Origin of the sequence: Bradyrhizobium agreste, assembly GCF_016031625.1 — a bacterium.
GTDB classification, from domain to species: Bacteria; Pseudomonadota; Alphaproteobacteria; order Rhizobiales; family Xanthobacteraceae; genus Bradyrhizobium; species Bradyrhizobium agreste.
The window spans coordinates 224,170-267,340 of sequence record NZ_JACCHP010000006.1 but is presented as its reverse complement, the minus strand read 5'-3'; the positions used below and the strand labels follow the sequence as shown (position 1 = coordinate 267,340).

The 43,171-nt window shown below is 64.7% G+C and carries 43 protein-coding genes; 20 read left to right on the top strand and 23 right to left on the bottom strand.

All coding sequences use genetic code 11. The annotated features are described in order from the left end of the window. The 9 genes from HZZ13_RS11525 to HZZ13_RS11485 form a co-directional block, all read right to left on the bottom strand. A partial coding sequence (locus tag HZZ13_RS11525) for a helix-turn-helix domain-containing protein (protein ID WP_197959714.1) occupies positions 1 to 218 on the bottom strand: 218 nt, incomplete at its 3' end. A 526-nt stretch (positions 219 to 744) separates the two neighbouring features. Beyond that, entirely contained in the window at positions 745 to 1,011 is a 267-nt protein-coding gene (locus tag HZZ13_RS11520; RefSeq protein WP_197952834.1) for a hypothetical protein, read from the bottom strand. Positions 1,012 to 2,582: 1,571 nt separating this feature from the next. Further along, on the bottom strand, positions 2,583 to 4,061 hold the full coding sequence (gene gatB / locus HZZ13_RS11515) for an Asp-tRNA(Asn)/Glu-tRNA(Gln) amidotransferase subunit GatB (RefSeq protein ID WP_197959713.1): 1,479 nt from the start codon (positions 4,059 to 4,061) through the stop codon (positions 2,583 to 2,585). Further along, positions 4,058 to 4,360, bottom strand: a complete 303-nt coding sequence (locus tag HZZ13_RS11510; protein WP_197959712.1) for a hypothetical protein — start codon at positions 4,358 to 4,360, stop codon at positions 4,058 to 4,060. Before HZZ13_RS11510 ends, gatB begins: the two co-directional genes overlap by 4 nt. Then, positions 4,351 to 5,826, bottom strand: coding sequence for an Asp-tRNA(Asn)/Glu-tRNA(Gln) amidotransferase subunit GatA (gene gatA / locus HZZ13_RS11505; protein WP_197959711.1), 1,476 nt, complete (start codon positions 5,824 to 5,826; stop codon positions 4,351 to 4,353). Before gatA ends, HZZ13_RS11510 begins: the two co-directional genes overlap by 10 nt. Next, positions 5,823 to 6,035: a hypothetical protein gene (locus tag HZZ13_RS11500; protein WP_197959710.1), complete on the bottom strand. Its 213-nt coding sequence runs from the start codon at positions 6,033 to 6,035 to the stop codon at positions 5,823 to 5,825. Before HZZ13_RS11500 ends, gatA begins: the two co-directional genes overlap by 4 nt. 14 nt (positions 6,036 to 6,049) lie before the next feature. Further along, positions 6,050 to 6,337, bottom strand: coding sequence for an Asp-tRNA(Asn)/Glu-tRNA(Gln) amidotransferase subunit GatC (gene gatC / locus HZZ13_RS11495; RefSeq protein ID WP_128265297.1), 288 nt, complete (start codon positions 6,335 to 6,337; stop codon positions 6,050 to 6,052). A gap of 76 nt (positions 6,338 to 6,413) precedes the next feature. Further along, a complete protein-coding gene (locus HZZ13_RS11490; protein WP_197959709.1) occupies positions 6,414 to 7,490 on the bottom strand; it encodes an NAD(P)H-dependent flavin oxidoreductase in 1,077 nt (358 codons plus the stop codon). Between the two features lie 141 nt (positions 7,491 to 7,631). Next, positions 7,632 to 8,648, bottom strand: a complete 1,017-nt coding sequence (locus HZZ13_RS11485; protein ID WP_197959708.1) for an NAD(P)H-dependent flavin oxidoreductase — start codon at positions 8,646 to 8,648, stop codon at positions 7,632 to 7,634. Between the two features lie 103 nt (positions 8,649 to 8,751). Here HZZ13_RS11485 and HZZ13_RS11480 point away from each other — a divergent pair, with 103 nt between their 5' ends. Together HZZ13_RS11480 and HZZ13_RS11475 are read left to right on the top strand one after the other, a co-directional pair. Continuing rightward, complete coding sequence (locus HZZ13_RS11480; RefSeq protein ID WP_197959707.1) at positions 8,752 to 9,642, top strand: LysR family transcriptional regulator; 891 nt, start codon at positions 8,752 to 8,754, stop codon at positions 9,640 to 9,642. A gap of 187 nt (positions 9,643 to 9,829) precedes the next feature. After that, positions 9,830 to 10,765, top strand: a complete 936-nt coding sequence (locus HZZ13_RS11475) for a cyclase family protein (RefSeq protein ID WP_197959706.1) — start codon at positions 9,830 to 9,832, stop codon at positions 10,763 to 10,765. A 122-nt stretch (positions 10,766 to 10,887) separates the two neighbouring features. On the opposite strand, the gene HZZ13_RS11470 is transcribed toward HZZ13_RS11475, so the two are convergent. Both HZZ13_RS11470 and HZZ13_RS11465 read right to left on the bottom strand, forming a co-directional pair. Next, on the bottom strand, positions 10,888 to 13,098 hold the full coding sequence (locus HZZ13_RS11470; protein ID WP_197959705.1) for a DNA/RNA non-specific endonuclease: 2,211 nt from the start codon (positions 13,096 to 13,098) through the stop codon (positions 10,888 to 10,890). Positions 13,099 to 13,368: 270 nt separating this feature from the next. Then, positions 13,369 to 13,581: a hypothetical protein gene (locus HZZ13_RS11465; protein WP_197959704.1), complete on the bottom strand. Its 213-nt coding sequence runs from the start codon at positions 13,579 to 13,581 to the stop codon at positions 13,369 to 13,371. A gap of 46 nt (positions 13,582 to 13,627) precedes the next feature. Here HZZ13_RS11465 and ruvX point away from each other — a divergent pair, with 46 nt between their 5' ends. Together ruvX and HZZ13_RS11455 are read left to right on the top strand one after the other, a co-directional pair. After that, positions 13,628 to 14,113, top strand: a complete 486-nt coding sequence (gene ruvX, locus HZZ13_RS11460; RefSeq protein WP_197959703.1) for a Holliday junction resolvase RuvX — start codon at positions 13,628 to 13,630, stop codon at positions 14,111 to 14,113. Between the two features lie 4 nt (positions 14,114 to 14,117). Beyond that, the gene (locus HZZ13_RS11455; RefSeq protein WP_197959702.1) at positions 14,118 to 15,041 is read left to right on the top strand and encodes an AEC family transporter; all 924 of its coding nucleotides are present in this window, start codon (positions 14,118 to 14,120) and stop codon (positions 15,039 to 15,041) included. Here HZZ13_RS11455 and HZZ13_RS11450 read toward each other — a convergent pair. The 3 genes from HZZ13_RS11450 to HZZ13_RS11440 are packed head-to-tail and all read right to left on the bottom strand — an operon-like array spanning position 15,038 to position 18,239. Continuing rightward, on the bottom strand, positions 15,038 to 15,802 hold the full coding sequence (locus HZZ13_RS11450) for a CPBP family intramembrane glutamic endopeptidase (RefSeq protein ID WP_197959734.1): 765 nt from the start codon (positions 15,800 to 15,802) through the stop codon (positions 15,038 to 15,040). The two genes, HZZ13_RS11455 and HZZ13_RS11450, sit on opposite strands and share 4 nt — an antisense overlap. A gap of 23 nt (positions 15,803 to 15,825) precedes the next feature. After that, positions 15,826 to 17,469, bottom strand: coding sequence for an acyl-CoA dehydrogenase family protein (locus HZZ13_RS11445; RefSeq protein WP_197959701.1), 1,644 nt, complete (start codon positions 17,467 to 17,469; stop codon positions 15,826 to 15,828). A 20-nt stretch (positions 17,470 to 17,489) separates the two neighbouring features. After that, positions 17,490 to 18,239: a M15 family metallopeptidase gene (locus tag HZZ13_RS11440; RefSeq protein ID WP_311972625.1), complete on the bottom strand. Its 750-nt coding sequence runs from the start codon at positions 18,237 to 18,239 to the stop codon at positions 17,490 to 17,492. Positions 18,240 to 18,422: 183 nt separating this feature from the next. Here HZZ13_RS11440 and HZZ13_RS11435 point away from each other — a divergent pair, with 183 nt between their 5' ends. The 4 genes from HZZ13_RS11435 (at position 18,423) to HZZ13_RS11420 (ending at position 22,723) form a co-directional block, all read left to right on the top strand. Then, positions 18,423 to 19,370: an aspartate carbamoyltransferase catalytic subunit gene (locus HZZ13_RS11435; RefSeq protein ID WP_197952821.1), complete on the top strand. Its 948-nt coding sequence runs from the start codon at positions 18,423 to 18,425 to the stop codon at positions 19,368 to 19,370. Between the two features lie 5 nt (positions 19,371 to 19,375). Continuing rightward, a complete protein-coding gene (locus tag HZZ13_RS11430) occupies positions 19,376 to 20,677 on the top strand; it encodes a dihydroorotase (RefSeq protein WP_197959732.1) in 1,302 nt (433 codons plus the stop codon). Between the two features lie 47 nt (positions 20,678 to 20,724). Continuing rightward, positions 20,725 to 21,321: a glycerol-3-phosphate 1-O-acyltransferase PlsY gene (gene plsY / locus HZZ13_RS11425; protein ID WP_197959700.1), complete on the top strand. Its 597-nt coding sequence runs from the start codon at positions 20,725 to 20,727 to the stop codon at positions 21,319 to 21,321. 205 nt (positions 21,322 to 21,526) lie between these two features. Continuing rightward, complete coding sequence (locus HZZ13_RS11420; protein WP_197959699.1) at positions 21,527 to 22,723, top strand: patatin-like phospholipase family protein; 1,197 nt, start codon at positions 21,527 to 21,529, stop codon at positions 22,721 to 22,723. On the opposite strand, the gene HZZ13_RS11415 is transcribed toward HZZ13_RS11420, so the two are convergent. Beyond that, a complete protein-coding gene (locus HZZ13_RS11415; RefSeq protein ID WP_197959698.1) occupies positions 22,715 to 23,959 on the bottom strand; it encodes an amidase in 1,245 nt (414 codons plus the stop codon). The genes HZZ13_RS11420 and HZZ13_RS11415 overlap by 9 nt on opposite strands. Before the next feature lie 90 nt (positions 23,960 to 24,049). Here HZZ13_RS11415 and dprA point away from each other — a divergent pair, with 90 nt between their 5' ends. Then, a complete protein-coding gene (gene dprA / locus HZZ13_RS11410; protein WP_197959697.1) occupies positions 24,050 to 25,192 on the top strand; it encodes a DNA-processing protein DprA in 1,143 nt (380 codons plus the stop codon). A gap of 208 nt (positions 25,193 to 25,400) precedes the next feature. Here dprA and HZZ13_RS11405 read toward each other — a convergent pair whose 3' ends face one another. After that, a complete protein-coding gene (locus HZZ13_RS11405) occupies positions 25,401 to 25,841 on the bottom strand; it encodes a winged helix-turn-helix transcriptional regulator (protein ID WP_197959696.1) in 441 nt (146 codons plus the stop codon). An 83-nt stretch (positions 25,842 to 25,924) separates the two neighbouring features. Between HZZ13_RS11405 and HZZ13_RS11400 the strand changes: the two genes are divergently transcribed. Then, entirely contained in the window at positions 25,925 to 26,533 is a 609-nt protein-coding gene (locus HZZ13_RS11400) for an FMN-dependent NADH-azoreductase (RefSeq protein WP_197959695.1), read from the top strand. Between the two features lie 71 nt (positions 26,534 to 26,604). Here HZZ13_RS11400 and HZZ13_RS11395 read toward each other — a convergent pair whose 3' ends face one another. Next, positions 26,605 to 26,787: a hypothetical protein gene (locus HZZ13_RS11395; RefSeq protein WP_197959694.1), complete on the bottom strand. Its 183-nt coding sequence runs from the start codon at positions 26,785 to 26,787 to the stop codon at positions 26,605 to 26,607. Positions 26,788 to 26,954: 167 nt separating this feature from the next. Continuing rightward, complete coding sequence (locus HZZ13_RS11390) at positions 26,955 to 27,734, bottom strand: SDR family NAD(P)-dependent oxidoreductase (protein ID WP_197959693.1); 780 nt, start codon at positions 27,732 to 27,734, stop codon at positions 26,955 to 26,957. Positions 27,735 to 27,857: 123 nt separating this feature from the next. Between HZZ13_RS11390 and HZZ13_RS11385 the strand changes: the two genes are divergently transcribed. Beyond that, entirely contained in the window at positions 27,858 to 28,328 is a 471-nt protein-coding gene (locus HZZ13_RS11385) for a winged helix-turn-helix transcriptional regulator (protein ID WP_197959692.1), read from the top strand. 24 nt (positions 28,329 to 28,352) lie between these two features. On the opposite strand, the gene HZZ13_RS11380 is transcribed toward HZZ13_RS11385, so the two are convergent. Then, positions 28,353 to 28,592 (bottom strand): hypothetical protein, encoded by a 240-nt coding sequence (locus HZZ13_RS11380; RefSeq protein WP_197959691.1) that lies wholly within the window; start codon positions 28,590 to 28,592, stop codon positions 28,353 to 28,355. Between the two features lie 227 nt (positions 28,593 to 28,819). Between HZZ13_RS11380 and topA the strand changes: the two genes are divergently transcribed. Genes topA through HZZ13_RS11360 form a run of 4 tightly spaced genes read left to right on the top strand, consistent with a single transcriptional unit; the run spans position 28,820 to position 35,136 of the window. Continuing rightward, positions 28,820 to 31,564 (top strand): type I DNA topoisomerase, encoded by a 2,745-nt coding sequence (gene topA / locus HZZ13_RS11375; RefSeq protein WP_197959690.1) that lies wholly within the window; start codon positions 28,820 to 28,822, stop codon positions 31,562 to 31,564. A gap of 7 nt (positions 31,565 to 31,571) precedes the next feature. Next, positions 31,572 to 33,920 (top strand): ribonuclease R, encoded by a 2,349-nt coding sequence (gene rnr, locus HZZ13_RS11370; RefSeq protein ID WP_197959689.1) that lies wholly within the window; start codon positions 31,572 to 31,574, stop codon positions 33,918 to 33,920. A gap of 2 nt (positions 33,921 to 33,922) precedes the next feature. Then, the gene (locus tag HZZ13_RS11365) at positions 33,923 to 34,354 is read left to right on the top strand and encodes a DUF983 domain-containing protein (RefSeq protein WP_210349291.1); all 432 of its coding nucleotides are present in this window, start codon (positions 33,923 to 33,925) and stop codon (positions 34,352 to 34,354) included. Positions 34,355 to 34,383: 29 nt separating this feature from the next. Further along, positions 34,384 to 35,136 carry an NUDIX hydrolase gene (locus HZZ13_RS11360; RefSeq protein WP_197959687.1) on the top strand — a complete coding sequence of 251 codons (753 nt, stop codon included), beginning with the start codon at positions 34,384 to 34,386 and terminating at the stop codon, positions 35,134 to 35,136. 182 nt (positions 35,137 to 35,318) lie between these two features. On the opposite strand, the gene HZZ13_RS11355 is transcribed toward HZZ13_RS11360, so the two are convergent. Both HZZ13_RS11355 and HZZ13_RS11350 read right to left on the bottom strand, forming a co-directional pair. Next, the gene (locus HZZ13_RS11355; protein WP_197959686.1) at positions 35,319 to 36,215 is read right to left on the bottom strand and encodes an ABC transporter substrate-binding protein; all 897 of its coding nucleotides are present in this window, start codon (positions 36,213 to 36,215) and stop codon (positions 35,319 to 35,321) included. 157 nt (positions 36,216 to 36,372) lie between these two features. Continuing rightward, entirely contained in the window at positions 36,373 to 36,933 is a 561-nt protein-coding gene (locus HZZ13_RS11350; protein WP_197959685.1) for a hypothetical protein, read from the bottom strand. Positions 36,934 to 37,108: 175 nt separating this feature from the next. Between HZZ13_RS11350 and HZZ13_RS11345 the strand changes: the two genes are divergently transcribed. The 4 genes from HZZ13_RS11345 (at position 37,109) to HZZ13_RS11330 (ending at position 39,499) form a co-directional block, all read left to right on the top strand. Continuing rightward, the gene (locus HZZ13_RS11345; protein WP_197959684.1) at positions 37,109 to 38,434 is read left to right on the top strand and encodes an LLM class flavin-dependent oxidoreductase; all 1,326 of its coding nucleotides are present in this window, start codon (positions 37,109 to 37,111) and stop codon (positions 38,432 to 38,434) included. Between the two features lie 126 nt (positions 38,435 to 38,560). Beyond that, positions 38,561 to 38,728, top strand: coding sequence for a 50S ribosomal protein L33 (rpmG, locus tag HZZ13_RS11340; protein WP_007603295.1), 168 nt, complete (start codon positions 38,561 to 38,563; stop codon positions 38,726 to 38,728). 262 nt (positions 38,729 to 38,990) lie between these two features. Next, positions 38,991 to 39,239, top strand: coding sequence for a DUF3551 domain-containing protein (locus tag HZZ13_RS11335; protein ID WP_376707031.1), 249 nt, complete (start codon positions 38,991 to 38,993; stop codon positions 39,237 to 39,239). Further along, entirely contained in the window at positions 39,140 to 39,499 is a 360-nt protein-coding gene (locus HZZ13_RS11330) for a DUF3551 domain-containing protein (RefSeq protein ID WP_246504381.1), read from the top strand. Before HZZ13_RS11335 ends, HZZ13_RS11330 begins: the two co-directional genes overlap by 100 nt. Before the next feature lie 105 nt (positions 39,500 to 39,604). Here HZZ13_RS11330 and HZZ13_RS11325 read toward each other — a convergent pair whose 3' ends face one another. Both HZZ13_RS11325 and HZZ13_RS11320 read right to left on the bottom strand, forming a co-directional pair. Further along, complete coding sequence (locus tag HZZ13_RS11325) at positions 39,605 to 40,504, bottom strand: GNAT family N-acetyltransferase (RefSeq protein ID WP_197959681.1); 900 nt, start codon at positions 40,502 to 40,504, stop codon at positions 39,605 to 39,607. 105 nt (positions 40,505 to 40,609) lie between these two features. Further along, positions 40,610 to 41,983 carry an FAD-binding oxidoreductase gene (locus HZZ13_RS11320; protein WP_197959680.1) on the bottom strand — a complete coding sequence of 458 codons (1,374 nt, stop codon included), beginning with the start codon at positions 41,981 to 41,983 and terminating at the stop codon, positions 40,610 to 40,612. Positions 41,984 to 42,090: 107 nt separating this feature from the next. Here HZZ13_RS11320 and HZZ13_RS11315 point away from each other — a divergent pair, with 107 nt between their 5' ends. Further along, positions 42,091 to 42,999 (top strand): LysR substrate-binding domain-containing protein, encoded by a 909-nt coding sequence (locus HZZ13_RS11315; protein ID WP_197959679.1) that lies wholly within the window; start codon positions 42,091 to 42,093, stop codon positions 42,997 to 42,999. Positions 43,000 to 43,171: the final 172 nt, after the last annotated feature.

Sequence of the window (43,171 nt, the reverse complement as noted above, 5' to 3'; positions counted from 1 at the left end):
TCGAGCTGCTGCGGCAGCTGGTTGGCGTAGCGCACCGGCCGTCGCGACCGGTCCGTCAGGGCCTCGAGCCCGTGTTCCTTGTACCGGCCAAAGATCTTGTAGCCGGTCTTCCGCGATATGCCGAACTCCCGGCATACGTCCGTCATTGCCTCGCCGTCCAACAGCCGGGCGACAAACCGCAGGCGCTCATCCATCACCGAACTCGCTTTCCACGGCATCTACACCTCCCGCAGAACAAAAGCGGAAAGTGTAACCCATGTGTCCGGTACGAAATGTCACCTATGTCTCGGGCCGCTCAAGCAATCGCGGACGCACAATCAAGGTCTCTGCGCACGTTCAGCGGAAAGCGACGGCGCGAACCCGATACGCAAGTTCAGCGCAAGGATGAGCGCGGCGAGCCCCGCGCGATTCGCGGGCTCCTTGTATAGGCGGGCGCCCACCTAAATGCCGGATCACCAAACCCGCCAATGCGAGGGCGATATCAGCACGGCCTCACCGGCCCAGACATTGAACCAGATGCCGCCCTTGCGCCGGCATGGAAAGGACCAGGGCACAATTCCTGTTTTGTGCAGGCGCCCGAGCTCCAGGTCGCACTCGTCGGGAGCGATCTGAATCGGCAGCCATCGTCCATTCGTAGCCTGGTTGCTCATGCCGTCGGATTTTAGGCGGCGGCATGACGAAGAGACTTGCTTCAGCGCAACCGGGCCTCTCCCCTGCGAATACGGGTCAGAGGCGATTCTCACCTCAGTGCGCACAGACCCAGGCCCTCGCCTCGCGCTGCGCGACCGAGATCTCGGCGTCCGACATCTGTCCGGCAATTTCCTGGCGCAGCGCCACGGCGTCCTTGCGGCCCTTCAGCGCGGCGAGATTGAACCATTTGTGCGCGGCGACGAGATCGACGATGCCGGAGCGGCCGCTCGCCCAATAGATACCGCGCTCGAACAGCACGTCCGACAGCGCGCTCGCATCGACCGGCGTTGCCGTCTCCAGATCGAAAGTACCCTGAAACATCACGCATCCCCTTTGTTCTTGTGCCGCCTCGTCCCCCGAGCGCGGCTCCCGTCCAACTCTGATGTGCATGACCCTTCCGGGGATCGTGCACTGTTCAACTCTTCCCCATCGCCGTTTGCCGGCTCGTTGGAGGCGATGATGGCGGGCAAATTTGAATGGCAGTTTAAGTATCGCGATGAAGCAGACGTAAACGCGGGCGCGCGTCTCCTGCGCCAAGAATTCAAGAAGCCCCTGATTCGCAGGCACTTCTGTCATTTGTCAGCTTCGGTTTACCCTGGGATTTCAGGACATCGATAACCATCGCGCGCGGTGGCGCGGGTCCTGTGATTGCTTCCCTCCAACTGTCGCCACGCGCGACCTCGGCTACGCCAGGGCTTCGCCGGGCCATGCGGTCTCGGGCCGCCGAAGCTTCGGCGAAGGCGGCAGGCGGGTGACCCAGTATTCCAGCGGCCGCAATCGCCCCCCGAGAAGCCGCGGCGTACTGGATTGCCCGGTCGGAGCCGGGCGATGACCCGCGAATGGAGGTGCGGCGTGCGAACAGTGCAATGAAGGCGCAGCCCCTCGCCTGCCGGCAGACAGAGCAAAGACGTCCGCGCGGCGACGTCAATCAGATCAGCAATGTCGGGAGGAAAGGAATGCCGGCAATGCCCCGGCTTCAAGTGAACGAGGGCGTCGGCGAACACGTCAGGACCAGATTCCACTTCGGCCCGAAGGCCTGTCGTGAAATTGCGGAGCCCTTTGAAGAGAACCGCACCGAACGAAGAAAACTCGTTTCTTCTGCCGGACCGCGAAAGAGAACGGTCCGACCGTTGACCTGATGTCTCGCCGACACCCTCTATCGTCGACCAGAACCTCTAGGAGGTGCTGATGACGTGCCGGCTATCTGGAGCCGGCAACTTCAGAAGCGAAGTTACTTCTTCTTCTTCGCGACCTTGCGGGTCTTCTTCGCAGTCTTCTTCACTGCGCTCTTCGCCTTCTTCGCCTTCTTCGCTTTCTTGGCCATGTTGCCCTCCGATGTGTGAGATGGCTTTAATCGCTGCGTGCATTCGGGGATCGAATGCACTTCATCCCGAATACACCAACACGAAGAAAAAAACAGCTTCTCGCTTAAAGAAGTGTTGACGCAGCAAGGCGCCTGCGCTTGGCGGGCGCGACGCAGGCGCTTCGTGCGACGTGCACTTGCGATCATGCAGAGTGCTCGCATCATCGACGTTCGCGAACGATGCGATTGCACGAAAACACTATGCAGCAAGTATTTTTTCGCACGCGCGCATCGCGCACGATCAACGCGACGATGCGCATCGACAATCGCGCGATCGCCTCGCGAAAGCGCTTCGCGGACTCTGAGTCGCGACTTTTGGCAACGAAAATATTTTCATGCTTAACGGCGCAGGCGCTCGCGGAAGCGCGTTCAAGCCGCCGTTTCGGGCGAATCGCGCGGCGGCGATTCGGCCGCCGCGTCGCCGTCGATCGGGATGGAGTTGGCCGTTGGAGGATGCGCGCGAGCGTCGCACCGAGAGCCAAGGCGAGGTGACGAGACGTGTCCGTCACCTCGTTCGAATGCGCAAGGCTTAGACGCCGAGCTTGGACTTGAGCAGTTCGTTGACGCTCTGCGGGTTGGCCTTGCCGCCGGACGCCTTCATCACCTGGCCGACGAACCAGCCGAGCGATTGCGGCTTGTCCTTCACCTGCGCCGCCTTGTCGGGATTGGCCGCGATGATGTCGTCGACCACCTTTTCGATCGCCGAAAGGTCGGTGACTTGCTTCATGCCGCGGCTTTCGACCAGCGCGCGGGGATCGCCGCCTTCCTGCCAGACGATCTCGAACAGATCCTTGGCGATCTTGCCCGAGATCGTGCCCTCGCCGATCAGGTCGATGATCGCAGCCAGCTGCCCGGCATTGACGGGCGAGGCCATAATATCCCGGCCTTCCTTGTTGAGACGGCCGAACAGCTCGTTGATGACCCAGTTCGCCGCCATCTTGCCGTCGCGGGCGCGGCTCGCCAGCTTGTCGAGCACCGTCTCGTAGAACAGCGCGCTCTCGCGCTCGGCGACCAGCACGCTCGCATCATAGGCCGACAGGCCGAAATCGGCGACGAAGCGCGCCTTCTTCTGGTCCGGCAGCTCCGGCAGCTTCGCCTTCAGCGCGTCGACGAATTCCTGGCCGAACTCCAGCGGCAACAGGTCGGGGTCGGGGAAGTAGCGATAGTCGTGCGCCTCTTCCTTCGACCGCATCGAGCGCGTCTCGCCCTTGTTGGGATCGAACCGGCGCGTCTCCTGCTCGATCTGCCCACCATCCTCTAGGATCTCGATCTGGCGCCGCGCTTCGTATTCGATCGCCTGGCCGATGAAGGCGATCGAGTTCATGTTCTTGATCTCGCAGCGGGTGCCGAGCGGCCCGCCGGGCCTGCGCACGGAGACATTGACGTCGGCGCGCAAGGATCCCTTCTCCATGTCGCCGTCACAGGTGCCGAGATAGCGCATGATCGAGCGCAGCTTGGTCACATAGGCCTTGGCCTGCTCGGCGTCGCGGATATCAGGCTTGGAGACGATCTCCATCAGCGCCACGCCACAGCGGTTGAAATCGATGTAGGACAGCGACGGCGAGCGGTCGTGCAGCATCTTGCCGGGATCCTGCTCCAGATGCAGCCGCTCGATACCGATCGTGGCCGTCTTGCCGCCGTCGAGATCGATGATCACCTCGCCCTCGCCCACGATAGGCGATTTGTACTGGCTGATCTGGTAGCCCTGCGGCAGGTCCGGATAGAAATAGTTCTTGCGGTCGAACACCGAGCGCAAGTTGATCTTCGCGTTGAGGCCGAGCCCGGTCCGGACAGCCTGTCTGACGCATTCCTCGTTGATGACGGGCAGCATGCCCGGCATCGCGGCATCGACCAGCGACACGTGGCTGTTCGGCTCGCCGCCGAAGGCGGTGGACGCGCCCGAGAACAGTTTCGCGTTCGAGGTCACTTGGGCGTGGATCTCCATGCCGATGACCATCTCCCAGTCACCGGTTGAGCCCTTGAGAAGCTTGTGCGTGGCCGTGCTCATGTCCTGCTCCCGAGCAGCGTGGCAGCGATCCGCTGCCACTCCGCTTCCAATGAATCCTTTGCCGCGGGCTGGCCGGCCTGGCGATACCAATAGCCGGCATTGCCGAGATCGCCTTCGACGCGGTGCAGGTAGGCATGCACCCAGGCCGCCTCGCGGCTGCTCTCGTCCTGGACGATCCTGTGCGCGCGGTCCCAATCGCCCTTCGCCGCCCACCAGAGGCCGGCGAGCGGCGCGCTCAAGTCCGGCGCGGGCGCCGCGCCGCCGAGGCTCGCGATGAAATCGGCGACATTCACCACCACCTCGCGGGCGTGAAGCGGCCGGCGGCCTGCTCGATCACCTCGCCGAGCGAGAACAGCGTCTCCTCATCGAACGGACGGCCGATCAGTTGCAGCCCGAGCGGCAGCCCCTGCGCGTCCTTGCCGGCGGGCACCGCGATGCCCGGCAGGCCCGCCATGTTCACGGTCACCGTGAAGATGTCGTTGAGATACATCTCGACCGGATCGGCGCCGCCCTTCTCGCCGATGCCGAAGGCCGCCGACGGCGTCGCGGGGGTGAGGATCGCGTCGACGCCCCTGGCGAAGCAGTCCTCGAAGTCCTTCTTGATCAGCGTGCGCACCTTCTGGGCGCGCAGGTAATAGGCGTCGTAATAGCCGGCCGAGAGCACGTAGGTGCCGATCATGACGCGGCGGCGCACCTCTGCCCCAAAGCCTTCGGCGCGGGTGTTCTCGTAGAGCTCGATGATGTTCTTACCCTGCTCGCGCAGGCCGTAGCGCACGCCGTCGTAGCGCGCGAGGTTCGACGAAGCCTCCGCCGGCGCCACGATATAATAGGCCGGCAGCGCGTATTTGGTGTGGGGTAGCGACACCTCGATGAGCTCGGCACCGGCCGCCTTCAGCCACGCCGCGCCCGCTTCCCACAGCTTCTCGATCTCGGCCGGCATGCCGTCGAGGCGATACTCCTTGGGAATGCCGATCTTCATGCCCTTCACGGACTTGCCGATCGCCGCCTCGTAATCCGGCACGGGGATATCGACCGACGTCGTGTCCTTCGGATCGTGTCCGGCCATCGAGCGCAGCAGCATCGCGGCATCGCGTACGCTGCGCGCGATCGGACCTGCCTGGTCGAGCGAGGAGGCAAAGGCGACGATGCCCCAGCGCGAGCAGCGGCCATAGGTCGGCTTGATGCCGACGGTCGCGGTGAACGCGGCCGGCTGGCGGATCGAGCCGCCGGTGTCGGTCGCGGTCGCGCCCATGCAGAGCAGCGCCGCCACGGCCGAGGCCGAGCCGCCGGACGAGCCGCCCGGCACCAGCGTCGTGTTGCTCCCCTCGCGCCGCCAGGGATTGCCGACGGGACCGAAGCACGAGGTCTCGTTGGCCGAGCCCATCGCGAACTCGTCATTGTTGAGCTTGCCGAGCATCACCGCGCCGTCGCGCCAGAGCTGCGAGGTAACGGTGGACTCATAGGTCGGCACGAAATTGCCGAGGATCTTCGAGCAAGCCGTGGTGCGCACGCCCTTGGTCGCGAACAGGTCCTTGATGCCGAGCGGGATGCCGGCGAGCAGGCCGCCCTCGCCTTTGGCGATCTTCTGGTCCGCGGCCTTGGCCATGTCGCGCGCCTGGTCCGGCGTCTCCATCACGAAGGCGTTGAGCACGCGCGCAGCTTCGATCGCGGAAAGATGCGCATCCGTGAGCTCGAGCGACGTGAAAGTTTTTGCCGAAAGACCCTTGCGGGCCTCGGCGAGCGTCAGCGATGTCAAATCGGTCATTTATTGATCGGGCTGCAGAAGAACGGAGACAGGGTCTTGTCGTTGGCCGGGTCGTCTTTTTGGGCGGCGGCTTTCGCGGCCGCCTCGATCTCGTCGAGCACGGCATTGACGGCGACGTTGGGATCGGCAGCCTTGCCCTGCCGCTCCATCTTGTCGAGGTAGTTCATGTAGGCCTGATAGGCCTTCTCATCGTCGCAAAGCAGGCACATCGGACCCAACCTGTTTATTCAACGACCTTCGGCACCAGGAAGAAGTGGCCTTCGGTCGCGGGCGCGTTGGCAACGATATCGTCGGCGATCTCGCCGTCATCGACCACGTCCTGCCGCTTCTTCATCTGCATCGGGGTGACCGAGGTCATCGGCTCCACGCCCTCGACATTGACTTCCGAGAGCTGCTCGACGAAAGCGAGCATGGCGTTGAGCTCGCCCTGCAGATGCGGAACCTCGTCCTCGGAAACCGCGATGCGCGCCAGATGCGCGATGCGGCGGACGGTAGCGGCGTCGACGGACATTATATAAGGCCTCTTACGGCAAAACCTATGTGCCGTATAGCAGAGGCCGGTTTTGCGCCGCAACCGGCGCTTCCCCCTATCCGGCGAGGGCCTTCATGCGCCCCAGCGCCGATTTGGCGAGATCCCGGGTCAATTCGGCGGCGGGGAGCTCGCGGCCCAGCGCAACGGCCTGCCCTGCCCAGAGGTTGGTGAAATCCACCCTGCCCTGCTTTTCGGCAGCCGCCTTCAGCGGCCCCAACGCCGTCGCGGCGTGAGGAAACGGCGGCGCATCCGGCGAGATCGGGCCGGCCTCGCGCATCAGTCGGTTCTGCACCCCGCGCGCAGGCCGGCCGGTCATGACGTTGGTGATGACGGTGGATTCGTCGTCGGCCTCGGCCAGCGCCTTGCGACCGCCCGCGCTGACCTTGGACTCCGGGCAGCGCAGATAGGCGGTGCCGATCTGCACGCCGGAGGCGCCGAGTGAAAAGGCCGCGGCAATGCCACGCCCATCGGCGATGCCGCCCGCCGCGATCACCGGCACCTTCACGGCATCGACGACCTGCGGCACCAGCGCGAAGGTGCCGGGCTGCCCGGCGATCTTGTCGGTCAGGAACATGCCGCGATGGCCGCCCGCTTCCGCACCTTGCGCGATCACGGCATCGACGCCGCGCTCTTCCAGCCAGACCGCCTCGTTCACCGTCGTCGCCGACGAGATGACGAGGCAGCCGGCTGCCTTCACCCGATTGAGGAGCGCCTGCTCCGGCAGGCCGAAATGGAAGCTGACGACCTCCGGCCTCAGCGCCTCGACCACCTCGCAGAACGCCGCATCGAACGGCGCGCGGTTCGCAGCCGTGATCGGCGCCGAGGGATCGAGACCATGCTCGGAGTAGTAGCCCGCAAGGCGCTGCTTCCACCGCGCCTCGGCTTCGCGCGTCAGCTCGAGCGGAGTGTGGCAGAAGAAGTTCATGTTGACCGGCGCCTTGACGCGCTGGCGAATGAGGCCAACCTGCTCGCGTGCCTTGTCCGGCGAGATCATCGCACACGGCAGCGACCCCAGCGCGCCGCCCTGCGCAGCCGCGATCACCAGCTCCGCATCCATCACGCCCGCCATCGGCGCCAGCACGATCGGGAATTCGGTCTTGAACAGGTCGATCAGTCGACGGTCAGGCCACATGGTTGTTCTCTCTCGTTTTCCTTACCCTCCCCTGGAGGGGGAGGGTCGATCGCGCGAAGCGCGAGCGGGGTGGGGTGATCTCTCCACACGAACAGTGCCCGAGTGGAGAGATCACCCCACCCCGCCACGCATTTCGCTTCGCTACATGCGCAGCGACCCTCCCCCTCCAGGGGAGGGTGAAAGATTCTGCGGCGCCGTCGCGGAGTTACGCCGCCCAACAAGAAGCTGCTCCGCCTCCGCCGCAATCCGCTCGACGATCTCGGCCGCCGGTGGGATATCATGAATCAACCCAACCGCCTCGCCCGCGATCACGGCCGCGACATCGAAATTGCCCGCCGCCTTTGCCGCCGCATACTCGGCCGCGACCGTAGCGACATTCTGCATCAGCTCGACCTCACGGCCGATCCAGCGCTGCGCATGATCGTTGACCAGGCACCGCCCGGTGAACGGCGCCGGCCAGACATTGTTGCGGGAGAGATCGAAGATGATGCCGCGCACGGTCGAACCGGAGTGCGCCACGCAGATGCGGCGCTTGGCCTCCTCCGCGCCGTCGGCCTCCTGGCTGGCATAGAAGCGCGTGCCGAGCAGCACGCCGCTCGCGCCCAGCATCATCATGGCAGCGAGGCCGCGCCCGTCCGCGATGCCGCCGGCCGCCACCACGGGAACGCGCCCCGCGGCGAGATCGACAATGGCGGGCACGAGGTCGACGGTGGTGCGCGAAGCGCCATGACCGCCCGCCTCGGTACCTTGCGCGATCAGGATGTCGGCACCGGCATCGAGCGCCTGCCGCGCCATCGCTTCATCCTGAACCTGGCAGATCAGGCGCGCGCCGGCGGACTTGATCTTGGGCGCGAACGGCGCGGGATCGCCGAACGACAACATGATCGCATCTGGTTTTGCCGCGAGCGCGACGTCGAGAAGCTCGGGCCGTTTGGCGAGGCTCCAGGTGATGAAGCCGACCCCGAACGGTGCACTGAGGTCGGCGAGCTTCGCCGTCTCCTGCTCCAGCCACACCCGCTCGCCGTAGCCGCCGCCGAGAATGCCGAACCCGCCGGCGCGGCTCACCGCCGCGACCAGACGGCTGCCGGCGATGACATCCATCGGCGCCAGCAGGATCGGATGCTCGATCGCCAGCAGCGTGGTCAGCGACGTCGTCATCGGCTTGGCTCCTCCCCGATCTGGACAGCGAGATTAAGCGCGACTAGCATTCTCGAAAATTGAATTGTTGTGAACGCTGCCATCTCGAAAGCGAAACGACGCCATGGAACTCAGCGATTTCAAGACCTTCGCCGCCGTCGCCCGCACCGGCGGCATCACCCGCGCCGCCGAAGAGCTCAACACGGTCCAGTCGAACGTCACCCAGCGGGTGAAGGCGCTGGAGGCGGAGATCGGCACGCCACTGTTCGAGCGGCACTCGCGCGGCATGACGCTGACCGGTGCTGGCAAGCGCCTGCTCCCCTATGCGCAAAAGATGGCGGCGCTGTCGCGCGAAGCCTTGCTCGCCGCGCGCGACGATGGCGAGCCGAAAGGACCGCTCGCGATCGGATCGATGGAGACCACGGCCGCGGTGCGGCTGCCGCCGCTGCTCGCCGATTTTCACCGCCGCTTCCCGGCCGTGCGCCTTTCCTTGCGCACCGCGCCGACCGCCGACCTCGTTGCCAGCGTGCTCGACGGCGCGCTCGACGGCGCCTTCGTCGCAGGGCCCATCACGCATGACGACCTCACCGCGACGAGCGCATTCCGCGAAGAGCTGGTGCTGGTCAGCGCGCGCCGCTGGGCTTCGCTCGCCGAGCTGCGCGCCGGCACGCCGGAATCGGGTCCGACCGCGCTGGTGTTCCGCACTGGCTGCACCTATCGCCAGCGGCTCGAACAGATCTTCGTCGAGTTCGGCTGGCCGTCGGCGGCGCGCTTCGAGCTCGGCACGCTCGACGGCATGATTGGCTGCGTCGCCGCCGACATGGGCGTGACGCTGCTGCCGCTCGCCGTCGTGGAACGCAGCGCGATGAACGGCGCCGTCGCCGTCCACACGCTGAGCCCGTCACATGCCCGTGTCGAGACACTCTTCATCCAGCGCCGCGCCGGACATCAATATAGCGCGCTGAGCGGTTTTGCCGATTGCCTGAAGAAGGACGAGGACGTCATCGCAGCCTGACGGAGCGCCAACGTTCCACACCACGAAATTCGTCACAAATCGATCGCGTTTGAATCGATCCGCGCTGCGCCTGCCATCGCAGCGCAGCACTTCGAAAAGCTTTGAAGCCAGCGCTCCTTCTACGTTAGGATGAGTGACTGGCCAGCGCGAAACCAAAAACGAAGCCAAAACATCGGGAGGACTATTGATGCGCAATACGCTCGTGTTGTGCTGCGTCGCCGCGTTGTCGGCGATTTCAGGAACTGCAAGCGCACAGGACTGGACCAAATCGAAATGGGGGCCGAACGACGAGATCGGCGCCGCCAACTACATGACGCCCGAGCTCGTGGTGAAGGCGGCATCGCTGGTGAAGACCGGCAAGACCTACGCCCTCGGTATCCCCGTCACACCGCAGACGCCTGCCTACCCTCCGCGCACCTTCAAGCTCACCATCGTGCAGCCGGGACAGGCCGGCAGCCCGGGTCTCGGCCCCAACAAGGCGACCTACAACGACGACATCCTCGACACCTGGGTCGGCATCGGCAGCCAGCTCGACGGGCTCGGCCATCTCGGCATCGAGCACGTCTATTACAACGGAAACAAGCTGGCCGATTTCGCCGATCCCAATGGCTTGAAGAAGCTCGGCATCGAGAAGGTGCCGCCGATGGTCACCCGCGGCGTGCTGCTCGACATGGCCGCCTATTTCAAGACCGACGTGGTGAAGGAAGGCACCGCCTTCAACGTCAAGGAGATCGAGGAAGCCGCCAAGCAGCAGAACGTCGAGATCCGGCAGGGCGATGTCGTCATCTTCCACACCGGCTGGCTCAGCCTGATCGGCAAGGACGACAAACGCTACTCGGCCGGCGAACCCGGCCTCGGCGTCGAAGGCGCGAAGTACCTCACCGGCAAGGGCGTCGTCGCGGTCGGCGCCGACACCTGGGGGCTCGAGGTCCTTCCGTTTGAAGGCAAGACCGTATTCGAGGTCCACCAGATCCTGCTCGCGATGAACGGGACCTATATCCTCGAGAACATGGACACCGCGGCGCTCGCCCGGGACAAGGGCTACGAATTCCTGTTCGTGCTGGGCCAGCCGCGCTGGACCGGCGGCGTGCAGGCGATGATCAACCCGATCGCGATCCGCTGACCGCCACACGCGTAACTGGCGAAAGAAAGCTGGGTGAGGTCTTGCAGTGTCTCGATAGAGAGCACCGCTGCCCTCACCCGAATTTCACGCCGGTTTCGCTGCTTGGCGCAACGAAGCGTTACTCAGAGTCGAATGTCCTCGTAGGACTCGATCCGCCGCGGACCGACCGAGGTCGCCTCGTGCGAATCCGCATCAATGAGATTGCCGAAATCCAGCTTGGTCAACCTCGTCAGGTCCGCGATCGAGACCTGGAAGACGCTGACATCCTCCTCCGACATCCGCTCGCGCAGATCCATCTCCTGGATGCGATCGATCTCCATGATCAGCTTTCGCTGGCTCATGAGGAAGGCCGCCGCCTTGAGAGCGTCGTCATCCTCGTTGCGTCGGATCAGGATCTTCCAGAAATATTTCGGGATTTGAACGCCGCCGAAGCTCGGATCCTTGTGCGGCCGGCCCGCCGGATTGGGCAGATCGGATGCATCGGCGTCGGGCCCGTCGAATACCGGACCATTCATGACGATGCCCTTCTCCGCGCCTTCGAGCAGGACATCGCGCGTGTAATCCTCCAGTCCCGCCCACAGCTGCTTGCCCTGATTGAACGAGAAGAACTGGGGCGAGCAATTGGTGAAGTGGAAGGAATCGTCGCCATGCTGCTTGGCTGCGGCAACGGTGTCGCCCCAGGTCGCATCCAGGCGGCGCACGAGATGACCACGGTCGAACGGATTCTTGCTGCGATCCGCCTCGAAGGTGGCCTGCTTGCGGTAGAACTCGTCGCCGATCTGGGCATCGTCGTCGATGCGTGGATCGCGCAGCCAGGAATCACCCTCGCGCTTGCCGACGTCCTGCTGCTTGCCGCCGTCTATGTTGACGCAGCTGAAGAAGGCGAGCCGGCGCTCCTTGTTCATGACCACGCTGTAGTTGAAATATTTCAGCTCGGATTGCCTGGAGCTGCCCTTGAGCATCGCGATCTTGGATTTGAGGGAGGCCGGAATCTCCGGCAAGGGCACCGAGAATTTGCCGGTGCCAAGGAAGTTCGCCTTGTATCCGGGACGCGATTTCAGCGTGCTCTGATCGATGTGCACGGCTTCCATCGGCAGGCCGTTATTCGCGCTGATGTGAGGCAGCAGCCCGGCGGGCGGGGTGATCAAAGGCGTGCCGCCGTTCTGCGTGCCGCCGTTTTTCGCCCCTCCGTTGCCGCCCACAGGTCCCGGCGGCACGAGCGGAATGTCCTTCCTGAACATCGGCAAGGGCACGCGGATAGGGACCACCAGCGAGGTTCCGTCGAGGGACTGCTCGACCCAGACATTGGCACCGAAAGCAGGCGCGGCAGCCGGTGGCCGGACTTTCGCGCTCTCTTGCCGGATCGGCGGCTCCTCCTCGTCCAGCACCGGCTTGATGAGGGGATGGGAGCCGACGGCAACCCTGAGATCGGCGACGATCGCGCTGATCCGGATGCCTTCATTGGCGATCCAGTCGATCATGGATTCGTCCATCGACGGTTTCCATACCTTGCCGTCCTTGCTCAGGGTGCGGCCCTGCGCATCCTTGCGGGGAACGCCGCTGTGATGCAGGGCGACCACCTGCCAGAAGCGGTTGAACGCGGGCGAGCCCGACGATCCCGCCGTCGTGTCGGTGTTGTACCAGAGGAAGTCGCCGACATATTTGAGCAACTTGTTCTCACGGACGCAGACCTGCTTCATCTGCCCGCTCGGATGCTGGATGATGGTGAGGTACTCGCCGGGGTCTGCCTTGCCGGGCGCACCGCTGAGCGGCAACCATCCGAAGTCCTCTAGCTCCTCCCCGCCCGACAGCGAGGTCGGCGCCACCGCGACGACCGTAAAATCCAGCCTGTCGTTGGTGTAGAAGAACTTGCCCGGCTCGAAGCCGAACCGCACCGGCACGCGCTCCTGCCCGGAGACGTCGAGCTCATAATTGAAATCGGCGATCGAATTGGCTGCCTCGGCCGGCTTGCCGAAGACGTGATGATTCGTCATCAACAGGCCCGGGCCAACCAGGAAGCCCGAGCCATAGCCGAGCAGGTTCGACTTGAGATCCCTGACCTGGATGCGGCAGACCGAGCGCGAGGCCGCGGTCCCCTTGGCGAGATAATTGATGCTGTCGAGATCATTGCCCTGGATGATCCGCTCCAGGCCAATCTCGGCCTTCTCCACGTCCTGCGTCTCGGCCAGCAGCTGGCGCTGGCGCAGGCGCATCTTTTCGACGGTCATCTCGATCGGACCGTCGCCCAATTTCCGGTTCAAGGCTTCAGGTGAGAACTCGGCTTGCTTGAATCGCCGTTCTGAGCCCGCGATCAGGCTTGGCTTGATGAGCATCGTGACCCTCATATGACTGAGCAAGTATTGGATGTGGTCGGGGCGCCCAAAAAATTGCGCCAAGGTTGCAGCGCGGGCCAGACTGCCGGTCGCTGCGGTTTTTTTGGAAATCGGGGGGCGTAAACCCCACACTACTTTAGACCTACATATTGACTGCCACGCAACCAAAGACGCGGCATCATGCCATGGTCTGCAACGTCACCGTGTGAGATATCCCACACATGATCGATGCATCACGATTTCGCGCGCTGCTTGCGACCCTCAGGCGATCTAGGGCTTCAGGTACCAGCGCCGCAGCGCCACGAGGGACCAGATCGCCTCGACGAGACCGAAGGGCCAGGCGCCCTGAAGGAAGCCGTAGGCCGAGCCGAGCGCGCAGGATGCGGCGAACAGCAGCACGAACCAGTGGCTGCAATCCTCCAGGGCGTAAGTGACCAGCATCGCCGTGACGGCGAACAGGCCAAATAGTGTCAGCGCATCCATGTTTCGGGTTCACTCTGCAGCGCGACACATGATATGCGCTAAATCCATGCCGGCTCTTATCCTCACCTTGGTCGAAGCAGCAACCCGTTGGCCCGAACGCGGCGCGCTGGTCGGGCTCGATCTGGGCACCAAGACCATCGGCGTTGCCGTGTCCGACCCCGACCGCCGCTTGGCCACCGGTGTCGAAACGATCCTGCGCAAGCAGTTCAAGCACGACGCCGCCAGGCTGCTTGCCATCGCCGCCGAGCGCAAGGCGGTCGGCTTCGTGCTCGGCCTGCCCATCAACATGGACGGCAGCGAGGGACCGCGCGCGCAATCGACCCGCGCCTTCGCGCGAAATCTGGCCGGACTGACCGCGCTGCCAATCGGTCTCTGGGACGAGCGCCTCTCGACCGCGGCGGTCGAGCGCGAGCTGATCGGCATGGACGTCAGCCGCGCCAAGCGCGCCGAGGTGATCGACGAGCACGCCGCGATCTTCATCCTGCAAGGCGCGCTCGATCGCCTGGCAAACCTGCGCAAAGGACCCGGCTGATCCCATGGCCGTCGTCGTTGCGGCGCTGCTGCCCGTCTTCATCCTCATCGTCCTCGGCGTGGTGCTCAGGCGCAGCCTGATGCGGCTGGACACGCAGTGGCACGGGCTGGAGCGGCTGACTTATTTCGTGCTGTTTCCGATGCTGCTGATCCAGACGCTGGTGAAGGCGGACCTCACGAAGGTACCGATGGCCGGGGTCGGCGGCGCGCTGCTGCTGGCGGCGCTGGCGATGTCGCTGCTGTGCCTCGCATTGCGCCCGGCTCTGTCCCGGCTCGACATCGACGGCCCCGCCTTCACGTCGATCTTCCAGGGCGCGACGCGGTGGCAGACCTATGTCGCCCTCTCCGTCTCCGCCAACATGTTCGGCGATGTCGGGTTGGCGCTGGCTTCGGTGGCGATGGTTGCGATCATCCCGCTGGTCAACGTGTTCAGCGTCGCGGTGCTCGCGCACTATGCGTCGCCCGAAAAGCAGTCGGTGCGCGCCATCGTCATGACGGTGATCCGCAATCCGCTGATCTGGGCTTGCGCCATCGGGCTCTTCATCAACGTTACCCATCTGCCGCTGCCAAAGCTCTGGCATGAGGTTGCCGACGCGCTCAGCCGTTCCTCGCTCGCCATCGGCCTGCTCGTCACCGGCGCCGGGCTGCATCTGGAAGGCCTGCTGCGCCCGAGCGCCGCCGCCGCGATCGGCGTCGGCTTCAAGCTGTTGCTGATGCCTGCACTCGCCCTCGCGCTTGCCGTTTGGTTCGGCCTGTCCGGCGAGAGCCTTGCGATCGTCGCGATCTGCGCGGCGGTGCCGACCTCGCCCAGCGCCTATGTGCTGGCCCGCCAGATGGGCGGCGACGCGCCGCTGCTCGCGCAGATCATCACGCTGCAGACGATCCTGGCCGCGATCACGATGCCGATCGCGATCGCGCTGGCGGCCTAGCCCCCCAGCCACATCGTCAGCACCACCGCGGTCAGATTGTTCAGCGCGTGCAGCGCGATCGTGAGCCAGAGCGATCCGGCGCGGTAGCGCATGTAGCCGAACCACAGGCCGATGGTGAAGACCTCGGCGAGGAAGTACATGTCGTATTGCAGGTGGACGACGGTCCAGACCAGCGACGACAGCAGGATCGCGCCTGACGACCGCAAAAAGCTCGCCGACCAACCGCGGTAGAGGAAGCCGCGCGCCAGAACCTCTTCCGACATCGGCGCCGCCACCGCGAATGCGGCCAGCAGCAGCAGCGCGGCGCCCTTATCGCGGCCCGATTTCAACAGATCGGTCATGAAGCCCGGCGTCGCCTCGCGGCCGAGCGCGCGCGACATCGTCTCCCAGAGCAGCACGATCAGGATGAGGCCGACGGCACCGAACAGCAGCTGCTTCCAAGACGGCCAATGCAGCGCGAGATAGTCGACGAAGGAGGCCTTCTTGATGCGAATGGCGAGCCAGACCGCAAGCAACGTCGCCGGCAGCCCCATGATCACCGAGAGCGCGAGCGTCTGGGGTTCGCGGCCGACGAGCTGAAGCGAGGCCAGGTCGATGGGAAGACCACGCAGCGCCGCCAGCGCAATCACGGCACCGATCTGCCCGACGAACATCGCAACGAAGATGAAGAGGCCCCACAGCGCCGTGCCCCAGAACTTCCAGACACGCGGCGTCGCCGCCGTCTCAATCAGCGGCGGATGATCGGGATTGAGGGAGTCCATCAGGAGGCTTTCGTTTTGGAGACTCACGGCAGCGCCCGCTCCAGCAGCGCGCGCGCCTCGCCGCTCTCCAGCTCGACGGCGCCGTACATGCTGGCGTGATTGGCCGCAAGACGCGTGCTCGCGAACAGTTCGGCATTGTGTGGAAACACGCCATTGAGCGCCGCGGTCGCGGCCAGCAGTGCCAGCTTCTCGACCGCAAGCCGCGCGACGCGCTCGCCGTCGACGCGCCGAAACGTCTTGCCGATGAAACTGACCGCCGCGTCCGCCCCCGGCAGCCCCTTGGTCTCGGCCGCCAGCGCTTGCAGCACCGCCATCGCCGCCTCGCCTTCGCGCGAGAGCGCGCGGAGCACGTCGAGGCACATCACGTTGCCCGAGCCTTCCCAGATCGCGTTGACCGGCGACTCGCGATAATGCCGCGCCAAAATGCCGTCCTCGACATAGCCGTTGCCGCCGAGGCACTCCATCGCCTCGAAGAGGAACGGCGGCGCGCTCTTGCAGGTCCAGTATTTGATCGCGGGCGTGAGCAGTCGCATATAGGCCGCCTCCGCCGCATCGAGCGGCGTGCGGTCGAAGGCGCGGCAGAGCCGCATCACCAGCGCCGTGCTCGCCTCCACATGCAGCGCCATGTCCGACAGCACGGCCTGCATCAATGGCTGATCGGCCAGATGCTTCTGGAACACGCTGCGGTGGCGGGCGTGGTGCAGCGCATGCGCAAGCCCCGAGCGCATCAGGCCCACGGAGGCGATCGCACAATCCTGTCGCGTCAGCTGCACCATCTGGATGATGGTGCGGATGCCCTTGCCCTCCTCGCCGACCCTTTCGGCATAGGCGCCGACGAACTCGACCTCGGAGGAGGCATTGGAACGGTTGCCGAGCTTGTCCTTCAGCCGCTGGAACTGGATGGCGTTGACCGATCCATCCGGCGCGAAGCGCGGCATGAAGAAACAGGTCAGCCCGCCTTCGGCCTGTGCCACCACCAGGAACGCATCGCACATCGGCGCCGACATGAACCATTTGTGGCCGGTGATGCGATAGCCGTCGCCGTCGCGCACCGCACGCGTCATGTTGGCGCGCACGTCGGTGCCGCCCTGCTTCTCGGTCATGCCCATGCCGAGCGTCATGCCGCGCTTCTCCCACCACGGCGCAAAGCTCGGATCGTAGCTCCTGGTCGACAGCACCGGCATTAGGCGCGCGAGCAAGTCGGGCTGCATTGCCAGCGCGCCGACGGAGGCGCGCGTCATCGTGATCGGGCAGAGGTGGCCGGTCTCGACCTGGGCTGCCATGTAGAACTTTGCGGCACGAATGACCTCGGCGCCATCGCCCTCCGGCTTGCCGTCCGCGGTCCAGGTGGAATTGTGCACGCCGGCATGCGCACTGTGCGCCATCAGCTCGTGATAGGCCGGATGAAACTCGACCTGGTCGCGACGATTGCCCTTGGCGTCGAAGCTGCGCAGCTTCGGCGTGTTCTCGTTCGCAAGGCGCCCGCGATCGGCCATCGCCGCCGAGCCCCAGTGCCTGCCGAACTCGGAGAGCTCACGCTCTGCCGCCGCGCCGCCATTGGCCCTGACCGCCTCGACCAGCGGCCGGTCCACGGCGAAAAGATCGACGTCCTCGAATGGCGGCGACTGGTTGAAGACCTCGTGGGTCGCAAATGTGGGCTGGATCATCTTGCGTCCTCGGCGCGGAATCAGTTCCGCCGCGGCTGGATCGGGAAATCATAGGCCGCCCCGCCCGCCCCCGGCAGCGAAAAATGCCACCACTCCTTCGAATAGTTCACAAAGCCTTGCCTGGCCATCGCAGCCACCAGCCGCTTGCGCCAGGCACGCTGCTCCGCATTGATCGAGGTTGCGGCGGTATGCCCCTTCGGGTCGGTACAGTCATAACCCGTGCCCATATCGACGCTGCCCTCCGGCGCCCGCGCTTCGACCGGCGCCGTGCAGTCGGCATAGGTCTTGGTTGGATCATATTTGGCGGAATTGTCCGCCCTGAGATCGACCAGCGTCAGATCGAGCGCCGCACCGGTTGAATGCTGCGAGCGGCTGGCAATGTAGCCGAGGCGGAACAGCTCGGTCTTCGCAATCTTCGGATTGTAGCGCCGCTCCGACGCGGTCTCGCGGCCGTTCTGCGACCACTTCACCATGTCGAGCGAGGCCCGCGCCGGCCGGTAGCAGTCGAACATCTTGAGCGAGAGATTTTGTGCGGCCAGCTCCTGCTGCACCGCTTTCAGCCGCAGCCCGACCTCGCGCTTCACCACGCATTCGCCGGCGTCGTAGCCGGCGAGCGGACGGCCGACGAAATTGTTCGACGTGGCGTAACGGATGTCCTGGATGATGCTGGGATCGATGTCGCGCAGATAGACGAAGTCGCCGGGGAGCGATTGGGCTGCCGCTGAGGAGAGGCTGGCGATTACCGCAAATATTGAGAGAATTGTTTTCACGACGTGTCTTTCAGTGTCATTCCGGGGCGATGCGAAGCATCGAACCCGGAATCTCGAGATTCCGGGTCTGGCGCTTGCGCGCCATCCCGGAATGACTGTGCGGGAGACAGATCAGGGGATAACTCGCCGCCCGCCGTTTGCCCCTTGCTCCCCCCGCCGTCCGCCCCTATAGCTCTGCTTTTAATGACATCGAAATCGACCTTCGTCCTCGGCCACCGGCATTTGCTGGGCATCGAGGGCCTTTCCGCGGCCGACATCAGCGGCCTCCTCGACCTGTCCGAAGAGTATGTCGAGCTCAACCGCCAGGTTGACAAGAAGCGCACCGTCCTGCGCGGACGGACGCAGGTGAACCTGTTCTTCGAGGCCTCGACCCGGACCCAGTCCTCGTTCGAACTCGCGGGAAAGCGGCTCGGCGCGGACGTCATGAACATGTCGGTGGCCTCCTCGTCCATCAAGAAGGGCGAGACACTGATCGACACTGCCATGACGCTGAACGCCATGCACCCGGACATCCTGGTGATGCGCCATCACGCCTCCGGCGCGGTGGAACTGCTGGCGCGCAAGGTCGACGGTTCCGTGATCAATGCCGGCGACGGCGCGCACGAGCATCCGACCCAGGCGCTGCTCGACGCGCTCACCATCCGCCGCAACAAGGGCCGTATCGAGGGGCTCGTGGTCGCGATCTGCGGCGACGTGCTGCATTCGCGCGTCGCCCGCTCCAACATCATCCTGCTCAACACCATGGGCGCCCGCGTTCGCGTCGTCGGTCCCTCCACGCTGCTGCCGCCGGGCATCGAGCGGATGGGCGTCGAGGTCGCGCGCGACATGCGCGAGGGTCTCAACGGCGCGGACATCGTCATGATGCTGCGGCTGCAGCGCGAGCGCATGAACGGCTCCTTCGTGCCGTCCTCGAGCGAATACTTCCACTATTTCGGGCTCGACCAGAAGAAGCTCGCCTACGCCAAGCCGGACGCGCTCGTGATGCATCCCGGCCCCATGAACCGCGGCGTCGAAATCGACACCGCGGTCGCCGACGGTGCGCAATCCCTGATCCGCGAGCAGGTGGAGATGGGGGTGGCGGTGCGCATGGCGGTGCTGGAAGCGCTTGCCCGTAACCTGCCGAACGCGTGATGCCGATGCTGATCGATCGCCGCCCCATCCTGCTCGCCAATGCCCGCGTCGTCGATCCCTCCAGGGATTTCGACGGCGTCGGCGACGTCCTGATCGCCGACGGCACCATCCGCGAGACCCGCCGCGGCATCGGCGCTGCCGGCGTCCCCGAGGGCACCGACATCGTCAATTGCTCCGGCAAGATCGTCGCACCCGGCCTGATCGACATGCGCGCCTTCGTCGGCGAGCCCGGCTTCAGCCACCGCGAGACCTTTGCCACCGCGAGCCAGGCGGCCGCGACCGGCGGCATCACCACCATCATCTGCCAGCCCGATACCTTGCCGGTCATCGACAATTCGGCGACGGTCGATTTCGTGATGCGCCGTGCCCGCGACACCGCGATCGTCAACATCCAGCCGATGGCCGCCCTTACCAAGGGCATGCACGGCCAGGAGATGACCGAGTTCGGCCTGCTCAAGGCCGCAGGCGCCGTCGCCTTCAGCGATGGCGCCAGAAGCGTGACCAATGCGCAGGTGATGCGCCGCGCGCTGACCTATGCGCGCGATTTCGACGCGCTGATCGTGCATCACACCGAGGACCCCGATCTCGTCGGCGAGGGCGTGATGAACGAGGGCGAATTCGCCTCGCGGCTCGGCCTTGTCGGCATCCCGAACGCCGCCGAAGCCGTGATGCTGGAGCGCGATCTGCGCCTCGTCGCCCTCACCGGCGGCCGCTACCACGCGGCGTCGCTCACCTGCATCGATTCCCTCGACGTCCTCCAGCGCGCCCGCGACGCCGGACTCGCCGTCAGCGCCTCGGTATCGATCAACCATCTGGCGCTGAACGAGAACGACATCGGTCCTTACCGTTCGTTCCTGAAGCTGTCGCCGCCGCTGCGCACCGAGGACGACCGCCGCGCCCTGGTGGCGGCAATCGGCTCCGGCCTGCTCGACGTCATCATGTCCGACCACAATCCGCAGGACGTCGAGGTCAAGCGCCTGCCGTTCGCGGAAGCTGCGCCCGGCGCCGTCGGGCTTGAGACCATGCTGCCGGCCGGCCTGCGGCTGGTGCATAATGGCGAGATCGAGCTGAAGACGCTGATCCGCGCGATGTCGACCCGTCCCGCCGAGCTGCTCGGCCTGTCGGGCGGAACCCTGCGCGCCGGCAGCCCGGCCGATGTCATCGTGATCGACCCCGATGTGCCCTGGGTGGTCGATCCCGCCGACCTCAAGTCGCCCTGCAAGAACACCCCGTTCGACGAGGCCCGCTTTACAGGCCGGGTGGTGCGCACCATTGTCGGCGGACGAACGGTCTATGAGCATGTCTGAGCTGCGGCTTCATTCGACGTGGAGAATGGGCCTTGGGAGGTGCTGCCATGGCGCTTGAACCGTTTCTGCCGGTGGCTTTCGTCATCGGCTATCTGCTCGGCTCGATTCCGTTCGGGCTGATCCTGACCAGGCTCGCGGGCACCCAGGATATCCGTTCGATCGGCTCCGGCAGCATCGGCGCCACCAACGTGCTGCGCACCGGACGCAAGAGCCTCGCCGCGGGCACCCTGCTGTTCGACGCGCTGAAGGGCACCGTCGCCGTGGTGATCGCCGGCTACATCGCAGGCCCCAATGCCGCAATGGTGGCAGGGCTTGGCGCTTTCTTCGGCCACCTCTTCCCGGTCTGGCTCAAGTTTAAGGGCGGCAAGGGCGTCGCGGTCTATATCGGCATCCTGCTGGGGCTGTTCTGGCCGGGCGCCGTCGTGTTCTGCCTGCTCTGGCTGGCGACCGCCTTCACCACCCGCTATTCCTCGCTCTCGGCGCTGGTGGCGGCATTCATCACACCGATCTTCCTGTGGTGGTTCGGCCACCTCGCATTGTCGGCACTGGCAGCAGTGCTGACGCTGCTGTTGTTCTACGCGCATCGCGAGAACATCAAGCGCCTGCAAGCCGGCAAGGAAAGCCGGATCGGCGAGAAGGCGTAAGAAGCGTTTTCGAGCGAAGTGGACGCCGTCTCAAAACGCCCAAACAAGAAGCTGAAGTCGGAAGTACTACGGATTCCGCCACACCCCTTCCGCATTATATGCGAAATCCTGTTCGCAATTGTCCTGCGAGTCACGGCAGGCTGTAGCGAACGGGTTCCATGCCTGTCATCCTGACACGGGAAACGGCGTTAGGCGGTTGCTCAGAATGAGCGGGAAGATTGTCGGCGCAAATGACGGCGTTGGTTCGCTCGGTGCTTCCGGCACTGCAGCAAGCCGGCTGCTCTCGGCGACCAATATCTGGTCCGACGCGCCGCCGCCCGTGCCTGCCCCTGCTGCACGGCCAGCGCCAAAGCCGGAGCCCGCCGTCAAGCCCGACGCTCCGCTCGATGTCGTCGTCACCAAGGCTGCACCAGTCGCGCCCACCCGGGCGCGTTCCGAGCAATGGCCGCCGCGCAGACTTTCGCTGGCGCTGCAGGGCGGCGGCACCTTTGCCGCCTTCACCTGGGGCGTGCTGGAGCGGCTGCTCGAAGAGACTGATATCGAGATCGACACCGTCAGCGGCGCCAGTGCCGGCGCCATCAATGCGCTGCTGCTCGCTTGCGGCCTCGCCGAAGGCGGCCGCGAAGGCGCCCGTTCCAGGCTGAACCGGTTCTGGGTCCGGCTGATGCACGAGGCCTCGTTCCGCTCGTTGATGCTGATCGGCGGCTTTTCGCCCGCGGGAAGCTCGGTCGCATTCGGCCCGACCCTGCGCTCCGGCCAGTTCGATCCGTTCGATCTCGATCCGCTGCGGCAGGCGGTCTCCCGCGACATCAACTTCTCCGTCCTGCGCGATGCGCGGTGCCCGAAGCTATTGATCGCGGCGACGCGGATCCGCGACGGGCAGCAGCAGATTTTTGGCAACGAGGCCATCACCGCCGATGTCGCGCTGGCCTCGACCTGCCCGCCTCTGGTCCATTGTGCGGTCGAGATCGACGGCGAAGCCTATTGGGACGGCGGCTTTGGCGGCAATCCGCCGCTGCTGCGCCTGGTGCAGGACACGGCGGCAACGGATCTGCTGCTCGTCCAGGTCACACCGACGCGCGACAGCTACGTGCCGATCACGCTCGCCGCGATCGACCGCCGGCTCGACCAGATCGCGGCCAACGCCGCGCTCAATGCCGAGATCGCCGCGATTGAATGGGCGCAGTCGCACATGGCCTCTCCGCTGCGGCTCACCAGGATCGCGGCGGAAGACAATGTTGACGGCCTGGCGCAGCGCTCATCGACCGATCTCGGCCGCGGCTTCATTCGCCTGCTGCACCGGAGCGGTCGCGAGGCCGCCGAGCGCTGGCTGGGACAACGTGCAAGGGCCGGCTCAGCGCCCGCTCAGGCTGCTGCTCCTTCCGAACCTGCACTAGCCTGATTTCGCCAGCGCCTCCTCCAGGAACCAGGCCGCCGCGAGCGCGAGCGGATCGTTGCCGAAGCGCGCGATCACCTGCACGCCGACAGGCAGGCCACCGACCTTGAGCACCGGCACGTTGACGCAAGGATTGCCCATCAGCGTCCACAGCCGGTTGTAGCGGGGATCGCCGGTGGTCGCGAGCTCCTTGGCCGGCGCGGTGCCGGGCGCGGAATAGGTCAGCAGCACGTCGAAGCCTTCGAACAATTCACTGAGCTCGCGGCGGCCGCGACGGCTGATGCGGCGCGCCTCGTCATAGTCCTTCGCCGTCAGATGGGCCGTCGCATCGAGACTGGCGCGCAGCATCGGCGCGATCTCGTCGTGACGTTCCGAAAATTCCCAGGCGAGCGCGCGATGCGCCTCATAATCCTGGATGATCGGGTGGATGCGCCAGGCCTCCTGCACCGCCTCGGGCAGATCGATGGTCTGCACGCTGGCACCGGCGCGCATCGCCGCATTGATCGCAGCCTGCAGCCCCTCTTCGGCCGCCGGCTCCACGGCGCCGGCGAACTCCTGCCTGACCACGCCGATGCGCGGCGCCTTGGCTGGACCGATAGCGTCGAATTCCGTGCAGCCGGTGATCGCCAGCAATCCGCGCGCGAGATCTTCCGCGCGGCTGCCGAACAGGCCCACCGTGTCGAGCGCCCACGAATAACACTTGACGCCGACTGTCGGCAGCATCCGGAACGACGGTTTGATCGCGGCCGTCCCGCAATAGGCCGCGGGCCGGATCACCGAGCCGCCGGTCTGGGTGCCCAGCGCCAGCGGGATCATGCCGGCGCCGACGGCTGCCGCCGAGCCCGAGGACGAGCCGCCAGGCGAATGGGCCGTATTGTGCGGATTGCGCGTCGCCGTCGGATCGCGCGAGGCGAATGCTGTGGTCGTCGTCTTGCCGATGATGGTAGCGCCTGCCCGCTTCAGCATCATCACGACAGGCGCATCGGCGCGCGGCTGCCAGCCGCGATAGATCTCCGAGCCCATCTCGGTCGGCATGTTGGCGGTGTCGATGATGTCCTTGATGCCGACCGCGATGCCGCGCAGCGGGCCGGAGGCTTGCGCCCTCGCCGATTTGTCGTGCCGGACGAAGGCCTGGACGTCCTTCTCCTTGGCCTCGATCGCCGCATGTGACTCGGCGATTGCAACCTCGGGCGATAACTCGCCGGATTCAATACGGCGCTGGAGGTCGGCGAGTGAGATCATGGCAACATCCTTCTTATTGTGACGCTTTTAGCATCGCAGCGAGGTCGTGCAAGCGCACGTCGGTGTTGCGCAACGCCCTCTGGTTGTTCCATGCTGTCCCTGCAAGGAGACGCCGTGGACGCCATCAACAGAAGCGTGGAGCTGACCGAGGCCGAGCGGATCGACCGCCTGCGGCTGATCCGTTCCGACAATGTCGGGCCGCGAACCTTCCGCTCGCTGGTCGATCATTTCGGCAGCCCGCGCGCCGCGCTGGAGCGGCTGCCTGATCTCGCCCGGCGCGGCGGCGCGGCGCGATCAGGGCGCATTTGCAGCGCGGATGAGGCGAAAGCCGAGCTCGCCGCGAGCCGCAAGTTCGGCATCGCCTGGCGCGCGCCCGGCGAAGACGGCTATCCGCCACGGCTGGCGATGATCGACGATGCGCCGCCGCTGCTCGCGGTGCGCGGCGACACCAAAACCCTGATGCGGCCGATGATCGCGATCGTCGGCTCGCGCAACGCCTCCGGCGCCGGCTTGAAGTTCGCCGGCCAGCTTGCGCGCGAGCTCGGCGAAGCCGGCTTCGTCGTCATCTCCGGGCTCGCCCGCGGCGTCGACCAGGCCGCGCATCGCACCAGCGTCGAGAGCGGCACGATCGCGGTGCTCGCCGGCGGCCATGACTGCATCTATCCGCCCGAGCATGGCGACCTGCTCGCCGCGATCCTCGACCACGCGGGCGCTGCGATCTCCGAGATGCCGCTCGGCCACGAGCCGCGCGCCCGCGACTTTCCCCGTCGCAACCGCCTGATCTCGGGCGCTTCGCTCGGCGTCGTCGTGGTCGAGGCGGCGCACCGCTCGGGCTCGCTGATCACAGCACGCATGGCGGCCGAACAAGGCCGCGAGGTGTTCGCCGTCCCGGGCTCGCCGCTCGATCCGCGCGCCGCCGGCACCAACGACCTGATCAAGCAGGGCGCAACGCTCGTCACCGAAGCGGCCGACATCATCAACGCAGTTCAGCCAATCATGGAGCGGCCGCTGATTCATCCCGCAGGCGAGCCCGACAGCGAGCCGTTCGAAAGCGATCCGCAAAGCAATGATCGCGACCAGATCACCGGCCTGCTCGGCCCGGCCCCAATCTCGATCGACGACCTCGTCCGGATGTCCGGCGCCTCGCCTGCGATCGTGCGCACCGTGCTGCTGGAGCTCGAGCTCGCCGGAAAGCTGGAACGTCACGGCGGCGGCTTGGTGTCGCTGCTGTAGAGCGAAAATGAGCTCGAACTCTTACCCTCCCCTGGAGGGGGAGGGTCGGCTCACGTGGAGCGCAGCGCAATGTGAGACGGGGTGGGGTGACGGTCTCTCCACATCCAACAGTGCCCGAGTGGAGAGATCACCCCACCCGCTCGCGCTTCGCGCGATCGACCCTCCCCCTCCAGGGGAGGGTAAAATCGACCTCGCAACATGCTCCGCTTCAGCCGTCGTTGCGCTGGTCGAACTGGGTGCGTGCGGCCTCGATCTGATCGAGATGGTCCTTCGCCCATTTGCCGAGCGCCTCGACGGGCCGCGACAGCCCGTGGCCGAGATCGGTCAGCTCATAGTCCACCCGCGGCGGGATGGTCGGAAAGATCGTGCGCGTAACGAGGCCGTCGCGCTCGAGGCCACGCAGCGTCAGGGTCAACATCCGCTGCGAGATGCCGTTGATCATGCGCTTGAGCTCGTTGAAGCGCTTCGGCCCATCGCTCAGCATCATGATGACGAACACGCTCCATTTATCGCCAACGCGGGACAGCACGGAGGCGACCCCACGGCAGTCCGCATGGTTGGGATCCGGCATGGGCCTTGGATCCGGCCTCGGACTTGGCCGCGGCGGAGCAGGCATTTCGATGTTCGCAGGTTTCAATGATGTGCCCATGGCTCAAAAAAGTGCGTTCTTGCGGGGGTTTCGATAGTCACTCATGTAGCGCTGGTTACAAACTTATACCAGGGTGACCCTACATGAAACTCCTCCACATCGATTCCAGCGTGCTCGGCCCCCACTCCGTCAGCCGGCAGGTTTCCGCCGCCATCGTCGATCGGCTCGGGCAGGCGACGCCCTCGCTTGAGGTCGTCTACCGCGACCTGACCGAGGCGCCGCTCGCCCACCTCTCCGGCTCGCACCTTGCCGCCGCGCAAGGCGCCCCCGCGCCGGCGGAACTCGGACCAGACCTTGCCGCAAGCGCCGCGGCACTGGAGGAGTTCCTGGCCGCCGAAATCGTCGTCATTGGTGCACCCATGTACAATTTCACCATTCCGAGCCAGCTCAAGGCCTGGATCGACCGCATCCTGGTGGCGGGGAAGACTTTCAGGTATGGCGCGGCTGGTCCGGAGGGGCTCGCCGGCGGCAAGCGCGTGATCGTGGCGATCTCGCGCGGCGGCTATTATGGCGCCGAGACGCCCTACGCAGCCGGCGAGCATCTCGAAACCTATCTGCGCTGGGTGTTCGGCTTTATGGGCATCACCAACCTCGAATTCATCCCCGCCGACGGCGTCCAGATCGGACCTGATCACCGCGAGAAGGCGCTCACCGGCGCGCTCGAAGCCGCAACCAGCCTGCGCGCGGCCTAAAAGCATGCCGGCGTCATCGGTCGCCGCAGGATCGTCTGCGGCGGCTGATCGACGGGCTCGTGCGCTCTGACCTAGAACCACACGCCCTGCATGCCCAGGATCACGGCGACGAGCGAGACGAACAGGCCGATCCCCGAGAACAATGCGATGGCGACGAACTGGGAGGCGTCTGAACGCCGGTCCGGTATGGCGGATTTTTCCGTGAAAACGCGCGGTGATGAAATCGAGGAAAAAATACGGGCTGCTTTCAGCATGACGGACCCCATAAAAAATGAGTCTGACCCCTGCCCGTAAAAGGGTCTTTGCAGCTTGCGCGAAGGTTCAACGTCCAAAGCAGGTATTTGCGAATGCATCCCAGGATAACTGGGAACCGACCGGCACAACCGCATTGCCCGGCCGATCCAATTTGCGCTTGATTTGATCAGCCGCGATAGATCGGCGCGCCGCTCGGGGAGGCCACCGCGCCGCCGTCGACGAAGATCTCCTGCCCCTGCACATGCGCGGAATCATCGGAGGCGAGGAACAGCACCGTCTTCGCAACGTGATCTGGTTCACCAAGGCGGCCGAGCGGCGTCATCAGCCCGATGCGTTTCTCGAACGCTTTCTCCGCTTCCGGCGTTGCGATCGCCGCGCCCCAGATCGGCGTGCGGATCGCGCCGGGCGCGACCACGTTGACGCGGATTCCGCGCGGCGACAGCTCCGAGGCCATGATCCGCGCCATCGCGCGCACGCCGGCCTTCGCCGCACCGTAAGCAGAGTAGCCGGGAATGCCGAGCACCGAAATCACCGAGCCGTTGAGGATGATCGAGGAATTGTCATTGAGATAAGGCAGCGCCGACTGCACGGTGAAGAACACGCCGGTGAGGTTGGTCCTGATGACCTTCTCGAACACCTCCAGCTTCGCAGATCCCAGCGGCGTGCCGCCGGCGCCGGGAATGCCGGCATTGGCGAACACGATATCGAACTTGCCGAATTTTTCGGCGCCCTGCCTGATCGCGGCTTCCGTCGCTGCGATGTCGGTAACATCGGCGACGAGCGCGAGCGCGTTCGGCCCGAGCTCCTTCGCGGCCGCCGCCAGCGTCTCCTTGTTGCGCCCGGTGATCACCACCTTGGCGCCCTCGGCCACGAACAGTTTTGCCGTTGCAAGGCCAATGCCGCTATTGCCGCCGGTGATCAGGGCCGTCTTGTCCTTCAGTCTCACGCTCGCCTCCGGTAGTTGCATGATGAAACTACGTTGCCATCTAGGCCATTTGGTTTTATGATGCAACCACACAAGCGCGTGATCGGCTCTGGCGCCGTGCCAACGCGACAGGACGGAACGAGGATGGTGAAACGGACGAGCTTTGCCGGCGATGCCTGCCCGATCGCGCGGTCGCTGGATGCGCTCGGCGACTGGTGGTCGCTCTTGATCATCCGCGAGGCGCTGTTCGGCGTCCGCCGCTTCGGCGAGTTTCAGAACAAGCTCGGCATGGCCAAGAACATCCTGGCGGCGCGGCTGCGATCGCTGGTCGACCACGGCATTCTGGAAACCGCTCCCGCCTCCGACGGCAGCGCCTATCAGGAATATGTGCTGACGCCGAAGGGCCGCGGCACTTTCCCGATCCTGGTCGCGCTGCGGCAATGGAGCGAGGAATTCGACGACCGCCCCGAAGAGATCGCGACCATCCTGGTCGATCGCGAGAAAGGCCGCCCGGTGAAGAAGCTCGAAATGCGCGCCGCGGATGGCCGGCTGCTCAGCCCTGCCGATACCACGCTAAAGCCGCGGCCCACGCCGCGACGAAGGTCGGCGAGATAGGCCCAGGCGGTACCACACCCATCCTCACGACAGCTTGCGCTTGGTCCGCAGCCGCAGATGCTCGTCGGCCTCGAGCTGAGTCATCCCGAGGAGATAATGCAGCACGTCGAGCTTGTGGCGCTCGGCCAGCTTGCGTAAGGCCTCGGTCTGCTCGGCGATGAAGGCCACGGCTTCGTCCGCGCCGCCATCTCCCGGTTCCTCCTGACGCGAGCCCACCCGCACGCCGGATCCGGCGCGCGCCCGTTTCTTTCCTGGCCTGGTCACCAGAACCCCACCGAATCCATGCCCCGACAGGACATTACGCCGACATCAACCACAACTCCAAGGTGGTATTTTGCAACTTTTCCGATATGAAACTTTTCCCATTGCGGCGGCTTTCAACACCCCACGATTTGACAGGGGCCGCCTCACCACCCATGTTCGGGTCGAAACGGCCGACCCGAATCCTTTCGTTTTCGGCCCAAGATTTTCCCGTAAGTTACTGGAACTACATGAATATCGTCATCGTGGAGTCGCCGGCGAAAGCCAAGACGATCAACAAGTATTTGGGCTCGTCCTATGAGGTTCTGGCCTCGTTCGGCCATGTCCGGGATCTTCCGGCGAAGAACGGTTCCGTCGATCCCGACGCCAATTTCAAGATGATCTGGGAGGTCGATCCCAAGGCGGCCGGCCGGCTCAACGATATCGCCAAATCCCTGAAGGGCGCCGAGCGCCTGATTCTGGCGACCGACCCTGATCGCGAGGGCGAGGCCATCTCCTGGCACGTGCTGGAGGTGATGAAGGAGAAGCGCGCGCTGAAGGATCAAAAGATCGAGCGCGTGGTGTTCAACGCCATCACCAAGCAGGCCGTCTCGGAGGCAATGAAGCATCCGCGCGAGATCGACGGCGCGCTGGTCGACGCCTATATGGCGCGCCGCGCCCTCGACTACCTCGTCGGCTTCACCCTCTCCCCCGTGCTGTGGCGCAAGCTGCCGGGCGCCCGCTCGGCCGGCCGCGTGCAGTCGGTGGCGCTGCGCCTCGTCTGCGACCGCGAGCTCGAGATCGAGAAGTTCGTGCCGCGCGAATATTGGTCGCTGATCGCGACCCTGCTGACCCCGCGCGGGGAAGCGTTCGAGGCCCGCCTCGTCGGCGCCGACGGCAAGAAGATCCAGCGCCTCGATATCGGCACCGGCGCGGAAGCCGAAGACTTCAAGAAGGCGCTGGAAGCGGCGACTTACGCCGTCACCGCGGTCGACGCCAAGCCGGCCCGGCGCAATCCGCAGGCGCCCTTCACCACCTCGACGCTGCAGCAGGAAGCCAGCCGCAAATACGGCTTTGCGCCGGCGCACACGATGCGCATCGCCCAGCGTCTTTATGAGGGCATCGACATCGGCGGCGAGACCACCGGACTCATTACTTATATGCGTACCGACGGCGTGCAGATCGCCCCTGAAGCGATCACCCAGGCGCGCAAGGTGATCGGCGAGGATTACGGCAACGCCTACGTGCCGGATACCCCGCGCCAGTACCAGGCCAAGGCCAAGAACGCCCAGGAAGCGCACGAAGCGATCCGCCCGACCGATCTCTCCCGCCGCCCCGACAGCATGAGCCGCAAGCTCGATGCCGATCAGGCGAAGCTTTATGAGCTGATCTGGAAGCGCACCATCGCGAGCCAGATGGAATCCGCCGAGCTCGAGCGCACCACCGTCGACATCACGGCGAAGGCCGGCTCCCGCACGCTGGAGCTGCGCGCCACCGGCCAGGTCGTCAAGTTCGACGGCTTCCTCGCGCTCTACCAGGAAGGCCGCGACGACGAGGAGGACGAGGATTCCCGCCGCCTGCCCGCGATGAGCCAGGGCGAGGCCGTGAAGCGGCAGAGCCTGTCCGTCATCCAGCACTTCACCGAGCCGCCGCCGCGCTTCTCCGAGGCTTCGCTGGTCAAGCGCATGGAAGAGCTCGGCATCGGCCGCCCCTCGACCTATGCCTCGATCCTGCAGGTGCTGAAGGACCGCGGCTACGTCAAGCTGGAGAAGAAGCGCCTGCACGGCGAGGACAAGGGCCGCGTCGTGATCGCGTTCCTGGAAAGCTTCTTCAGCCGCTACGTCGAATACGATTTCACCGCCGCGCTGGAGGAGCAGCTCGACCGCATCTCCAACAACGAGATCTCCTGGCAGCAGGTGCTGAAGGATTTCTGGCGCGACTTCATCGGCGCCGTCGACGACATCAAGGATCTGCGCGTCGCCCAGGTGCTCGACGTGCTCGACGAGATGCTGGGACCGCACATCTATCCGCCCCGCGCCGACGGCGGCGACGTCCGCCAGTGCCCGAACTGCGGCACCGGGCGCCTCAATCTCAAGGCGGGCAAGTTCGGCGCCTTCGTCGGTTGCTCGAACTATCCGGAATGCCGCTACACCCGTCAGCTCGCCGCCGACGGCGAGACGACCGCCGACCGTTCGCTCGGACAGGATCCCGACACCGGCTTCGACGTCTGGGTCAAGGCCGGCCGCTTCGGGCCCTATATCCAGCTCGGCGAGCAGAAGGATTACGAGGAAGGCGAGAGGCCGAAGCGCGCGGGCATCCCGAAGGGCACCTCGCCCAGCGACGTCGATCTCGAGCTGGCGCTGAAGCTGCTGTCGCTGCCACGTGAGATCGGCAAGCATCCGGAAACCGGCCAGCCGATCATCGCCGGCCTCGGCCGCTTCGGGCCGTTCGTCAAGCACGAGAAGACCTATGCGAGCTTAGAGGCCGGCGACGAGGTGTTCGACATCGGCCTCAACCGCGCGGTGACGCTGATCGCCGAGAAGGTCGCCAAGGGCCCGAGCCGCCGCTTCGGCGCCGATCCCGGCAAGGCGCTCGGCGATCATCCGACGCTCGGCACCGTCACCGTGAAGAGCGGCCGTTACGGCGCCTATGTCACGGCCGGCGGCGTCAACGCGACGATTCCGGCCGAGTTCGAGAAGGACACGATCACGCTGCCGCAGGCGATCGCGCTGATCGATGAGCGCGCGGCCAAAGGCGGCGCAAAGGGCGGCGGCAAGGCCAAGAAGGCGGCAAAGCCGGCCAAGACCAAGAAGGCTGCGGACGGCGAGGACGCCGCACCGAAGCCGAAGAAGCCGGCTGCGAAGAAAGCCGCGGCCAAATCCAAATCCGAATCCACCAGCAAGGCGCGCGCCGCTGTGCCGTCGACCGCAAAGACGTCGCCGACCAAGGCAGCCGCCCCCAAGGCTCCGGCCAAGAAGAGTGCCGGCAAGAATTAGAGGCTAAGTGAAACCAAAGAAAGACCGTGGTTTTCCCGACAGGCAAGCCATCGTCGCCTTCATCAAGGCAAATCCGGGAAAGGTCGGGACTCGCGACATTGCGCGCGAGTTCGGCCTGAAGAACGCCGATCGCGCCGAGCTCAGGCGCATGCTGCGCGAGCTCGCCGACGACGGCATCATCAAGAAGAAGCGCCACAAGGTCTCCGAGCCGGACGCGCTGCCGCCGACGCTGCTGGCCGACATCACCGGCCGCGACGCCGATGGCGAGCTGATCGCCTCTCCCGCCGAATGGGACGAGGTCGAGAACGGCGAGCCGCCAAAGATCCTCATCGAGATGCCGCGCCGGCTCAAGCCCGGCACCGCCGCCGGTGTCGGCGACCGTGCGCTGCTGCGCGTCGAGCGCAGCGATGACGACGAAGGTCCCGCCTATCGCGGCCGCATCATCAAGGTCATCGACAAGGCCAAGAGCCGCATCCTCGGCGTGTTCCGCAGCCTACCCGAGGGCGGCGGGCGGCTCGTCCCCGTCGACAAGAAGTTCGCCGACCGCGAGCTCAACATCGCGAAGACCGACACGCAGGGCGCACAGGACGGCGATCTCGTCAGTGTCGACATCGTCCGCACCCGTGGCTTTGGCCTCGCCTCCGGACGCGTCAAGGAGAAGCTCGGCTCGGTCAAGTCCGAGAAGGCGATCAGCCTGATCGCGATCTACGCCCACGACATTCCCTTGCAGTTCTCCTCCGCCGCCGAGCGCGAGGCGGAAGCTGCGGAGCCGGCCAACCTAAAGGGGCGCGAGGACTGGCGCGACGTCCCGCTCGTCACCATCGATCCGCCCGACGCCAAGGATCACGACGATGCCGTGCACGCCGGGCCCGATCCGGATCCCAACAACAAGGGCGGCTTCATCGTCAACGTCGCCATCGCCGATGTCAGTTTCTACGTCCGCCCGGGCTCCGCGCTCGACCGCGACGCGCTCGACCGCGGCAACTCGGTCTATTTCCCCGACCGTGTCGTGCCCATGCTGCCCGAGCGCATCTCCAACAATCTCTGCTCGCTGGTGCCGGGCGAAGCGCGCGGCGCGCTGGCGGTGCGCATGGTGCTCGGCCCCGACGGCCGCAAGCGCTCGCACAGTTTTCATCGCATCCTGATGCGTTCGGCCGCCAAGCTCGCTTACGCGCAGGCGCAGGCCGCGATCGATGGACGCCCCGACGATACCACCGGCTCCCTGCTCGATCCGATCCTGAGGCCGCTCTATGCCGCCTATGCCTGCGCCAAGCGCGCACGCGACGAGCGCGATCCGCTCAATCTCGACCTGCCGGAGCGCAAGATCCTGCTGAAGAGCGACGGCACGGTCGACCGCGTCATGGTGCCGGAGCGGCTCGATGCGCACAAGCTGATCGAGGAGTTCATGATCCTCGCCAATGTCGCCGCGGCGGAGACATTGGAGAAGAAATCGCTCCCGCTGATCTACCGCGTGCATGACGAGCCGACCTTGGAGAAGGTTCACGCGCTCGCGGAATTCCTGGAGACGCTGGACGTCCCCTTCGCCAAAGCCGGCGCGCTGCGCCCCACCACGTTCAACCGCGTGCTGGCTCAGCTCGAAGGCCACGACTATTACCCGCTGGTCAGCGAGGTGGTGCTGCGCGCGCAGGCGCAGGCGGAATATTCCTCGGAGAATTACGGTCATTTCGGCCTGAACCTGCGCCGCTATGCGCATTTCACCTCGCCGATCCGCCGCTATGCCGACCTCGTCGTGCACCGCGCGCTGGTGCGTGCGCTCGGCCTCGGCGAAGGCGCCCTGCCCGACAGCGAGACGCCGGAGACCTTGAGCGAAGTGGCCGCGCATATCTCGCTGACCGAGCGGCGCGCGATGAAGGCGGAGCGCGAGACCGTCGATCGCCTGATCGCGCACCATCTCGCCGATCGCATCGGCGCCAGCTTCCAGGGCCGCGTCTCCGGCGTCACCCGCGCCGGCCTGTTCGTCAAGCTGAACGAGACCGGCGCCGACGGCTTGATTCCGATCCGATCCCTCGGCACGGAATATTTCAACTATGACGAGGGCCGCCATGCCCTCGTCGGCACGCGCAGCGGCACCATGTACCAGCTCGGCGATGTCGTCGACGTCCGCCTGATCGAAGCCGCTCCGATCGCGGGCGCGCTGCGCTTCGAGCTGCTGTCGTCGGAGAGCGACAGCGGCCCGCGCGAGCGCAGGCCGCTCCGTCCCCAGCGCAAATTGTCCAAGGCCCATCCCGGACGCAGCCCGGAGCGAAAACGCAAGCCGGAGAAGCAAAAGTCCGGCAAGGGAAAGAAGGCCAAGGGAAAGAACAAGGGTAAGGGCAAGAAGGGCAAGGCGTGGTGACGATGCGGATGGCCCCGAATATCTGGACGCGCGAGAGCGGCCTCGTCGAGAAGCGCGATGTCGTGACGGCAATGAAGCGTGGCTTCCGCGGTCGCTGCCCGCGCTGCGGCGAAGGCAAGCTGTTCCGCGCTTTCCTGAAAACAGCCGATCATTGTGCCAAATGCGGCCTCGACTTCACCCCGCACCGCGCCGACGATCTGCCCGCCTATCTCGTCATCGTCATCGTCGGTCACATCGTGGTGCCGGCCGTTTTGTGGATCGAGACCAATTACACCACGCCGGTCTGGATCAGCTTCGCGGCCTATCTGCCCTTCACCTTCGTCGCCTCGCTCGCGCTGTTGCAGCCCGTGAAGGGAGCTGTGGTCGGCTTGCAATGGGCTCTGCGCATGCACGGGTTTGACGACAACCCGCCCGATGGTATTCCGCCTGTGTAAGCAAATAAAAGAACAGTTCGGGTGAGGACATGACGGATATTTCGCAGGCCGAGGAAAAGACCAGGGTTCACGAGGAGAAGGAAGCCGACCATCATCCTTACTTCCGCCCGAAGGATGCGGCGACGCTGATCCTGGTCGATCGCAGCGGGCCCATTCCGAAAGTGCTGGTCGGCAAGCGCCACGACAAGGTGGTGTTCATGCCGGGAAAGTTCGTCTTTCCCGGCGGCCGCGTCGACAAGGCCGACCATCGCGTGCCCTGCGCCGCCCCCATCACCCCGGAGTTAGAGGCCAATCTCGCCAAGGGCAGCCCGAAGACGCCACCCTCACGCGCCAAATCGCTCGCCATTGCCGCGATCCGCGAGGCCTGCGAGGAGACCGGTCTCTGCCTCGGCCGCAGGGCAGAGGGCAAGACACCGAAGCTCGACGGTCCCTGGAAGCCGTTTGCGGATGCCGGCCTGCTGCCCGACCCCTCCGGCCTGTTCCTGATCGCCCGCGCCATCACCCCGCCCGGCCGCGTCAAGCGCTTCGACACCCGCTTCTTCACCGCGGACGCCTCCGCGATCACCCACCGCGTCGATGGCGTGATCCATGCCGATGCCGAGCTGGTCGAGCTGGTCTGGGTCGAGCTCGGCTCAAAACCGCTCGCCGATCTGCATCCGATGACGCGTAACGTGCTCAACGAGCTCGACACCCGCCTGGCCACCGGTCCGCTCCGCCACGATGCGCCGGTGCCGTTCTTCCATTTCTATGGCGGCAAGATGCAGAAGGATATTTTGAGCTGATCCTTTCCGTCATTCCGGGGCGTGCCCCTCGGCGCGAGCCCGGAATCCATGTTTCCGCAATCGCCCTGGCCCGATCGATTCCGGCCTCGCCGCTGCTTGACGAAAAGTCAGGTTCTGAATGTCAACCGGACTTGGGGCAGTCAGATCGCCGCTTCCGTTGTTGACCTAACCGGACTCCGGATTCATTGAATTACTTCGACGGCTCTGTCGAGCAAGTCCGCTGGCACCGTCAGCCCAAGCCGTGCAGCGGTCTGCAAGTTCACCACCAACTCGTGTGCGGACAATGTGCGGATTGGCATCTCGCCCGGTTTCGCGCCATCGAGAACGTTCTTCACGTACTGCGCCATATGCCGGGTAGCCGTACGCAGGCTCGTGCCGTAGCTGAAGAGGCCGCCCGCATCAGCCATCTCCCTCGGGAAAATTGTAGGAAGCTGCAGGGCCACGGCAGTTTGCGCAATCCGCATGCGGTTCGGACCAATGATCGGCTCTTCGACTGCAATCAACGCATCTGCTTGCTCTCGTTTCATCGCAGCAAACGCTCCATCCAGATCGGGGTCGGGTCCGAGAACGCGCAAAATCTGTGAGGAGAGCCCGCGGTCTCGAATGGCATGCTCATTGCTGTTGGACATGCACTCTGATACGCCCTTGTCGCTAAGCACCGCCACGCGCGAGAGCTTCGGACAAACCGACCGCAGTAAATCGACGTGCGTCCTCGCTTGGTTCGGGTCGAAACTCGTCACCCCGGTCATGTTGCCGCCGGGTCTTTCCAGGCTTGTGGTGAGCCCGTCGCCAATCGGGTCGACCACAACTGAGTAAATAATCGGAATAGTCGTCGTCACCTTTTGCGCAGCGCGGGCGGTGACCGCTCCAATGAGCGCTATGACGTCGACATTAAGGTGAGCCAGCTCCGCCGCGAAGGCGGGGAGCTTCCCAAGCTCGCCATTGGCTACACGCTGCTCGAATTTGACGGTCTGTCCTTCAACAAGCCCGAATTCCTTGAGACCCGTCTTGAATCCCTCAATGGGACGCTCAGTCCCCGCAATCATGATGCCGATCGTCGGAAGGTCCTTGCTAGCCATTAGATTCCCTCACAGCGGAATTGCCAAAAATCGCAAGGTACCCGTGTCTTGAAGCGGAGGCGAGGTCTGGAGGTGGCCCGACTCGAACCTCGCGCAATGTCCGCTACTGAGCCGCTATCGGAGGACCAGCCAGACATCCCAATTTTCGGATACACGCCTAGCGTGCGGCGTCCATTTCATCCGCATCCGGCTCGGTGCCGACATAGTCGCGCGTCGGCAGCTTGAGGACGCGGCCGATCTCGTTTGCGAGCTGGTCCGCCTCCTCGCGCCTGATGAAGCTCTGAAGCGTGATCGGCTCGGTACCCTTGTTGCCGCAGAGATTGACGTCGTACGTCGTCAGATCCGTATCATAATCATCGGTGATGCTGATGAAATGATAGTCGGCGAGGTTGCGCTGCCTGCGGATGTTCAGCGGGCCGAACTGCCTGGTGATGACGATCTGGCGCAGCGTCTCGTTGAGCACGACGAAATAGCGGAACGTGAGCAGGATCAGGCCGGGAATGCCGACGAGCAGTCCGAGCCCGGTGAACACCAGCACCGGCACGAGGTCGTCGGCAAGCCGGCCAAACCCGGAAAAATCCTGGCGCAGGCCGAGCGCGACATTCCAGAGGAGATAACCGCTCGCGGCCAGCAGCGGCACCGACAACAGCCGGCCAACCCAGGGCATGGGGCGGTCGATGCGAACCATGCCGCGATCCACAGTCATTGCGCCGGCCATGTCGGGTCTCCTCACGATGTCAAGGCTTGGTCGAAGCAAGAGGCGGATTGGTTCGAGAGGCAACGTACTGAGAGTCGATCGAAAAACAAAAAATTCTTCCCGCCTCCCCCAATGGCAGAGTTCCTCAGCGTCCCTATGTCTTTGCGAACGTCACCCAGAACGGACTTAGGGCGCGATGGCACAACGGCAACTCAAGCTTGGCGCGTTCATGCGCCCGATCAGCATCCACACCGGCGCCTGGCGCTATCCCGGGGCCTGGCCTGACGCGAATTTCAATTTCGGCCATATCAAGACGCTGATCCGCAAGCTCGAGGCCGGCAAGTTCGACGCCTTCTTCATGGCCGACCACCTCGCGGTGCTGAACATGCCGATCAACGCGCTCAAGCGCAGTCACACCGTGACCTCGTTCGAGCCGTTCACGCTGCTGTCGGCGCTCGCGGCGGTGACCGAGCGCATCGGCCTGATCGCGACGGGCTCGACCACGTTCGACGAGCCCTATCACGTTGCGCGCCGCTTCGCCTCGCTCGACCATCTCAGCGGCGGCCGCGCCGGCTGGAACATCGTCACCACCTCCAACCCGGACGCGGCGCTGAATTTCGGCCTCGACGATCACATGGAGCACGCCGAGCGCTACAAGCGCGCCCGCGAGTTCTACGACGTCGTCACCGGCCTGTGGGACTCCTTCGCCGACGATGCCTTTGTGCGCGACGTCGAGAGCGGGCTGTTCTTCGATCCCGCCAAAATGCATGTGCTCGACCACAAGGGCCAATATCTGAAGGTGCGCGGCCCCCTCAACATCGCCCGCCCTGTGCAGGGCTGGCCGGTGATCGTGCAGGCTGGCGCCTCCGAAGACGGCAAGCAGCTCGCCGCCGAAACCGCGGAAGCGGTGTTCACCGGCGGCGGCAGCCTCGCCGACGGGCAGAAACTCTATGCCGACATCAAGGGCCGCATGGAGAAGATCGGCCGCGACCCCGAACACCTGAAGATCCTCCCCGGCGCCTTCGTCGTGGTCGGCGACAGCGTCGAGGAGGCCAAGGAGAAGCGCGCTTTGCTCGACAGCCGTGTACACTACGACAGCGCCATCGCCTCGTTGTCCGTGATCCTCGGCACCGATGCCTCCGGCTTCGATCCCGATGGTCCGCTGCCCGAGATCCCCGAGTCGAACGCCAGCAAGAGCGGCCGCCAGCGCCTGGTCGATCTCGCTGCCCGCGACAAGCTGACCGTGCGCCAGCTCGCCCAGCGCGTCGGCGGCTATGGCGGCCTGTCCTTCGTCGGCACAGCAAAAACCATCGCCGACCAGATGGAGGAATGGCTGGTCGGGCGCGGCTCCGACGGCTTCAACATCATGTTCCCGTTCCTGCCCGCCGGCCTCGACGATTTCGTCGACAAGGTCGTCCCGGAGCTGCAGAAGCGCGGGATCTTCCGCAAAGACTATGAAGGGCCCACCTTGAGGGAGAATCTGGGCCTGCCGCGGCCGAAAAACCGGTTCTTCGAGGCCTAATGGGCCCGATTTGAGTGGTTTTTCGGGTGTAAAACCTTGACATCAGGCGGTTTCTGGCTAGGTTGCCGGCCAACGCGGGCCGTTTGGCCGGCTCCAGATTCCCCCTGATATTCTGAGGTTCAGAACATGGCCAAAGCGGTCACCATCAAGGTCAAGCTCGTGTCCTCGGCCGACACCGGCTTCTACTACGTCGCCAAGAAGAATTCGCGCACCATGACCGACAAGCTGGTCAAGAAGAAGTACGATCCCGTCGCGCGCAAGCACGTCGAATTCCGCGAAGCCAAGATCAAGTAAGATCGGCGTAGCGCCAAGGATTTTTGCGGGGCCCTTGCGGGCCCCGCTGTCGTTTGGGCTCGCGTGTCCCTGCTCGCGTGCCTTGGGCAAGCTACCAGACGCTGCGCTGTTCAGCGCGCCAAGCAAATCCGGACCGTCTCTGCGAGCTCACACGTGCGTCACACGAGCGCGAGCGAGGAACTTGCTTGAGTCATGGTTGTTGAGCCACGATCATCACGCGGCTATCTTTCGAGAGCGAACCTTTTGCGTTGCCGCTCAGCTGATGGAGATCCGCATGCGCATCGCCCTGCTCATTGTCGTCATGGTCATCGGATTTTCTTCCGCAGCAAAGGCCGAGCGCGACTATCCCTGGTGCGTCTTTGGCGGAGGGCTCGGGGCTTCCGGAGACTGCATGTATTCCACGCGAGACCAATGCCTGGCCTCGTCATCCGGGCGATGGAACACCTATTGCGATCTGAACCCGCGTGTGAGGTTCAGGCAGCCGGCTCCGTACCCGCCCCGGCCGCGCTGATCATGGTGCGCGCGCTTGCCTATCTCCTCTTCGTCCTGATCACCATGTCCGCGCCCGGTCCGGCCGCAGCGCAGCGGTTCGGCGGCAACGCTCCGGTATGTCTGCAGGAGTGGCAATGGGGCGGCGGCACCTACAATTCGTGCCAGTATCGTTCATTGGAAGAATGCAGAGCAAGCGCTGCGGGCCGTTCGGCGATGTGCCTGGAAAACCCCTATGCGCCACGGCCGCCCCAACAAGGCCGCAGCGCACGTCCGCGATAGGGCGTCCGAACCAGAGCATGACGCGCCCCCGGAACGGCGCCGATCCGACCATTGGTCCGTGCTTTCCGGACTGCCCCTAAACGCCGACCTTCTCGGTTGAATCCCCTACATGAAACCTGGATTGCGCGGGAGATAGCTGCTCCAATCTCCGAACGGTCGATTCGACATCAGCAGCATCGGGAACGTCAGACGCATCCCGTGATCGGTCGCCGCCTTGAGCGCTGGCTCGCTCGCGCCCGGCACAAAGGCCGAAATGGTCGGACAATCGCTCTGTGCCGCGAACGACAACGCAGCGGCAAAAGCCGAGTCAACGAAATCTGGCCTGCGGACTGCAAGCGGACCAATGTGTCCATCCGAAATATAGACATACCCGACGCACTCATTGCCGGCGTGAATGGTGAATCCGCGCGTCGTGCTGTCGCCCAGGAGAAATCGATGATGCTTCTCCCTAGAAACGCCGAGAGCACTGACATCAATCGGCGCCAGCTCGTCGTATGCGATTGCGTCGGCCGTGAGAGATTCAAGACGAAGCCGCGGCGCAGCCAACCGTGGCGCCAGGCGGTCACGAGGGACGCTGACCATGTAGATCGGAAAGCGCGGGAACAGTCCGCGACGGATGTAGAGGCCTTGAGATACGTTGTTGAACGTGAAGGTGATCAGCGCCTTGATCGGTGCTCCGCGCATTTCTGCATGTGCGAACGCATTATTGATGAGTTGGTTGCCAATACCGTCGCTCTGACGATCAGGCGCGACGAACAATTGCGCCAAGAACCAAAGCTCGCCACAGACCCAACTCCAGGCGAAGCCGACAATTTCTCCGTCGTCATCGGCCACCCATAAGCCTTCGGGATCATCGGCGAGCGAGAAGGCCTGAAAATTCTGCGGGCGAGAGGATGCCATCTTCCCGAACCCCCGCCGTTCGGTGAGCTCATTGATGCTGGCGACCACGATGTCATCGGCCTGCTTCAAGTCGTCGATGCGAGCGGGCCTGCACACGACCGCCATTCTCAAGTCCCTCCTGGGGATCAGCCCCGCCCGTCCGCGGTGGACCGGGTCGCGGCTTGGTTTCTACTTACATCCAGATGAGAGCCAGAAATCGGCAGCCGGCAATCAGGCGAGCGGCCGGATGTTCTGGTTCATCCGGAAGAAATTCGTGGGGTCGTATTTCGCCTTGATCTGCTGCAGGCGCCGGTAGTTCCGCCCATAGGCAGCGGCAACGGGATCGCCTGTCTCGTCATCATCGAGATAATTGACATAGCGTCCGGAAGCAAAGAAGGGCCGCATCCTTTCATAGGTTGCGCGGGCCCACGAGATGCTGCGGCCGGTATCGCTGGCCTGCGTCCATTGCGCGAGGATCAGGAAATTGTAGCCCTCGTGCCGATGCACAAATGCCGTATCCCCGGCACCCACGCGGGCCGCGGCACCGTGGATGTGCTCGAGCAGCAGCTGCCCCATCGGAGTCGGGCAGCGGGCGAAACATTCGATCATCGTCGCAATCGCACCATCGCTCAGCTCCATGAGGAAGTTCGACTTCCAATAGTTGAAGGCGCCTTTCGGATAGTTGGCGTCGAGCATGCGGTTGAGCTCGCAATAGGTCATCGGTCCGACTGCATCCATAATTGGAGTGCCGAACTGCTTCAGCGGCTGCATCGCTCGTTCGGCCTCGGTGACTTCACCGCAGTGGCTGGTGACCAGGGCCGCGACCTCCCTGCCGGACCCGTCGGGCGCATGGGTCAGGGAAGCGAACAGCATGTGCTCGTCCGTGAGCGACCGCGTGCTGGTCCGGAAAAATTCCAGCACGTCGCGGGAACACTCGATAGGGTGAACGATCGGGCCGCCGGTGATGATTGGTCCTACCTTATGCAGGTCGTATTCGAGGCTGATGGCAATCCCGAAGTTTCCGCCGCCGCCGCGCACGGCCCAAAACAGATCAGGCTGCTCTTGCTTGCTGGCCCGCACAATCTTGCCGTCGGCCGTGACGAGTTCGACAGCCCGCAAATTATCCAGTGCGAGGCCGTACTTGCCCATCAGCCAGCCGAGTCCTCCGCCGAGCGTCAGGCCCGCGATGCCGGTGGTCGAGACCACGCCGCCGGTCACCGCAAGTCCGTGAAGCTGCGTTGCTCGATTGAGCTCGCCCCAGGTGACGCCGCCCTGCGCCCATACGGTCTTGCCGATAGCGTCGACCCGGATCCCCTTCATGGGTGAGAGGTCGATCATGATCCCGCCGTCGATGGTTGCGCGCCCGGCCACATTGTGGCCGCCGCCGCGAACCGCAACCTCGAGGCCGAGCTTGATCGCAAGTCTCACGGCGTCCACGACATCGGCCGCACTGCAGCACTTGGCAATCAATGCTGGCCGTTTGTCGACCAGCCCGTTGTGAACCTTGCGCGCCTCGTCGTAGCCCTCGTCCGCTGGCTTGAGCAGTTCTCCTCCGAAGGAGGCACTAAGTTCGGCGGCAGCGCTGGCAACAGATGCGATGGACATGACACGAGCTCCCTAGCTTGGCCCGCCACATCCTCGATCGCGGGCTGTCGCAGAGCAAATCCGAAGAATTCAGGTGACGATGAACTGATTTCACCTAGACTGGCCGCATGCACAAGCTGCCGCCCCTGATCGAGCTCCGCGCTTTTGAGGCTGCCGCGCGTCATCTGAGCTTCAAGAAAGCCGCGGCAGAACTCGGCGTCACGCCGACCGCGATCAGCCACCAGATCGGATTGCTCGAGCAGTATTGCGGCCGCGCCCTGTTCCGGCGCAGACCACGCCCTCTTTCCTTGACCGATGCCGGCGCGCAGCTGTTTCCTGCCATTCGCGGCGGGCTCGAGGCGTTTGCCGCTGCCATTGCGTCCCTCAAGCAGGAAGGTGACGAGCAGCCGCTCCGGGTTACGACGACCAACGCCTTCGCCAGCCGCTGGCTCGTGCCCCGCCTGCCCCTGTGGCGGAAGTTGCATCCTGACGTGCCATTGGAAGTGATTGGCACTGACACGGTGCTCGATCTGCAGGCCGGAGACAGTGACGTTGCCATCCGTTATGCGACCAGCCGCGTACCGCCGACAGACGGGATCGTCGATGAACTCTTCAGCGATACGTTCTGGCCGGTCTGCAGTCCAGATTTGCTTTTAACGGGATGCCTGAAGAGACCAGTCGACCTCGCAAAGCATGTTCTGATCCACTCCTATTGGTCGCCGGCCGATCGTGAGCCACCGACCTGGCAGAGATGGCTCGGTGCGGCCCAGCGCAGGTGGCGCGAGGTGCCCCAATACAAGGACCTGCAGCACTTGAGTTTCCGGGAAGAACTGCACGCCATCGAGGCGGTGATCAGTGGGCAGGGCCTCGGGATTTTCAGTGATGTGCTCGTGGCACACGACCTCGCCGCCGGCACGCTCGTCAAGGCATTCTCGCTGCCCCTACCCGGCTATAGCTTCTATGTGGTCAGCAGGCCAAGCCATCCGCGCGCACGGACCATTCGAGTCTTTTCGCAGTGGTTGCGGTCGAGTACCTGATCCGGCCAGGAAAGGTACAGCACAAAGTGCGAAGCCGTGCCGGGAGAGGTCATGCGAAGATAACAACCCGAAGCGCGACCAGCAGCGCGGACATGCGTCCTCCGCCCACAGAGAAGGCGCTACGGCGGCACAGCGGAGTCGCCAAACCCGAGAACGCTATGGCGCTTCAATG

Excerpts from the sequence above, each read along its gene's own strand:
- HZZ13_RS11335 (WP_376707031.1), top strand. The coding sequence starts at position 38,991 with ATGGAGATCCGCATGCGCATCGCCCTGCTCATTGTCGTCATGGTCATC.
- HZZ13_RS11470 (WP_197959705.1), bottom strand. The coding sequence starts at position 13,098 with ATGCTCATCAAGCCAAGCCTGATCGCGGGCTCAGAACGGCGATTCAAG.
- HZZ13_RS11395 (WP_197959694.1), bottom strand. The coding sequence starts at position 26,787 with ATGCTGAAAGCAGCCCGTATTTTTTCCTCGATTTCATCACCGCGCGTT.
- HZZ13_RS11385 (WP_197959692.1), top strand. The coding sequence starts at position 27,858 with ATGGTGAAACGGACGAGCTTTGCCGGCGATGCCTGCCCGATCGCGCGG.
- HZZ13_RS11315 (WP_197959679.1), top strand. The coding sequence starts at position 42,091 with ATGCACAAGCTGCCGCCCCTGATCGAGCTCCGCGCTTTTGAGGCTGCC.
- gatA (WP_197959711.1), bottom strand. The coding sequence starts at position 5,826 with ATGACCGATTTGACATCGCTGACGCTCGCCGAGGCCCGCAAGGGTCTT.
- HZZ13_RS11445 (WP_197959701.1), bottom strand. The coding sequence starts at position 17,469 with ATGATCCAGCCCACATTTGCGACCCACGAGGTCTTCAACCAGTCGCCG.
- HZZ13_RS11400 (WP_197959695.1), top strand. The coding sequence starts at position 25,925 with ATGAAACTCCTCCACATCGATTCCAGCGTGCTCGGCCCCCACTCCGTC.
- HZZ13_RS11520 (WP_197952834.1), bottom strand. The coding sequence starts at position 1,011 with ATGTTTCAGGGTACTTTCGATCTGGAGACGGCAACGCCGGTCGATGCG.
- HZZ13_RS11415 (WP_197959698.1), bottom strand. The coding sequence starts at position 23,959 with ATGATCTCACTCGCCGACCTCCAGCGCCGTATTGAATCCGGCGAGTTA.
- HZZ13_RS11465 (WP_197959704.1), bottom strand. The coding sequence starts at position 13,581 with ATGGATGCGCTGACACTATTTGGCCTGTTCGCCGTCACGGCGATGCTG.
- HZZ13_RS11480 (WP_197959707.1), top strand. The coding sequence starts at position 8,752 with ATGGAACTCAGCGATTTCAAGACCTTCGCCGCCGTCGCCCGCACCGGC.
- dprA (WP_197959697.1), top strand. The coding sequence starts at position 24,050 with ATGCTGTCCCTGCAAGGAGACGCCGTGGACGCCATCAACAGAAGCGTG.
- plsY (WP_197959700.1), top strand. The coding sequence starts at position 20,725 with ATGGCGCTTGAACCGTTTCTGCCGGTGGCTTTCGTCATCGGCTATCTG.
- HZZ13_RS11350 (WP_197959685.1), bottom strand. The coding sequence starts at position 36,933 with ATGGCCGGCGCAATGACTGTGGATCGCGGCATGGTTCGCATCGACCGC.
- HZZ13_RS11420 (WP_197959699.1), top strand. The coding sequence starts at position 21,527 with ATGAGCGGGAAGATTGTCGGCGCAAATGACGGCGTTGGTTCGCTCGGT.
- HZZ13_RS11365 (WP_210349291.1), top strand. The coding sequence starts at position 33,923 with ATGCGGATGGCCCCGAATATCTGGACGCGCGAGAGCGGCCTCGTCGAG.
- gatC (WP_128265297.1), bottom strand. The coding sequence starts at position 6,337 with ATGTCCGTCGACGCCGCTACCGTCCGCCGCATCGCGCATCTGGCGCGC.
- HZZ13_RS11435 (WP_197952821.1), top strand. The coding sequence starts at position 18,423 with ATGACATCGAAATCGACCTTCGTCCTCGGCCACCGGCATTTGCTGGGC.
- HZZ13_RS11330 (WP_246504381.1), top strand. The coding sequence starts at position 39,140 with ATGCCTGGCCTCGTCATCCGGGCGATGGAACACCTATTGCGATCTGAA.
- HZZ13_RS11355 (WP_197959686.1), bottom strand. The coding sequence starts at position 36,215 with ATGGCTAGCAAGGACCTTCCGACGATCGGCATCATGATTGCGGGGACT.
- ruvX (WP_197959703.1), top strand. The coding sequence starts at position 13,628 with ATGCCGGCTCTTATCCTCACCTTGGTCGAAGCAGCAACCCGTTGGCCC.
- HZZ13_RS11485 (WP_197959708.1), bottom strand. The coding sequence starts at position 8,648 with ATGACGACGTCGCTGACCACGCTGCTGGCGATCGAGCATCCGATCCTG.
- rpmG (WP_007603295.1), top strand. The coding sequence starts at position 38,561 with ATGGCCAAAGCGGTCACCATCAAGGTCAAGCTCGTGTCCTCGGCCGAC.
- HZZ13_RS11345 (WP_197959684.1), top strand. The coding sequence starts at position 37,109 with ATGGCACAACGGCAACTCAAGCTTGGCGCGTTCATGCGCCCGATCAGC.
- HZZ13_RS11450 (WP_197959734.1), bottom strand. The coding sequence starts at position 15,802 with ATGGACTCCCTCAATCCCGATCATCCGCCGCTGATTGAGACGGCGGCG.
- HZZ13_RS11360 (WP_197959687.1), top strand. The coding sequence starts at position 34,384 with ATGACGGATATTTCGCAGGCCGAGGAAAAGACCAGGGTTCACGAGGAG.
- topA (WP_197959690.1), top strand. The coding sequence starts at position 28,820 with ATGAATATCGTCATCGTGGAGTCGCCGGCGAAAGCCAAGACGATCAAC.
- HZZ13_RS11455 (WP_197959702.1), top strand. The coding sequence starts at position 14,118 with ATGGCCGTCGTCGTTGCGGCGCTGCTGCCCGTCTTCATCCTCATCGTC.
- HZZ13_RS11325 (WP_197959681.1), bottom strand. The coding sequence starts at position 40,504 with ATGGCGGTCGTGTGCAGGCCCGCTCGCATCGACGACTTGAAGCAGGCC.
- HZZ13_RS11320 (WP_197959680.1), bottom strand. The coding sequence starts at position 41,983 with ATGTCCATCGCATCTGTTGCCAGCGCTGCCGCCGAACTTAGTGCCTCC.
- HZZ13_RS11490 (WP_197959709.1), bottom strand. The coding sequence starts at position 7,490 with ATGTGGCCTGACCGTCGACTGATCGACCTGTTCAAGACCGAATTCCCG.
- HZZ13_RS11500 (WP_197959710.1), bottom strand. The coding sequence starts at position 6,035 with ATGTGCCTGCTTTGCGACGATGAGAAGGCCTATCAGGCCTACATGAAC.
- gatB (WP_197959713.1), bottom strand. The coding sequence starts at position 4,061 with ATGAGCACGGCCACGCACAAGCTTCTCAAGGGCTCAACCGGTGACTGG.
- HZZ13_RS11475 (WP_197959706.1), top strand. The coding sequence starts at position 9,830 with ATGCGCAATACGCTCGTGTTGTGCTGCGTCGCCGCGTTGTCGGCGATT.
- HZZ13_RS11430 (WP_197959732.1), top strand. The coding sequence starts at position 19,376 with ATGCTGATCGATCGCCGCCCCATCCTGCTCGCCAATGCCCGCGTCGTC.
- HZZ13_RS11405 (WP_197959696.1), bottom strand. The coding sequence starts at position 25,841 with ATGGGCACATCATTGAAACCTGCGAACATCGAAATGCCTGCTCCGCCG.